Source organism: Microbulbifer sp. ABF4_107, assembly GCF_056312215.1.
Window position 1 is genome coordinate 3,686,447 of sequence record NZ_CM149983.1, and the last position, 57,671, is coordinate 3,744,117.

Annotated in this window: 48 protein-coding genes (2 of these 48 running past the window's edge); 37 read left to right on the forward strand and 11 right to left on the reverse strand. The window is 58.8% G+C overall.

Translation table 11 applies throughout. The annotated features are described in order from the left end of the window. Positions 1-606, reverse strand: partial view of a TonB-dependent receptor family protein gene (locus ACYX4K_RS15095; RefSeq protein WP_475091321.1) — the start only. 1,581 nt of this gene lie to the left of the window's left edge; 606 of the gene's 2,187 nt are visible here — the first part of the coding sequence; its start codon is at positions 604-606; its stop codon lies beyond the left edge, outside the window. Positions 607-786: 180 nt separating this feature from the next. On the opposite strand from ACYX4K_RS15095, the gene ACYX4K_RS15100 reads away from it, so the two are divergent. Beyond that, a complete protein-coding gene (locus ACYX4K_RS15100) occupies positions 787-1,257 on the forward strand; it encodes a GNAT family N-acetyltransferase (RefSeq protein ID WP_475091320.1) in 471 nt (156 codons plus the stop codon). A 97-nt stretch (positions 1,258-1,354) separates the two neighbouring features. Here the strand turns inward: ACYX4K_RS15100 and gyrB are convergent, their stop codons facing one another. The 4 genes from gyrB to dnaA all read right to left on the reverse strand — a co-directional run bounded on the left by gyrB (position 1,355) and on the right by dnaA (position 8,163). Continuing rightward, entirely contained in the window at positions 1,355-3,775 is a 2,421-nt protein-coding gene (gene gyrB / locus ACYX4K_RS15105) for a DNA topoisomerase (ATP-hydrolyzing) subunit B (RefSeq protein ID WP_475091319.1), read from the reverse strand. Positions 3,776-3,956: 181 nt separating this feature from the next. Next, positions 3,957-5,063, reverse strand: coding sequence for a DNA replication/repair protein RecF (gene recF, locus ACYX4K_RS15110; RefSeq protein WP_476178720.1), 1,107 nt, complete (start codon positions 5,061-5,063; stop codon positions 3,957-3,959). Positions 5,064-5,240: 177 nt separating this feature from the next. Further along, positions 5,241-6,350, reverse strand: a complete 1,110-nt coding sequence (gene dnaN / locus ACYX4K_RS15115) for a DNA polymerase III subunit beta (protein WP_475091317.1) — start codon at positions 6,348-6,350, stop codon at positions 5,241-5,243. 88 nt (positions 6,351-6,438) lie between these two features. After that, the gene (gene dnaA / locus ACYX4K_RS15120; protein ID WP_475091316.1) at positions 6,439-8,163 is read right to left on the reverse strand and encodes a chromosomal replication initiator protein DnaA; all 1,725 of its coding nucleotides are present in this window, start codon (positions 8,161-8,163) and stop codon (positions 6,439-6,441) included. A gap of 665 nt (positions 8,164-8,828) precedes the next feature. On the opposite strand from dnaA, the gene rpmH reads away from it, so the two are divergent. From rpmH to mnmE, 5 genes are all read left to right on the forward strand, one after another. After that, positions 8,829-8,963 (forward strand): 50S ribosomal protein L34, encoded by a 135-nt coding sequence (rpmH, locus tag ACYX4K_RS15125; RefSeq protein WP_043319858.1) that lies wholly within the window; start codon positions 8,829-8,831, stop codon positions 8,961-8,963. A gap of 44 nt (positions 8,964-9,007) precedes the next feature. Then, entirely contained in the window at positions 9,008-9,535 is a 528-nt protein-coding gene (gene rnpA, locus ACYX4K_RS15130) for a ribonuclease P protein component (RefSeq protein ID WP_475091315.1), read from the forward strand. Further along, on the forward strand, positions 9,532-9,801 hold the full coding sequence (gene yidD / locus ACYX4K_RS15135; RefSeq protein WP_475091314.1) for a membrane protein insertion efficiency factor YidD: 270 nt from the start codon (positions 9,532-9,534) through the stop codon (positions 9,799-9,801). Before rnpA ends, yidD begins: the two co-directional genes overlap by 4 nt. Before the next feature lie 7 nt (positions 9,802-9,808). Then, the gene (gene yidC, locus ACYX4K_RS15140; RefSeq protein ID WP_475091313.1) at positions 9,809-11,482 is read left to right on the forward strand and encodes a membrane protein insertase YidC; all 1,674 of its coding nucleotides are present in this window, start codon (positions 9,809-9,811) and stop codon (positions 11,480-11,482) included. Positions 11,483-11,642: 160 nt separating this feature from the next. Further along, positions 11,643-13,016, forward strand: a complete 1,374-nt coding sequence (gene mnmE / locus ACYX4K_RS15145) for a tRNA uridine-5-carboxymethylaminomethyl(34) synthesis GTPase MnmE (RefSeq protein WP_475091312.1) — start codon at positions 11,643-11,645, stop codon at positions 13,014-13,016. A 20-nt stretch (positions 13,017-13,036) separates the two neighbouring features. On the opposite strand, the gene ACYX4K_RS15150 is transcribed toward mnmE, so the two are convergent. Beyond that, positions 13,037-14,200 carry an MFS transporter gene (locus ACYX4K_RS15150; RefSeq protein ID WP_475091311.1) on the reverse strand — a complete coding sequence of 388 codons (1,164 nt, stop codon included), beginning with the start codon at positions 14,198-14,200 and terminating at the stop codon, positions 13,037-13,039. A 656-nt stretch (positions 14,201-14,856) separates the two neighbouring features. Between ACYX4K_RS15150 and mnmG the strand changes: the two genes are divergently transcribed. The 13 genes from mnmG (at position 14,857) to ACYX4K_RS15215 (ending at position 26,930) form a co-directional block, all read left to right on the forward strand. After that, positions 14,857-16,746, forward strand: coding sequence for a tRNA uridine-5-carboxymethylaminomethyl(34) synthesis enzyme MnmG (mnmG, locus tag ACYX4K_RS15155; RefSeq protein ID WP_475093905.1), 1,890 nt, complete (start codon positions 14,857-14,859; stop codon positions 16,744-16,746). A gap of 4 nt (positions 16,747-16,750) precedes the next feature. Continuing rightward, positions 16,751-17,395, forward strand: coding sequence for a 16S rRNA (guanine(527)-N(7))-methyltransferase RsmG (gene rsmG / locus ACYX4K_RS15160; protein ID WP_475091310.1), 645 nt, complete (start codon positions 16,751-16,753; stop codon positions 17,393-17,395). 177 nt (positions 17,396-17,572) lie between these two features. Beyond that, the gene (locus ACYX4K_RS15165; RefSeq protein WP_475091309.1) at positions 17,573-18,394 is read left to right on the forward strand and encodes a ParA family protein; all 822 of its coding nucleotides are present in this window, start codon (positions 17,573-17,575) and stop codon (positions 18,392-18,394) included. 18 nt (positions 18,395-18,412) lie between these two features. Beyond that, positions 18,413-19,321: a ParB/RepB/Spo0J family partition protein gene (locus ACYX4K_RS15170; protein WP_475091308.1), complete on the forward strand. Its 909-nt coding sequence runs from the start codon at positions 18,413-18,415 to the stop codon at positions 19,319-19,321. A gap of 278 nt (positions 19,322-19,599) precedes the next feature. Continuing rightward, positions 19,600-19,992, forward strand: a complete 393-nt coding sequence (locus tag ACYX4K_RS15175) for an ATP synthase subunit I (RefSeq protein WP_475091307.1) — start codon at positions 19,600-19,602, stop codon at positions 19,990-19,992. Between the two features lie 119 nt (positions 19,993-20,111). Then, a complete protein-coding gene (gene atpB / locus ACYX4K_RS15180; protein ID WP_475091306.1) occupies positions 20,112-21,053 on the forward strand; it encodes a F0F1 ATP synthase subunit A in 942 nt (313 codons plus the stop codon). 107 nt (positions 21,054-21,160) lie between these two features. Further along, on the forward strand, positions 21,161-21,409 hold the full coding sequence (gene atpE, locus ACYX4K_RS15185; protein ID WP_010131056.1) for a F0F1 ATP synthase subunit C: 249 nt from the start codon (positions 21,161-21,163) through the stop codon (positions 21,407-21,409). Positions 21,410-21,463: 54 nt separating this feature from the next. Continuing rightward, a complete protein-coding gene (locus tag ACYX4K_RS15190; protein WP_043319867.1) occupies positions 21,464-21,934 on the forward strand; it encodes a F0F1 ATP synthase subunit B in 471 nt (156 codons plus the stop codon). An 11-nt stretch (positions 21,935-21,945) separates the two neighbouring features. Beyond that, positions 21,946-22,479, forward strand: coding sequence for a F0F1 ATP synthase subunit delta (locus ACYX4K_RS15195; RefSeq protein ID WP_475091305.1), 534 nt, complete (start codon positions 21,946-21,948; stop codon positions 22,477-22,479). 53 nt (positions 22,480-22,532) lie between these two features. Next, on the forward strand, positions 22,533-24,077 hold the full coding sequence (gene atpA, locus ACYX4K_RS15200) for a F0F1 ATP synthase subunit alpha (protein ID WP_475091304.1): 1,545 nt from the start codon (positions 22,533-22,535) through the stop codon (positions 24,075-24,077). 65 nt (positions 24,078-24,142) lie between these two features. Further along, positions 24,143-25,003, forward strand: coding sequence for a F0F1 ATP synthase subunit gamma (gene atpG, locus ACYX4K_RS15205; RefSeq protein WP_475091303.1), 861 nt, complete (start codon positions 24,143-24,145; stop codon positions 25,001-25,003). Positions 25,004-25,047: 44 nt separating this feature from the next. Continuing rightward, positions 25,048-26,445: a F0F1 ATP synthase subunit beta gene (gene atpD / locus ACYX4K_RS15210; protein WP_475091302.1), complete on the forward strand. Its 1,398-nt coding sequence runs from the start codon at positions 25,048-25,050 to the stop codon at positions 26,443-26,445. A 65-nt stretch (positions 26,446-26,510) separates the two neighbouring features. After that, positions 26,511-26,930 carry a F0F1 ATP synthase subunit epsilon gene (locus tag ACYX4K_RS15215; protein WP_475091301.1) on the forward strand — a complete coding sequence of 140 codons (420 nt, stop codon included), beginning with the start codon at positions 26,511-26,513 and terminating at the stop codon, positions 26,928-26,930. Between the two features lie 89 nt (positions 26,931-27,019). On the opposite strand, the gene ACYX4K_RS15220 is transcribed toward ACYX4K_RS15215, so the two are convergent. After that, the gene (locus ACYX4K_RS15220; protein ID WP_475091300.1) at positions 27,020-28,069 is read right to left on the reverse strand and encodes a hypothetical protein; all 1,050 of its coding nucleotides are present in this window, start codon (positions 28,067-28,069) and stop codon (positions 27,020-27,022) included. 252 nt (positions 28,070-28,321) lie between these two features. On the opposite strand from ACYX4K_RS15220, the gene ACYX4K_RS15225 reads away from it, so the two are divergent. Together ACYX4K_RS15225 and ACYX4K_RS15230 are read left to right on the forward strand one after the other, a co-directional pair. Next, positions 28,322-29,365: a patatin-like phospholipase family protein gene (locus tag ACYX4K_RS15225; RefSeq protein ID WP_475091299.1), complete on the forward strand. Its 1,044-nt coding sequence runs from the start codon at positions 28,322-28,324 to the stop codon at positions 29,363-29,365. Positions 29,366-29,369: 4 nt separating this feature from the next. Then, a complete protein-coding gene (locus ACYX4K_RS15230) occupies positions 29,370-30,851 on the forward strand; it encodes a tetratricopeptide repeat protein (protein WP_475091298.1) in 1,482 nt (493 codons plus the stop codon). A gap of 180 nt (positions 30,852-31,031) precedes the next feature. On the opposite strand, the gene ACYX4K_RS15235 is transcribed toward ACYX4K_RS15230, so the two are convergent. Together ACYX4K_RS15235 and ACYX4K_RS15240 are read right to left on the reverse strand one after the other, a co-directional pair. Then, the gene (locus tag ACYX4K_RS15235) at positions 31,032-32,741 is read right to left on the reverse strand and encodes an amidohydrolase family protein (RefSeq protein WP_475091297.1); all 1,710 of its coding nucleotides are present in this window, start codon (positions 32,739-32,741) and stop codon (positions 31,032-31,034) included. Between the two features lie 124 nt (positions 32,742-32,865). Beyond that, positions 32,866-34,359: a hypothetical protein gene (locus tag ACYX4K_RS15240; RefSeq protein WP_475091296.1), complete on the reverse strand. Its 1,494-nt coding sequence runs from the start codon at positions 34,357-34,359 to the stop codon at positions 32,866-32,868. A 289-nt stretch (positions 34,360-34,648) separates the two neighbouring features. Here ACYX4K_RS15240 and ACYX4K_RS15245 point away from each other — a divergent pair, with 289 nt between their 5' ends. The 8 genes from ACYX4K_RS15245 to ACYX4K_RS15280 all read left to right on the forward strand — a co-directional run bounded on the left by ACYX4K_RS15245 (position 34,649) and on the right by ACYX4K_RS15280 (position 48,052). Next, entirely contained in the window at positions 34,649-35,461 is an 813-nt protein-coding gene (locus tag ACYX4K_RS15245) for a formate/nitrite transporter family protein (RefSeq protein WP_475091295.1), read from the forward strand. Positions 35,462-35,553: 92 nt separating this feature from the next. Continuing rightward, complete coding sequence (glmU, locus tag ACYX4K_RS15250; RefSeq protein WP_475091294.1) at positions 35,554-36,915, forward strand: bifunctional UDP-N-acetylglucosamine diphosphorylase/glucosamine-1-phosphate N-acetyltransferase GlmU; 1,362 nt, start codon at positions 35,554-35,556, stop codon at positions 36,913-36,915. A gap of 417 nt (positions 36,916-37,332) precedes the next feature. Beyond that, a complete protein-coding gene (pdhA, locus tag ACYX4K_RS15255; protein ID WP_475091293.1) occupies positions 37,333-38,466 on the forward strand; it encodes a pyruvate dehydrogenase (acetyl-transferring) E1 component subunit alpha in 1,134 nt (377 codons plus the stop codon). Next, positions 38,467-39,498 (forward strand): alpha-ketoacid dehydrogenase subunit beta, encoded by a 1,032-nt coding sequence (locus tag ACYX4K_RS15260; protein ID WP_475091292.1) that lies wholly within the window; start codon positions 38,467-38,469, stop codon positions 39,496-39,498. Then, entirely contained in the window at positions 39,495-40,688 is a 1,194-nt protein-coding gene (locus tag ACYX4K_RS15265) for a dihydrolipoamide acetyltransferase family protein (protein ID WP_475091291.1), read from the forward strand. Before ACYX4K_RS15260 ends, ACYX4K_RS15265 begins: the two co-directional genes overlap by 4 nt. Positions 40,689-40,754: 66 nt before the next feature. Beyond that, positions 40,755-41,516, forward strand: a complete 762-nt coding sequence (locus ACYX4K_RS15270) for a DeoR/GlpR family DNA-binding transcription regulator (protein ID WP_475091290.1) — start codon at positions 40,755-40,757, stop codon at positions 41,514-41,516. A gap of 207 nt (positions 41,517-41,723) precedes the next feature. Continuing rightward, positions 41,724-43,553, forward strand: coding sequence for a glutamine--fructose-6-phosphate transaminase (isomerizing) (gene glmS / locus ACYX4K_RS15275; protein ID WP_475091289.1), 1,830 nt, complete (start codon positions 41,724-41,726; stop codon positions 43,551-43,553). Positions 43,554-43,975: 422 nt separating this feature from the next. Further along, positions 43,976-48,052, forward strand: a complete 4,077-nt coding sequence (locus ACYX4K_RS15280) for a COG1361 family protein (protein WP_475091288.1) — start codon at positions 43,976-43,978, stop codon at positions 48,050-48,052. Positions 48,053-48,126: 74 nt separating this feature from the next. On the opposite strand, the gene ACYX4K_RS15285 is transcribed toward ACYX4K_RS15280, so the two are convergent. Continuing rightward, positions 48,127-49,230, reverse strand: coding sequence for a polysaccharide lyase family 7 protein (locus tag ACYX4K_RS15285; RefSeq protein WP_475091287.1), 1,104 nt, complete (start codon positions 49,228-49,230; stop codon positions 48,127-48,129). A gap of 265 nt (positions 49,231-49,495) precedes the next feature. On the opposite strand from ACYX4K_RS15285, the gene ACYX4K_RS15290 reads away from it, so the two are divergent. The 8 genes from ACYX4K_RS15290 to ACYX4K_RS15325 all read left to right on the forward strand — a co-directional run bounded on the left by ACYX4K_RS15290 (position 49,496) and on the right by ACYX4K_RS15325 (position 56,522). After that, positions 49,496-50,929 (forward strand): cytochrome ubiquinol oxidase subunit I, encoded by a 1,434-nt coding sequence (locus ACYX4K_RS15290; protein ID WP_475091286.1) that lies wholly within the window; start codon positions 49,496-49,498, stop codon positions 50,927-50,929. After that, positions 50,916-51,920 (forward strand): cytochrome d ubiquinol oxidase subunit II, encoded by a 1,005-nt coding sequence (gene cydB / locus ACYX4K_RS15295; RefSeq protein ID WP_475091285.1) that lies wholly within the window; start codon positions 50,916-50,918, stop codon positions 51,918-51,920. Before ACYX4K_RS15290 ends, cydB begins: the two co-directional genes overlap by 14 nt. After that, positions 51,920-52,036, forward strand: a complete 117-nt coding sequence (locus ACYX4K_RS15300; RefSeq protein WP_475091284.1) for a DUF2474 family protein — start codon at positions 51,920-51,922, stop codon at positions 52,034-52,036. The genes cydB and ACYX4K_RS15300 overlap by 1 nt, the downstream gene beginning before the upstream one ends. Positions 52,037-52,117: 81 nt before the next feature. Further along, entirely contained in the window at positions 52,118-52,357 is a 240-nt protein-coding gene (locus ACYX4K_RS15305; RefSeq protein ID WP_476178721.1) for a VF530 family protein, read from the forward strand. A 19-nt stretch (positions 52,358-52,376) separates the two neighbouring features. Next, positions 52,377-52,907 carry a lipocalin family protein gene (locus ACYX4K_RS15310; protein ID WP_475091282.1) on the forward strand — a complete coding sequence of 177 codons (531 nt, stop codon included), beginning with the start codon at positions 52,377-52,379 and terminating at the stop codon, positions 52,905-52,907. 124 nt (positions 52,908-53,031) lie between these two features. Next, positions 53,032-53,580 carry a sugar dehydrogenase complex small subunit gene (locus ACYX4K_RS15315; RefSeq protein ID WP_475091281.1) on the forward strand — a complete coding sequence of 183 codons (549 nt, stop codon included), beginning with the start codon at positions 53,032-53,034 and terminating at the stop codon, positions 53,578-53,580. Positions 53,581-53,583: 3 nt separating this feature from the next. After that, positions 53,584-55,191, forward strand: a complete 1,608-nt coding sequence (locus tag ACYX4K_RS15320; protein ID WP_475091280.1) for a GMC family oxidoreductase — start codon at positions 53,584-53,586, stop codon at positions 55,189-55,191. Next, positions 55,191-56,522: a c-type cytochrome gene (locus ACYX4K_RS15325; protein WP_475091279.1), complete on the forward strand. Its 1,332-nt coding sequence runs from the start codon at positions 55,191-55,193 to the stop codon at positions 56,520-56,522. Before ACYX4K_RS15320 ends, ACYX4K_RS15325 begins: the two co-directional genes overlap by 1 nt. Here ACYX4K_RS15325 and ACYX4K_RS15330 read toward each other — a convergent pair. Further along, positions 56,519-57,671, reverse strand: partial view of a monovalent cation:proton antiporter-2 (CPA2) family protein gene (locus tag ACYX4K_RS15330; RefSeq protein WP_475091278.1) — the 3' portion only. Its footprint extends 737 nt past the window's final position; the window shows 1,153 of its 1,890 coding nt (coding positions 738-1,890); its start codon lies beyond the right edge, outside the window; its stop codon occupies positions 56,519-56,521. The genes ACYX4K_RS15325 and ACYX4K_RS15330 overlap by 4 nt on opposite strands.

Sequence of the window (57,671 nt, forward strand, 5' to 3'; positions counted from 1 at the left end):
TGCCTGTTGCTGGTGTGTTTCCACCAACCAGCCACTGGTTTCGGTACTGCTGCCGTAATAGGTGTGCAGACGGTTTTCACCAAACTGGCCAGCTTCCAGCTGCACCTTACCTGTGCTGCCATCGGGGATTTGGGTGCTCACCATGTTCAGCGCACCGCCCACGGTGAAAGGGCCGTACTTGAGCGTGGTGGGGCCCTTGAGGACCTCAATCGCCTGCAGGCGTCCTGCGGTGGGGAAATAATAGGCTTCCGGGGCAGAATATGGGGCCGGTGCTACCAGTACGCCGTCTTCTAACAGCGAGATCTTGCCGGAGCGTTCGCCGAAGGCACCGCGGATACCGATATTCGGGCGCAGGCCGTAACCGTCTTCCTCACGCAGGTAGATCCCCGGCACATTGCGCAGCATGCGATTGATATCGACAAATTCGAATTTTTCCAGATCTTCGGCACTGACCAACTGCGCTGAGCCGGGCAGTTTGTGGAGCTGCTCGCTGTTACCCAGCACCGATATGGTTTCCAGGGGTTCGTAGGTCTCTGCCACGGCAGCATTGGCGCTCAAACCGGCAAACATGGCAATCGAAAGTGGGGCGAGGGAAAAACGGGCCATTGGCTCTCCTTAGTCCAGGTCTCTCATCAATATTATTAATGAGAACGATTATATTTTTTTAAAACACTTATGTCACGCAGGACATGGACTTTTACTTGTACGTGTGTTCAAGGTTTTGGAGGCACTTGGTGCGAGCCTACTATGGGGCGTTACATCCCTTGCTTCGATGTGGGAGCCTCTATGCTGAGACCGATACAGGAATCGGATATCGAGCGCCTACTGCAGCTCTGGCTGCACCTGGCCTGTAGCAGTCACCCGAGCCTGCCGGTGAGTTACTGGACCGATCAGGGAAAGGCAATGCGCCGGCGGCTTCGGGAGCAGTGCCGGTTTGGCACAGCACCAGACCTGGCGTCCAGTAATCACTGGGTTTATACCCGGGAGGACAGCAGAATACCGGAGGGTTTGGTAACGATTACCGAAAATCGACAGGTGGACACGATTTTCGTTTCACCCGGGGAACAGGGGCACGGGGTAGGCAGTGAGCTAATGGCTCAGGCAAAGTTCGGGCGTTTACAGCTCGAGACTTCGGTTCTGGAAGAAAATCTGCGCGGCCGCTATTTCTTGCAGCAGCACGGTTTCAATGAGGCGGAAAGGATCTTCAACGCGGCGGCAAACCAGGACGAAATTACCATGCACTGTCGGGTCGCGTAGCGCTGCTGTTATCGCGCCGTAAAAAAAGCCCGGTCGATACAATCGACCGGGCTTTTGTGAATTGGTCTTGTGCCGGATTGTGCGGCACAAGGTCAACTCAGACGTCGAGGTTCTCGACGGCCAGAGCATTGCTCTCGATAAACTCGCGACGAGGTTCTACCTGATCTCCCATGAGGGTGGTAAAGATCTGGTCCGCGGCAATGGCGTCTTCCACGGTCACCTGCAGCATGCGACGGGTTTCCGGGTTCATGGTGGTATCCCACAACTGCTCCGGGTTCATCTCCCCCAGACCTTTATAGCGCTGGATGCTGTAACCGCGACGGCTTTCGTTCATCAGCCAGCCCAGCGCTTCGGGGAAGCTGTATACCGGCTGCTGCTTTTCGCCGCGCTGGATATAAGCGCCCTCTTCCAGCAGGTCCTGCATCTTTTCACCCAGCTGACAGATAGCGCGGTACTCGGCGGAGTCGAAGAATTCGTGGCTCACTGTATAGCGACTGCTGACGCCGTGGGCCACGATATCGATAGTGGGCAGGTACAGGTTGCGCTCGCTGTCTTCAGTGATGGAAACACTGTGCCGACGGCCGCCTCCCTCGCCTTCCTGCTCCAGTCGTGCCTGCAGTTTTTCTCCCCACTGATTCATGGCTTCGCTGGACTGCAGGTCTTCCGCTTTTACACTCGGCAGGTAAACCATACTCTGCAGCACCTCTTGCGGGTACAGGCGTGACAGTCGGTCAATGGTGGCCATAACGGCGCGGTATTCCTTCACCAGGGACTCCAGGGCGGTACCGGACAGTCCCGGAGCCTCCGGGTTCACAAACAGCGTGGCGCTTTCCAGAGCCGCGTTGGTAAGGAACTGGGTCAGCGCAGCCTCATCCTTCAGATACTGTTCCTGCTTACCCTTGCCGATCTTGTACAGCGGTGGCTGGGCGATAAATATGTGGCCGCGCTCGATCAGCTCCGGCATCTGACGGAAGAAGAAGGTCAGCAGCAGGGTGCGGATGTGCGCACCATCGACGTCGGCATCCGTCATGATGATGATGGAGTGATAACGCAGCTTGTCCGGGTTGAATTCGCTCTTGCCGATACCACAGCCTAAAGCGGTAATCAGGGTGCCCACTTCCGCGCTCGAGAGCATTTTGTCGAAACGCGCCTTCTCCACGTTCAGGATCTTGCCCTTCAGTGGCAGGATCGCCTGGGTGCGGCGATCGCGGCCCTGCTTCGCGGATCCGCCGGCGGAGTCACCCTCCACCAGGTACAGTTCAGACAGCGCCGGGTCTTTCTGCTGACAGTCGGCGAGCTTGCCGGGCAGGCCGGCAATATCCAGAGCACCCTTGCGGCGGGTCATCTCACGGGCCTTGCGCGCCGCCTCACGGGCGCGGGCGGCGTCGATCATTTTTCCCACAACAGCCTTGGCTTCCTGTGGGTTTTCCAGCAGGTAGTCGTTAAATGACTGTCCCATTTCCTGCTCCACCGCGGGCTTTACCTCGGAGGAAACCAGCTTGTCCTTGGTCTGGGAGGAGAATTTCGGGTCCGGTACTTTCACGGAAATGATCGCCGTCAGACCTTCGCGGGCGTCGTCACCGGTGGTGCTGACCTTGTCCTTCTTGCCCACACCTTCCTTTTCGATGTAGTTATTCAGGCCGCGGGTCAGCGCGGCGCGGAAGCCCGCCAGGTGGGTACCACCGTCCCGCTGCGGGATATTGTTGGTGTAACAGTAAATGTTTTCCTGGAAGGAATCGTTCCACTGCAGCGCCACTTCGACCGCGATGCCGTCTTCACGCTGGTTTTGGAAGTGCAGCACCTTGTTGATCGGCGTCTTGTTCTGGTTGAGAAACTCCACAAACGCGCGCAGACCGCCTTCGTATTCGTATATTTCCTCCTTACCAGAGCGCTCATCACGCAGCACGATCCGTACACCGGAGTTGAGGAAGGACAGCTCACGTAGACGCTTGGCCAGCTGCTCGAAATGGAATTCGATATTGGTAAAGGTATCCGCAGAAGGCTTGAAGTGGACCGCGGTACCGGTCGTTTCACTGTCACCTACCACGCTCAGCGGTGCATCAGGCACGCCGTGGCGATATACCTGTTCGTGAATCTTGCCACCGCGACGGATGGTCAGTTTCAACTCTTCAGACAAGGCGTTCACTACAGAGACCCCCACTCCGTGGAGGCCGCCCGACACCTTGTAGGTGTTGTCGTCGAACTTACCGCCGGCGTGGAGCACGGTCATGATGACCTCTGCGGCGGAAACACCCTCCTCCGGGTGCATTTCTGTCGGAATTCCGCGGCCATTATCGGACACGCTGACAGATTCATCGGGATGAATGGTTACCCGAATTTCGTCGCAGTGTCCTGCCAGGGCTTCGTCGATGGAGTTGTCCACCACTTCGAACACCATATGGTGGAGGCCGGTGCCATCATCGGTATCGCCGATATACATTCCCGGGCGCTTTCGCACCGCATCCAGGCCTTTGAGTACCTTGATGCTACTGGAATCGTAATTATTCTCTTGCGACATTCTGTTGCTCCATTCGCGCCGGCACCATTGCCTGGCCTGCTGTGTTCAGTATTCCGGTAATTTGTTGCGCGCCGGGCGCTAATACTGCCGGCTCGCTTCCCAACCACCAATCCATTGCTGTTTGGTTTGTTTGTTTCCCCCTCGTCTGGGGAGAAATACGCTTCAGACTTGTAGCTATCTCCTAGCGATCGCCTGGCGCCTCAGCAGCGCTTACCACCCCATGTTCCACGTGGAACATTTTCGGCCGCCCCCATTCACCCGGCAGCGCCAGCCACGGCTGAGCGGTCACACTGGGCTCAATCCCCGTAACCAGCACCTGGCTGGCACAATCACTTACCCAGCGGGCAAACAATGCCTGATTGTCCTGATCGAGCTCAGATGGCAAGTCATCTACCAGAAAGACCGGTTTATCATCGCCTCCGACCACCGATGCCATGGCTGTTCGCAGCGCGCAAACGGCCATTTTCTGCTGACCTCGAGAAAGGACCACGTGAGCGGGCTGACCGTGAATGGCAAACCTCAAGTCGGCCCTGTGTGGTCCAACGCGGCTAAACCCCTGCTCTATATCGCCTTCCCGAGCCGCTTCGAATGCATCTCCGAACGCCAGATCCTTCTTCCAGCCGCTCCGATATCCAAGTTGAAGATCTCCAAAGACATCTCCTGGTAGATCCCCGAGCCGCTGGTGAAAAAGGACTTTCAGTCTCTCGAATACGCCGCGCCGGAGTTCATCTACCACTTCGCCACTCTGTAGCAGCTGCTGCTCCCAAGGAGCAAGCAAATTGGAGTCAATTTTACCACGACGAAGCAGTGCATTGCGTTGCTTTAACGCGCTTTGATACACCTTCCAGTGCGTGGAAAACGAATGTTCCACGTGGAACACTGACCAGTCCAGGAGCTGACGACGAACACCCGGACCACCGTCCAGCGCGGAAAAACTTTCACTATTGATAACCTGCAACGGCAGACACGCCGCCAGCTGAGAACTGGTGTCAGCGGCAACACGATTAATCCGTATCCGGCTTTGACCATCGCGACGCTTCTCTACACCGAGCGATACCCCCCCTGCCAGGCGACCGAATACCGCCAGCGACTCTTCGCCGTAGCGGATAACCGTCTGGCTCTGCCGGGAACGAAAAGACCGCCCGCTGGACAGCATATGCACTGCCTCGAGCAACGAGGTCTTACCACTACCGTTCAAGCCGCAAAACAGGCTGACACAGCCGTCAATGGCAAGGTCGCCCTGCCGAATATTCCGGAAATTGTTAAGAACCAGACGACTCAGTGCCACCGGAAACACCTCTCTGATATACCGGCAGCCAATTCCTCTACATTCTTTTTCAGGGCCAGTAATCCCGGGCAAATACGAAAAGACCGCCAACCAAAATGGAAGGCGGTCTTGTTCTGTGGTCCAGGTTGCGGGATCAATCTAAGCACTCGCGATGGTTTTCTGTGCCTCGATCTACAATCAGAGGCGCATCGGCATAATCACATATACCGCATCGCCCTGCTCGGGCTGCTGTAAAAGCGCGCTGCTATTTGCGTCACCCAGACCGATCCGAATCTGATCGCTGTGAATGGCACCGGTGACATCAAGCAGGTAGCCGACATTAAAGCCGATCTCCAGCGGATCACCGTGGTAATCCACCATAAGCTGCTCTTCCGCTTCTTCCTGCTCAGGGTTATTGGCAACAATCTGCAACAACCCCTCGGACAACTGCAGGCGCACACCGCGATACTTTTCATTGGAGAGAATCGCAGCGCGCTGGAACGCCTGCCGCAGGGCAAGACGATCGGCAAAGACTTCATTACCGGTACCCCGAGGCAGTACCCGCTCGTAATCCGGGAACTTGCCATCGACCAACTTGGACGTGAACGTGAAGGGGCCGCATACCACGCGAATATGGTTATTCCCGAGCACGACGTCGGCGCTTGCATCGCTGTCTTCGAGCAGACGCGCCAGTTCGAGAACGCCCTTGCGCGGCACAATCGCCTGCACAGGGGAATCGACATTCAGTCCGGGCGCATCGCGATCACACAGCGCCAGGCGGTGACCGTCGGTCGCCACCGCACGCAGCTGTTGCGGACGGCACTCCAGCAAAAGGCCATTCAGGTAGTAACGCACGTCCTGCTGCGCCATGGCAAAACCGGTGGCATCAATAAGGCGGCGAATTTCGCGCTGCGAGATAGAGAAGCGGCTCTGTGCAGTGGTTTCTTCCTGATTCGGGAAGTCACTGGCCGGCAGCGTAGACAACTGATAGCGGCTGCGACCACTGCGCAATACCAGGCGCTCACCATCGCGCTCAAACTTCAGCTCGGAACCATCTGGCAGGGAGCGGCAGATATCCAGCAACTTGCGCGCGGGAACGGTGACCTCACCCTCAAGTTCCGCCGGCTGATCCAGCTGCAGGCGGCCAACAATTTCAACTTCCAGATCGGTACCGGTCAGCGAGAGCTCCTGCCCCTGCAGTTGCATCAGCACGTTGGCCAATACGGGCAGGGTCTGGCGCTTTTCTACCACGCCAGCCACCAGCTGCAAGGGCTTTACCAGGGCATCACGGCTTACGCTGAATTTCATAAATATCGCCTTGATCTACGTTAGGTCGTTCTTGTTGTTACGCGACTGCGAACCATACAGCCGCGAAAATTCAATAAATATCAATAACTTAAGTGGTCAGAGAGCGGGTAAGCAGGCGCACATCCTCGCGAATATCGCCGTCGGACTCCTGCAGCTCCTTGATCTTGCGGCAGGCGTGCAACACCGTCGTGTGATCGCGCCCACCAAAAGCGTCGCCGATTTCCGGCAGGCTGTGGTTGGTCAGCTCTTTCGCCAGCGACATTGCCACCTGGCGCGGGCGCGCGACCGATCGACTGCGACGCTTCGACAGCAGATCCGCCACCTTGATCTTGTAATACTCCGCTACCACGCGCTGAATATTGTCGATACTTACCAACCGATCCTGCAACGCCAGCAGGTCTTTCAGCGCCTCACGCACCAGAATATCGTCAATCGCGCGGCCGGTGAACTGGGCATTCGCAATTACCCGCCGCAGCGCACCTTCCAGTTCGCGAACGTTCGAGCGAATGCGCTGAGCGATAAAAAACGCCGAATCGTGAGGCAAATCCACACCCACCTGTTCGGCCTTTTTCATCAAAATGGCCACACGCGTTTCCAGCTCCGGCGGCTCAACCGCCACCGTAAGACCCCAACCGAAACGCGACTTGAGGCGCTCTTCAAGGCCGTCGATTTCCTTGGGGTAACGATCGCAGGTAAGAATGATTTGCTGCCCGCCTTCCAACAACGCGTTGAAAGTATGAAAAAATTCTTCCTGGGAGCGCTCTTTACCGGCGAAAAACTGAATGTCATCGATCAGTAGTGCGTCGACGGAACGGTAATAGCGTTTGAAATCACTGATGGCGTTAAGCTGCAGTGCCTTCACCATATCCGCAACAAATCGCTCAGAATGCAGATACACCACCTTGGCGTTGGGGTTGCGCTCCACCAGAGCATTGCCCACGGCGTGCATCAAGTGGGTCTTACCCAAGCCGACCCCGCCATATATAAACAGCGGGTTATAGGCGCCACCGGGGTTATCCGCGATCTGCTGCGCCGCGGCGAGGCCCAACTGGTTCGACTTACCCTCCACGAAGGACGCGAAGGTGAACCCGCGGTTCAACGCGCTGCCGTGCTTGATGGCACCCTCAACCTCAACCTTGCGCTGACCCGTGCCGTTAACCGGCACCGGCGGCACTGCCGCATCACCGCCATGCAGGTCCGCGGGCAGCTTCTCCGCCGCGGTCAGCGCATCGGCCCCGGCCTCTTCCGCCGCCAGATTACTGTGAGCCTCCATGCCGGGCAGGCTGCGGTTCACAGGAACCGACTGGGGCGGCTGTACCGGCGGCGCAACCGGGACAGACCGCTCGTGCACGGTGGCGCGACGGCCGGGACTTCCCCCGGTAACCGCCGCGGTAGCAGCGCCGTAGCCCGGCGCCGCCATCCCGCCGGCACTGCCCGAAACGGAATGACCAGCACCTTCGGGTGCACGGGAGTAACCCCCAAATCCAGTGGACTGACCATGGCCACCTTGCGGCGGCCCGCCATAAGTCGCATCGCCATTCAGGCTGCGACGAAAACGGGAGGTGCGCCGATCCAGCGCAACAACTTCGACCGGCACGGAGCGGCCGGCAAACTGCTGAACCAGCTCGCGAATCCGATCGAGAAACTTGTCACTCACCCAGTTGAGGATAAAACGGTTGGGCGCTACCAGGCGCAACTCCCCTTCGGAGCTGTCATCACTGACGCGAAGCGGCCGAATCCAGGTGCTGAATTGCTGCGGTGGCAGCTCATCCTGTAAACAGGCAGCACACTGCTTCCAGACGGAATCAGACAAGGAACCCCCTAAAAAGACGGAAAGAGGTGTAACTGCGCCCGGAAAACACCGGCCCAACCGCATACTGTGGACCGCCCCCAAAAACGCCGGGCATCACCTCAAAAGAAGGGCGACAGTATATCTGTTAGACCAGGGGTTATCCACAATTCACCTCAAATTGGGGACAAGTTTTCCGCGGGAAAGCCTTGAAATATCAAACACTTGACCACTAAGTGAGCGAGCAGACCTACCCGTGCAGGGAAAGTTATCCACACCAACCTGTGAATATCATGGGACCAACCGGTGTACTCCCACGAATATTGCCTGCAATACAATCACTTAGCATTTTTGCGCCAAAATCCACCCCAATCGCGTGTCCCGCGTTAGACGAGCGCGGGCGCACACGTCGATTTCCAGACTCTATATAAGGAAACAAGAACCCGACGCGCAGCCAGGCAACCGCCGATGAACCCAGAGCAATTGCTCAACCAATAATCACTACCCGATCGTTGCTTTGACTGGCTTCTTTCTATACAATCCGCCGCCTTCGCAGTGCATAGCCCGCTCCGAAGTTCGCCCACGCCGACAGGAAGGGCAAGCCGCTAACGGGCTAATGCCAAACGCGGTAAAGAATTACCCAAACTTCCCGGACACAACTCCAGGACAACAATCCAGGTAGTAATACGATGAAACGTACATTTCAGCCAAGCAACTTGAAGCGCGCTCGCACCCACGGTTTCCGTGCCCGTATGGCCACCAAAAACGGCCGTAAGATTCTGGCTCGTCGCCGCGCCAAAGGCCGCAAGGTTCTGTGCGCCTAAGATTGCCGCCTAGCGAGCAACCTTATACTTGCCACTGAATCACTATGCAGTGCCCACGCAGCGACTTCGCATTCGCCAAGCCGCTGCGGCTGCTCAATGCGGCGCAGTATCGCGCCGTTTTTGATTCTGCGCCGGTTCGTGCCGCGCAACCCCAATTCCTGATCCTCGCCCGCCCCAACGAGCTGCAGCATCCCAGGCTCGGCCTCGTTATTGCCAAAAAGCACGTCCGCAACGCCACCGACCGCAATCGCATCAAACGCATTGCCCGGGAAACCTTCCGTCTGCGTCAGCACGAACTGTTTCCGCTGGATGCGGTAGTCCTCGCCCGTGGGGGAGCCGGCGAGCTGGACAATGAAGCGCTGGGCAAGATTTTCAACAAACTGTGGCGCAAGCTCGACCAGCGCGCACGGGACCCCCAGCCCCAGCAGAATAGCGCTCAAAACCGCGGCCGCAGCAAACCACAGCGGCGTAAACCGGGCGGCAAACGGCACGGACCAAAACAGTCCTCTAGCCAAACCTCGGCGAAAACACCGCCACAAAAAGCATCAAAACCCGCGGGCAGTGACCAGTGACCTGGCTGGCCATCAAGCTGATCCACCTTTACCGGCTGATTGCCAGCCCCTGGGTCGGCAACCAGTGCCGTTTCTACCCCACCTGCTCCCGTTATGCTGAAGAAGCATTAAACACACACGGATTCTGCAAAGGGGGTTATTTAACCCTGCGTCGCCTTATAAAATGCCACCCCTGGCACCCGGGGGGGCTCGACCATGTCCCACCCGCGGCGCAAGCACCCGAATCACCGGCGACCGTCGAGGCGCCGCCCAAGCAACAAGGCTAACGACATAATGGATTGGCAACGCTACACGCTGGTCGGCGGCATCGCCGCGGTCCTTCTGGCATTGATTTATCAATGGAATGCTTACGAAGAGCAACACGCCCCCGCCATTGACCAGAAAACCGTGGTGCATCACCAGAGCGCCGATACGGAAACCCTACCCAGCAGCCAGGCCCAGTCGAGCACCCGCGGTGCCGGCAGCGAACTGCCCGAAGGCGCCATGCCGGAAGTGGGCACCAGTGACCAGCCAAAGCTGATCACCGTCAACACGGACACCCTGAGCCTGTTGATCGACCCCCACGGCGGCGACATTGTGAAAGTCGCACTGCGCGAGTTTTACGAACAAATTGACACCCCGGACCGACCTCTAATTCTGCTGAACCAGACCCGCAGCCACACCTATGTGGCCAAGAGCGGTCTGGTCGGCGGCAAAGGCAACTGCTCCGCCGGCCGCCCGGTATTCACCAGTGACGCCAGTGAATACGCCCTGCAGGAAGGCAAAGACGTTCTCACCGTTGACCTGAAACAGTCTCAGGGTGATATCGGATTTACCAAGCGCTTCACCTTTACCCGTGGCGACTACCTGGTGAAAGTCTCCTACCTGGTGGATAACGGTCGCGACAAACCATTGCTCGCTGGCATGTGCGGCGAAATCGTGCGCGACAACCTGGAGCCGCCGGTGGATATGGGCATCGGCATGTCCCCGTTCCTAGGTGCGGCCCTGCACACCAACGAAGAAAACTACTTCAAGCAGGACTTTGAAGACATCACCAAAAAGCCCACCACCGAAACCATCGAGGGCGGCTGGGTAGCCATGGTGCAGCACTACTTCCTGAGTGCCTGGGTGCCGGACCAACAGCTTCAGAACACCTACAAACTGCAACCCATCGGCAACGGCCTGTACAGCATGGGCTTCAGCAGCCCGCCCCTACGCATTGATCCGGGCCAGAACGGCAGCGTCGAAGCTTCTTTCTATGTGGGCCCGAAAGATGTCTATCGCCTGGAAGAGATTTCCCCCTACCTGGATCTGACCGTGGATTACGGTTGGCTGTGGTGGCTAGCCAAGCCGATGTTCCGCGTGCTGCACTGGATTCACGAGCACCTGATCGCCAACTGGGGCTGGTCCATCATTCTGCTGACGGTATTTATCAAGGCGCTGCTGTACCCGCTATCCGCCGCCGGCCTGAAGTCCATGGCGCGCATGCGCAAGTTTGCGCCGCAGATGAAGAAGCTGCAGGAGCAGTACAAGGACAACCGCCAGAAACTGGCGGAAGAGACCATGAAGCTGTACCGCCGGGAGAAGATCAATCCGGTGGGTGGCTGTCTGCCCATTCTGCTGCAGATGCCGGTGTTTATCGGTCTCTACTGGATGCTGATGGAGACGGTGGAGCTGCGCCACGCACCGTGGATTTTGTGGATTCACGATCTGTCGGTGAAGGATCCCTACTTTATCCTGCCGGTTATCATGGGCGCCTCCATGTGGCTGATGCAGAAACTGCAGCCGCAACCCACGGATCCAACCCAGGCGAAGATCATGCAGCTGATGCCGATCATGATGACTTTCTTCTTCCTGTGGTTCCCGGCTGGCCTGGTACTGTACTGGATCGCGAACAACCTGATCTCCATCGCCCAGACCTGGTTTATCAACAAGCAGGTTGAGGCGGCAGGGGCCACCAGCAAGTAACAGGCACCAGCAAGTAACAGGCACCAGCAAGTAACAGGCACCAGTAAATAACTGCCAGCAGTTACATTCCATATAGAAAGGGCCGCAACTAGCGGCCCTTCTACTATGTGCACTAAAACCAGGTGCACTAAAACTCCGAAACGCGCATAGACTCAAACGTATGTCCCAGCAAAGCCTCAGCAAAGACACCATTGCCGCCGTCGCCACCCCTCCCGGACGCGGTGGTATCGGCGTTATTCGCCTCTCCGGCCCAAGGGCAAAAAACATTGGTGAACAGCTGAGCAACCGCCCCTTCAAACCCCGCTTTGCACACTACTGCGATTTCATCCACCGGGAGCAACTGCTGGATCAGGGCCTCGCCCTCTTCTTCCCTGGCCCCAACTCGTTTACCGGTGAAGACGTGGTGGAACTGCAGGGCCATGGCGGACCGGTGATTCTGGATACGCTGATGTCCGCACTGCTGGAACTGGGCGCGCGGCAGGCACGTCCGGGAGAGTTTTCCGAGCGCGCTTTCCTCAACGACAAGATGGATTTGGCGCAAGCAGAGGCCATTGCAGACCTGATTGACGCCGGTAGCGCCCAGGCTGCGCAGAATGCCCTGCGTTCACTGCAGGGTGTTTTCTCCGAAAAAATCGAAGAGTTATCCACACAACTAACCCATTTACGTATCTACGTCGAAGCATCGATCGATTTTCCGGAAGAAGAAATCGATTTTCTCGCAGATGGCAAAGTCGCGGCGGATATCGAGGCGCTACTCGCGCAGCTGGACCGCGTGGAGGCTCAGGCGCGCCAGGGCACCATCATGCGGGAGGGTATGCAGGTGGCCATTGCCGGCAAACCCAACGCGGGCAAGTCCAGCCTGCTGAATGCACTGGCGGGTAAAGACACCGCAATCGTCACCGATATTGCCGGTACCACCCGGGACGTACTGCGGGAACATATCCATATCGACGGCATGCCCCTGCACATTGCAGACACCGCCGGGTTGCGGGAATCCCCGGATCAGGTGGAACAGATTGGTATGCAGCGTGCCTGGGATGAAATTCGCAGTGCGGACCGGGTGTTGCTGGTGGTGGACGCTGCCGAACTGAGCAGCCTGGATCCCGACAAAGCCTGGCCGGATTTCACCGCGCAACTGCCGGACCCGGAAAAGCTCACTTTGGTGGTAAACAAAATTGATCTCACTGATTACACCCCAGGCCTGCAGGCACACAGCGACGGCGTACCCATCGTCGCCATCAGTGCCCGCACCGGTGCCGGTATCGAGGCCCTGCAGCAGCACCTGAAACAGTGCATGGGGTATCGCGCAGGAAACGAAGGGACCTTTAGTGCCCGCCGTCGCCACCTGGATGCGCTGGCACGGGCGCGCAGTTTTATCGTGGAAGGTCAGGCTCAACTGAGTGCCGCTGGCGCCGGCGAGCTGTTGGCGGAGGACCTGCGTCAGGCACAGCAGGCACTGGGAGAAATCACCGGCACCATGACCGCCGACGAACTACTGGGCAAAATTTTCGGCAGCTTCTGTATCGGAAAATAACCGCTACACGGCGCCCGCAATTACGGAATCTTGCGGTTGCGCCCCGCCAGTACCCCGCAAACGGCCATCAACAAGGTCAAACCGACACCGACCACCAGTGGCGCCTGCCAGCTTTGCCACTGTTCGTGCAGGGCACCACTCATCGTTGGGCCACAGGCGGCGAGCAGATACCCCAGAAACTGCGCCATTCCGGACAGGCTAGCCGCCTGCGCCACACTGCCCGTCCGAAATGCCATAAACATGATGGCCAACAGGAAACAACCACTGGAACCAAATCCGAACAGTGCCACCCACAGCGCAGCCAGTGCCGGATGAAAAAGCAGGCCAAGCAATGCCGCCGTCATCAACAGTGCCATTGCCGCGGCCATCAAGCGCTGATCGCTGAATCGCGCAATTACCGGCCCCAGAAAAAGGCCCGGCAGGGCCGATGCCAACTGCATTTCCCCATGCAGGGACCCCGCCACCACCGCGGTAAAACCCGCATCCGTCAAGATCGCCGGCAGCCAGCTCGCCATGGAATAGAACATTACCGAGTTAAACCCGAGATATAGGGTGATCTGCCAGGCGATGGACGAGCGCCACAATGCTCTCGACGAGTGTTCCACCAGCGGTGCACTCACCGGTGACACCGTGGCGCTGGCAACCCTTGCGACCCGCTGAGCACGCAGAGACCAAACAACCAGGGCGAGCAACGGCAACATAGCCACCGCCAGAAGCCCCGCTTGCCACCCAAACCAGAGTGCCAGCGGCACCGCGCACACCGATGCCAGCGCACCCGCTGTCCCCATGGAAATACCGCTGACACTGGTGGCCTGGGCGACATTTTCCGGGAAATCCGTTTTCACCAGGCTCGGCAACAGCACATTCCCCAGCGCAATTCCCGCGCCTATTACCGCAGTGCCAGCAAACAGTGCGGTGACTGAGCCCGCAGAGCGCAGCAGAACCCCGGTGAAAATGGCCACCAGTGCAAAAAAAATCGTTACCGTCAGGCCCCAGCGCCGGGCAATAGAGGCCGCACACAGAGACCCCGCGCTAAACATCAGCAACGGCAGCGTGGTCAGTAACCCCGCCGTAGAAGCATCCAGTGCCAACTGTGACTGAATAGTTCCAATCAGTGGCCCGACCCCGGTTACCGGCGCGCGCAGGCAAGCCGCCATCAGCACAAGGCCGGCGTATAACAGCAATGGGTTGACTGTCTGTGGGGGAGTTTGGGTCTTCTGTACCACTAAACGAGGTCCAATATCGAGGTGAGTGACGGGGGCGCGCATTCTTCAACACAGCTCCCCCCCATACAAGTCACAAGAGTTGCCCACATCAATCCACAAGGTTATCCAGATCGACCACCTATCCAACCTTGCTACACAGCAATTTATCCCGGAAAACCACAGACTTATTCACAGTTGCAAAATTAACGGCGCTCAAAAACACAGCTGTGGACAAAACACGGGATGACCCCCTGCTTAACCCGGTACGAAAACGGGGACAATTAGACCGGATGATCAATAACGGAAAAGTTATCCCGCTCGTCCACACGCCCCTACCGTAGTTTTACCCTTGTAAAAGCAGGGGTTTACAGGGTAGTTATCATTCCCATAAGACTTTGTTTTTAAAAGGTTTTTTAGCGATATACATAAAACCATCCCCCCTATATAACAACAACAAACATAAACACGTACTTATACGTAAGGTATGTATAACTTTATTTATGTATAGATAAGAAAGCGAAAAACGAATTTTCTAAATGCCGCTTTTTTGCACAGCTCAACACCCCTATAATGTGCGGCCGAATTTTTCCCTGATTACCCTTGTCAGTGGCAAGCTGACACCAGAGCTGGATCCTATGGACTACCCCACGCAATATGATGTGATCGTGATTGGCGGCGGACACGCTGGCACCGAGGCGTGCCTGGCGGCGGCGCGCATGGGGAGTCGTACCCTGCTGTTGACCCACAACATCGAGACCCTGGGTCAAATGTCCTGTAATCCCGCCATCGGCGGCATCGGCAAGAGCCATCTGGTGAAGGAGGTCGACGCACTCGGCGGCGCCATGGCGACCGCCACCGACCTCGGTGGTATCCAGTTCCGCGTGCTGAATGCGCGCAAGGGCCCGGCGGTGCGCGCCACCCGCGCCCAGGCCGACCGCGCCCTGTACAAGGCGGCGATTCGCAATATTCTCGAGAACCAGCCCAATCTGGACATTTTCCAGCAGGCCGCGGATGACCTGATTGTTGAAAATGACCGCGTTTGCGGTGTGGTTACCAACGCGGGGCTGCGTTTCCTCGGCAAAACCGTGGTGATCACTGCCGGCACCTTCCTCGGCGGGCGCATTCATATCGGCCTCGACAATCATTCCGGTGGCCGCGCCGGCGATCCGCCCTCCATCGCCCTCGCCGAGCGCCTGCGCGGACTGCCGTTCCGGGTAGAGCGCCTGAAGACCGGTACCCCGCCCCGTATCGATGCGCGCTCCGTGGACTTCTCCGGCCTGGAGGAGCAGTGGGGAGACGAGCCGCTTCCGGTCATGTCGTATCTCGGCAATCGCGAGCAGCACCCGCAGCAGGTGTGTTGCTGGATTACCCACACCAACGAACGCACCCACGAAATTATTCACGGCGGCCTGGATCGCTCGCCCATGTATTCCGGGGTGATCGAAGGCATTGGCCCGCGCTACTGCCCGTCCATCGAGGACAAGGTGCACCGCTTTGCGGACAAGAGCAGCCACCAGATCTTTATCGAGCCCGAGGGCCTGACCACCAACGAGCTCTACCCCAACGGCATCTCCACCAGTCTGCCGTTCGACGTGCAGATGAACCTGGTGCGTTCCATCAAGGGCTTCGAGAACGCGCATATCACCCGCCCGGGCTACGCCATCGAATACGATTTCTTCGATCCGCGGGATCTGCTGCCGTCGCTGGAAACCAAATTTATCGGCGGGCTGTATTTTGCCGGCCAGATCAATGGCACCACCGGCTACGAAGAGGCCGCTGCTCAGGGACTGCTGGCGGGCGCCAATGCGGCCCTGCAGGCCCAGGATAAAGACGCCTGGGCCCCGCGCCGCGACGAAGCCTACCTGGGCGTACTGGTGGACGACCTGATCACCAGCGGCACCAAAGAGCCCTACCGCATGTTCACCAGCCGCGCGGAATACCGCCTGCTGCTGCGGGAAGACAACGCTGACCTGCGCCTGACCGAGAAGGGCCGCGATCTGGGACTGGTGGACGACGTGCGCTGGCAGGCGTTCTGTAAAAAACGCGAGGCCATCGAGCGCGAGCAACAGCGCCTCAAGGAAACCTGGATCCAGCCGGGCACCGACGCGGCGAAAACCGTCGAGCAGAAACTGCCGCAGCCACTGGCCCGCGAGTACAGCCTGCAGGACTTGCTGAAGCGCCCGGAACTGGAATACGAAGATGTGGCCAATCTCAGCGGCGAAGCCGTCAGCGATGAGTGGGTTGCGGAGCAGGTAGAAATCTCCGCCAAGTACGCCGGCTACATCGACCGCCAGCGCGACGAAATTGAGCGCCTGCAGGCCTACGAGGACACTCCACTGCCGGTGGACTTCGATTACGCCGGCGTTTCCGGTCTCTCCAACGAGGTGATACAGAAACTGAGTGATGCGCGCCCGGACACCCTGGCCCGCGCCGGCCGCGTGCCCGGTGTGACCCCTGCGGCGGTATCCCTGCTGCTGATCCAGCTGAAAAAACGTGGTCTTCTGAACCGCAAAAAGGCGGTTTGAGGCCATGCAACAGTTTCGCACCCGGCTGCAGCAGGCGGCCGCGCAGCTCAATCTGGATCTGACCAATGTGCAGCAGGACAAGCTGCTCGCCTATCTCGACCTGTTTGCCCGCTGGAACGCCGCGTACAACCTGTCCGCGGTGCGCGATCCGGCGGAAATGCTCGAGCGCCATATCATCGACAGTTTGAGCGTAGTGAACCTGTGCGGCACCAGTGCCGAGGATCAATCCCCGCTGATCGACGTGGGCTCCGGCGGCGGCCTGCCGGGGATTCCCCTGGCAATCATCCACCCCGAGCGCCCCATCAGTCTGCTGGACAGCAACGGCAAGAAATCCCGCTTCCAGTTCCAGGTGGCCAGTCAGCTCAAGCTCGCCAATATCAACGTGGTGAACCAGCGGGTGGAGGCCTATCAGCCGCAGAAACTGTACGCCGGTGTGGTTTCGCGGGCGTTTGCTTCACTGCAGGATATGGTTTCGGGAAGTGAGCATTTACTCGCGCCCGGCGGCCGATTCTATGCGATGAAGGGCAAGATCCCGGAAGATGAGTTGAGTGCATTGCCAAAAGGCATTAAGGTCGAACAGCTGCACCCATTGCGTGTACCCGGGTGCGACGCCGAGCGCCATCTAATCGTCCTCCAGCGTGAGGATTGAGCCTCAGGCCATCCTTCCCCTCACCGGGATCGACGACAATATACGAATTCGATACCAGCACACCGGGCCGATGTTCGCGGGTGTGCTTTTGCTGCCGCATCTTCCGGTGAAACCGGCCTAGCGGCGAGCCCGGACCGCCAGAGGAACTGCGCCACCGGGAACAACAGGATCAGAACCTTGAGCAAGATTTTTGCGGTAGCCAACCAGAAAGGCGGAGTCGGTAAAACCACCACCTGCGTCAACCTCTCTGCGTCCCTCGTCGCCAACAAGCGCCGGGTGCTGTTGATTGACCTGGACCCCCAGGGCAACGCCACCATGGGCAGCGGCGTGGACAAGAGCGACCTGCAGCTGTCCAGCTACGACGTGCTGGCCAGCCTGCTGCCGCCGCGCAAGGCGATAGTTCCCACCGACAGCGGTTTCGACCTGATGCCGGCCAACATCGACCTGTCCGCCGCGGAAGTGGAACTGCTGGAAATGGATGGCCGCGAATCCCGCCTGCGCCAGGCCCTGGAGCAGATCGCCGACGACTACGACTACATCATCATCGACTGCCCGCCGTCCCTGAATATGCTCACGGTGAATGCGCTGTGTGCCGCCGGCGGTGTGCTGATTCCCATGCAGTGTGAGTACTACGCGCTGGAGGGGCTGTCTTCCCTGATCGACACCATCACCCAGGTGCAGCAGGCGGCCAACCCGAACCTGAAAATCGAAGGCATACTGCGCACCATGTACGACCCGCGCAACAGTCTTACCGGCGACGTATCGGAGCAGCTGAACGAATACTTCGGCGAGCGCCTGTACCGCACCTGCATCCCGCGCAACGTGCGTCTGGCGGAAGCGCCCAGTTTCGGCAAGCCGGCGCTGGATTACGATCGCAGCTCCAAGGGCGCCATCGCCTATCTCGCGCTTGCCGGCGAAATCACCCGTCGCGAAAACGCGGCCAAACAGAACAACAGCAATCAAAGCAGCGGACCTCGCCCGGTAGCGGAAGCGGTTTAAGACTGAGGTAATAGACTTATGGCCGGCAAACGCAAGGGCCTCGGGAAAGGACTTTCCCATCTGATCAGCAACAACGCCAGTGAAGCCATAGCCGTGGCCACCGGCGAGCGCAACGGCGATATCGTCGAGCGCGTCGACGGCGAGCTCAAGGAGCTGCCCATCGAATACCTGCAGCGCGGCCGCTACCAGCCGCGCCGCGACTTCCCGCAGGAATCTCTGCAAGAACTCGCCGACTCCATCCGCGCCCAGGGCATTATGCAGCCCATCGTGGTACGCCCTATCGGAGAGCGAAAGTACGAGATCATTGCCGGTGAGCGCCGCTGGCGCGCCGCGCAGATCGCCGAGCTGGACAAGGTTCCCGCGCTGATCCGCGAGGTGTCCGACGAGGCCGCCATCGCCATGGCGCTGATCGAGAACATCCAGCGGGAAGACCTGAACCCGGTGGAAGAGGCCATCGCGCTGAAGCGCCTGCAGGACGAGTTCGAACTCACCCAGCAGCAGGTAGCGGAAGCGGTGGGCAAGTCCCGCACTGCGGTCACCAACCTGCTGCGCCTGCTGAGCCTGACCGAAGAGGTGCGCACCTTCCTCGAGCGCGGCGATATCGAGACCGGCCACGCCAAGGCACTGCTTGGCCTCGCCGGCGAAAACCAGAAATCCGCCGCCCGCCAGGTGGTGGACCGCGGCCTGACCGTGCGCCAGACCGAAGCGCTGGTGCGCAATATTCACGAACAGGCGGGCAAGCCGAAACCGAAAAAACCGGAAATCGATCCGAATATCCGCCGCCTAACCGAGCGCCTTGCGGAAAAAATCGGTGTGCCTGTGACCATTGATCACGGTGAAAAGGGCGCCGGAAAGCTGGTGCTTAAATACACCAGTCTCGACGAGCTGGACGGAATTCTCGCGCATATGGGCTATCGCGAAGACTGATCACGAAATTAGCCCACCCCGCTGGAACCGTTACCATTGCAACGTTTCTGTAAGAAATGCGCCAAAACAGTGCGAGGTTTTGGCGCATTTTTTGTATCTGCGGGCTGCAGATTCCGAGTAAAAGTGAGTGCTCACTATCGCGCTATCCTGTGGCGAAAGAACGCGAACGCCATACCAACTGACTAGATTTGCCAGTTGAACCGGCAGGCTGGTTCAGACATAATTCGCACGCCCAAAATTTGGGCGGAGAATTAATTCTGGCCGGCCTGTTCCCGCCTATGCGTAATCCCCCGGTAGTAAAGATTTCGCTGATCCAGCTGGCAGTCGTATTGCTCGCTGCACTGGCACTCGAATTCGCGATCGGACGTGTGGTTGCCCTCTCCGCCCTGCTCGGTGGCGCCCTGTGTGCGCTGCCCAATCTGTATTTTGGCCTGCGCGCCTTTGAACTTTTGGGGCCGAATCGCGGCAAGGTTCGCGGTGCGCGCGCAAGCCAGCGTGCGGTGGGAAGTTTCTACCGCGCCGAAACCGGCAAGTTCGTAATGACCCTGGTGGGGTTTGCTGTGGTATTTGCCAGCGTCAAAACGCTGAACCCCGCGGCGCTGTTTATCAGCTACGGCTTGTGCGTGATTTTGCACTGGATTCTCGTGGCCCGACTGCATGCAACGAAGTAGCAGGGGCCGGGGAGCCTCCGATTGGATCTGCGCTGATTGAGTGAGCCGAAAAATAGACGGCCGCGCAGAGGAGAGGCTCCGCGAAACAGATTTTTTATCTTAAAACGTGTTGAGGAACTATGGCTGCCGAACAAACCGCGACGGGTTATATCCAGCACCACCTGCAAAATCTGGCTTACGGTAAACTTCCTGCGGGTTACACCCGTGCCGACGGAACCGTACTCTCCGAATCCACCTGGACCATTGCGCACAGCAGTCAGGAAGCCGCCGATATGGGCTTCTGGGCTGTGCACCTGGACACCCTCGGTTGGTCCATTGGTCTTGGTCTGATTTTCTGCTTCCTGTTCGCGCGTGCCGCGAAAAAAGCCACTGCCGGCGTTCCCACCGGTTTCCAGAGCTTTGTGGAAGTGATTGTCGACTTCATCGACAAAACTGTTAAAGACACCTTCCCCCACCGCAACAGCATGGTCGCCCCGATGGCGCTGACCATCTTCGTGTGGGTATTCCTGATGAACCTGATGGACCTGATCCCGGTCGACTGGCTGCCGATGGCGTACGCCCAGGGCGTGTCCGCGTTGACCGGTGCGGATCCGCACCATATCTATTTCAAAGTCGTCCCCACTACTGACCTGAATGCCACCCTCGGTATGGCGCTGGCAGTGTTCGCGCTGATGATCTTCTTCAGTGTGAAAGAAAAGGGCCTGATGGGATTCGTCAAAGAACTGACCCTGCACCCCTTCCACTCCGGCAAGTGGTACATCGATATTTTCCTGATCCCGTTCAACTTCCTGCTGGAAGCGGTTTCCCTGATCGCCAAGCCTGTGTCTCTCGGCCTGCGTCTGTTTGGTAACCTCTACGCGGGTGAGATGATCTTTATCCTGATCGCCATCGTCTTCGGTGTTGGTGTTCTGGGCTTTATCGGCGCCGGTCTGCTGCAGATGGGCTGGGCCATTTTCCACATCCTGGTTATTACCCTGCAGGCCTTCGTATTCATGGTGTTGACCACCGTGTACATGGCCATGGCGCACGACCGGGAAGATGAACACGCGCACGACCACTAAGGTCGCGCCGCCCCCGGCCTGGCCGGGGGCAAAAGTTTTGTCGGTTTACTGACTTTTTTCACTCACTTTCAACTTCAACAACTCTTTACTTACTTTTGGAGAAAACAATGGAAGCATTAGGTCTGGTTTACGTAGCTGCTGCACTGCTGATCGGTCTGGGCGCACTGGGTACTGCTATCGGTTTCGGCACCCTGGGTGGCAAACTGCTGGAAGGTTCTGCACGTCAGCCTGAACAGGCTCCGGCTCTGCAGGGCAAAATGTTCCTGATGGCTGGTCTGCTCGACGCCGTTCCGATGATCGGTGTTGGTATCGCTATGTACCTGATTTTCGCGGTAGCTCCTGGTCTGGCTGGTTAATTCCCCGTTCCAATTGCCCTTTAACCCATTTTTGAAAGAGCAAGAGGTGTCGGTGTGAATATCAACCTGACTCTGATCGGCCAGTCGATCACCTTTCTCGCCTTTGTATGGTTCTGCTGGAAGTTTGTCTGGCCGGCCCTGCTGGGTGTTATGCAAGAACGTGAGCAAAAAATTGCGACCGGTCTGCAAGAAGCCGAGCGTGCGGAGAAAGATCTCGAACTGGCTCAACGCAAAGCTGTCGAGCAACTGAAAGAAGCCAAAGCCCAGGCTGCGGAAATCATCGATGGCGCCAACAAGCGCGCCAATCAGATCGTTGACGAAGCCAAAGAGGCCGCGCGCAGTGAAGGCGATCGCCTGAAAGCTGCCGCACAGGCGGAAATCGAACAGGAAGTAAACCGTGCGAAAGAACAGCTTCGCTCGCGTATCGCTGCCCTGTCTGTTGCCGGCGCCGAGAAAATTCTCTCGGTCAACATTGATGCCAAAGCGCACGATGACATGATCGAGAAACTGGCAGCCGAGCTGTAAGCGAGGAACCCATGTCGGAACTCAGCACACTGGCTCGGCCCTACGCAAAAGCGGCTTTTGCCCACGCCCAACAGGCTTCTGACCTTTCCGGTTGGAGCCTGGCGTTGGCAACCGCAGCGGCGGTCAGCCAGAACGAAAAAATTGGCGAGCTGCTGGAAAACCCGCAGTTGACCAGTGAAGTGCGCGCGGAAAAGTTCCTGTCTGTTTGCGGCGATTTCAATGCGTCGCAGCAGAACTTCATCAAGCTGCTGGCGGAAAACCACCGCCTGCCGCTGTTGCCGGAAATTTCCGAACTGTTCGAAGCGCTGAAGGCCCAGGCAGAAGCCACTCTCGAAGTGGAAGTCATTTCTGCCCGCCCGCTCAGCGACGAACAGTCCCAGCGCCTCACCCAGACTCTCAGCAAGAAGTTCTCCCGCGAAGTGCACCTGCACAGCGCGGTAGATGAAAACCTGCTGGGCGGTGCAATCATTCGCGCTGGCGACACGGTCATTGATGGCACCGTGCGCGGTCGACTGGCCAAACTCGCCGAGGCGATGAACTCCTAAATTATCGTCCCCTCTACCGCCAAGGCGGTGGAAGGGAATTCGAGGAACAGAGCATGCAGCAACTGAATCCCTCTGAGATCAGTGAAATTATCAAGAGCCGCATCGACAATCTCGATGTGAGCACAGAAGCCCAGAACGAGGGCACCATTGTTTCCGTATCCGACGGTATCATCCGCATTCACGGCCTGGCCGATGTGATGTTCGGTGAGATGATCGAGTTCGAAGGCGGCGTAACCGGTATGGCGCTGAACCTGGAGCGCGATTCCGTTGGTGCCATCGTACTGGGTGACTACAAGTCCCTGGCCGAAGGCCAGAAGTGCCGTTGCACCGGCCGCATCCTGGAAACTCCGGTTGGCCCGGAGCTGCTGGGCCGCGTGGTTGACGCCCTGGGTAACCCGATCGACGGTAAAGGTCCGCTGAACAACAAGCTGACCGACGCGGTTGAGAAAGTAGCCCCCGGCGTAATCGCCCGTCAGTCCGTTGATCAGCCGGTTCAGACCGGTCTGAAAGCGGTAGACACCATGATCCCGATCGGTCGTGGCCAGCGTGAGCTGATCATCGGCGACCGTCAGATCGGTAAGACTGCGGTAGCAATCGACGCCATCATCAACCAGAAAGATTCTGGTATTAAGTGTATCTACGTAGCCATTGGCCAGAAGCAGTCTTCTATTGCCAACGTGGTACGCAAGCTGGAAGAGCACGGCGCCATGGACCACACCATTGTGGTTGCCGCGGGCGCTGCCGACCCGGCTGCGATGCAGTTCCTCGCACCCTACGTGGGCTGCTCCATGGGCGAATACTTCCGCGACCGCGGTGAAGACGCCCTGATCATTTACGATGACCTGACCAAGCAGGCCTGGGCCTACCGCCAGATCTCCCTGCTGCTGAAGCGTCCTCCGGGCCGTGAAGCCTACCCGGGTGACGTTTTCTACTTGCACTCCCGTCTGCTGGAACGCGCCGCACGCGTAAACGCTGACTACGTAGAGAAGTTCACCAACGGTGAAGTGAAAGGCAAAACCGGCTCTCTGACCGCGCTGCCGATCATCGAGACCCAGGCCGGAGACGTTTCCGCATTCGTACCGACCAACGTAATTTCCATTACCGATGGTCAGATCTTCCTGGAAACCGACCTGTTCAACTCCGGCGTACGCCCGGCGATCAACCCGGGTATCTCCGTATCCCGTGTTGGTGGTTCCGCGCAGACCAAGGTAGTAAAGAAGCTGTCCGGTGGTATCCGTACCGCACTGGCCCAGTACCGCGAACTCGCGGCCTTCTCCCAGTTCGCCTCCGACCTGGACGAAGCCACCAAGGCCCAGCTGGATCACGGTGAGCGCGTAACCGAGCTGATGAAGCAGAAGCAGTACTCTCCGCTGTCCATTGCCGAGATGGCTGTTTCCGTTTACGCCGCGGACAAGGGTTACCTGAAAGACGTAGAAGTTGCCAAAGTGCTGGACTTTGAATCCGCCCTGCTCGCTTACATGAACAGCGAACACGCAGAGCTGATGGCGCAAGTAAACAGCACCGGTAACTACAACGACGAAATCGACAACGCCTTCAAGGCCGCGATCGAGAAATTCGTTGCTACCGGTAGCTGGTAATACGCTTTCGCCCTGCACGTTTTGCGTGCGGGGCGAAACAACGCGAGCGAACAAGGTAAATCACTATGGCAGGCGGAAAAGAAGTACGCACAAAAATTGCCAGCATCAAGAGCACGCAGAAAATCACCTCGGCCATGGAAATGGTTGCGGCGAGCAAGATGCGTAAAGCTCAGGATCGCATGGCACTGGGGCGCCCTTACGCAAGCCGCATTCGCGCGGTGCTTGGCCACGTGGCCAACGCCTCGGCGGAATACCAGCCTATCTACCTGCAGGAGCGAGAAGTCAAACGTGTGGGTTACATCCTGGTATCCACCGACCGAGGACTTTGCGGCGGCCTGAATATCAACGTATTCAAGTCAGTCATCCGCGAGATGCACTCCTGGGATAAACAGGGTGTGGGTGTGGATATCTGCGCGATCGGTAACAAAGCGGTCAGCTTTTTCAAAAATATTGGTGGCAATGTGGTTGCCGCACTGCGGGACGTGGGTGATAACCCTGAAGTTTCCCAGCTGCGCGGTCCCGTGAAGGTGATGGTAGACCGTCTCGCCGCCGGTGAGATTGATCGCCTTTACCTGGTGTCCAACGAATTCGTGAACACCATGACCCAAAAGCCGCAAATCCAGCAGCTGTTGCCGCTTCAGAAAGAAGAAGACGAACAGCACCAGCAAAGCTGGGATTACCTGTACGAGCCCGAAGCAGTTGAACTGCTGGATGGCCTGCTGGTGAACTACATCAGATCTCAGGTGTATCAGGCGGTAGTGGAAAACAAGGCCTGTGAACAGGCTGCACGTATGATTGCGATGAAGAGCGCTACCGACAACGCCGGTGAGCTGATCGACGCACTGCAGCTGGTTTACAACAAGGCGCGCCAGGCAGCAATTACCCAAGAGCTGTCTGAGATTGTTGGCGGCGCCGCCGCGGTGTGACCCCGGGTCATCCGCAGAAAGATTTGAACTTTGAGGATCGGGAAATGAGTAACGGGCAAATTGTGCAAGTTATCGGCGCGGTCATCGACGTGGAATTCCCGCGCGACGCCGTACCGAATGTATACGATGCACTGGTGGTTGAGGAAAAGAACCTCACCATGGAAGTGCAGCAGCAGCTGGGCGATGGCGTGGTTCGCGCGATTGCCATGGGTTCTTCTGAAGGTATCCGTCGCAGCATGGCGGTGAAGAACACTGGCGCTCCAGTTTCCGTACCGGTTGGTACTGAAACCCTGGGCCGCATCATGGACGTACTGGGCAACCCAATCGACGAGTGTGGCCCTATCGGTGAAAAAGAGCGTGCCTCTATCCACCGCGCCGCGCCGACCTACGAAGACCAGGCAAGCTCCACCGAGCTGCTGGAGACCGGCATCAAGGTAATCGACCTGGTATGTCCGTTCGCCAAGGGTGGTAAAGTTGGCCTGTTCGGTGGTGCCGGTGTAGGTAAAACCGTAAACATGATGGAGCTCATCAACAACATCGCCACCGAGCACAGCGGTCTGTCCGTGTTCGCGGGTGTAGGTGAGCGTACTCGTGAAGGTAACGACTTCTACCACGAGATGCAGGAAGCCGGCGTTGTTAACGTCGAAGAGTTTTCCAAGTCCAAGGTAGCGATGGTTTACGGCCAGATGAATGAGCCGCCCGGCAACCGTCTGCGTGTGGCCCTGACCGGCCTGACCATGGCCGAGAAGTTCCGTGACGAAGGTCGTGACGTACTGTTGTTCGTAGACAACATCTACCGTTACACCCTGGCCGGTACCGAAGTATCCGCACTGCTCGGCCGTATGCCGTCTGCGGTAGGTTACCAGCCAACCCTGGCGGAAGAGATGGGTGTTCTGCAGGAGCGTATTACCTCCACCAAGACCGGCTCCATCACCTCCATCCAGGCGGTATACGTACCGGCGGATGACTTGACCGACCCGTCTCCAGCGACCACCTTCGCGCACCTGGACTCCACAGTAGTACTGAGCCGTGACATCGCCGCCAAGGGTATCTACCCGGCCGTTGACCCGCTCGACTCCACTTCCCGTCAGCTGGATCCGCAGGTGATCGGCGAGGAGCACTACAGTGTGGCCCGTGGCGTACAGTCCGTACTGCAGCGCTACAAAGAACTGAAGGACATCATCGCGATTCTGGGTATGGACGAGCTGTCTGAAGAAGACAAGCAGATCGTAGCCCGCGCGCGTAAGATCGAGCGTTTCCTGTCTCAGCCGTTCCACGTAGCGGAAGTATTTACCGGTGCACCGGGCAAATACGTGTCTCTGAAAGAAACCATCCGTGGTTTCCAGGGCATCCTGAACGGCGACTTCGATAACCTGCCGGAGCAGGCCTTCTACATGGTCGGCACCATCGACGAAGCCGTCGAGAAAGCCAACAAGAAGTAAGGCACGCATGTGGCACCGGTAGTCATGCCGGTGTCACCCAAGACAGCTGAGAATGAGGTAGCCTTATGGCTATGACAGTACATTGCGACATCGTAAGTGCACAGGAATCCCTCTTCTCCGGTCTGGTGAAGATGGTGATTGTCAGCGGCGTCGAAGGGGAACTCGGTATCTCCTACGGTCACGCGCCTCTGCTCACCGCAATCAAACCGGGTCCGGTACGCATCATTAAAGACAATGATGAAGAGGAAGTACTGTTCCTGAGCGGCGGCTATGTCGAAATCCAGCCGAACATTGTCACCGTCCTCGCCGATGTCGCTGAGCGCGAAATCGACGAAGATGCTGCCAAAAAGGCACGCGAAGAGGCAGAACACGCCCTGCGCAGCGCCCCGGCGGATATCGACTACAACCGTGTCTCCGCACAACTTGCTGAAGCCGAAGCCCGTCTGCGCACCATGCAGGCGATCCGCAGAGCCGCTGGCAAGTAACCTACTTTTTTGTAGGAGCCTGCTCCACAGGCGAACGAAAAAAGCAGCTTCGGCTGCTTTTTTTGTGCCCGTGTGCGCGACATAGAACCCTAGAAAAGGTTGATGTTCTTGGTCAGCGTCACGCTACTTTTGTTGCCGGTTTCACCTTCCATGCTGTCGTAACGAAGGTAGAAGTCGTCGTCTATGCGGGTAATGAACGACACCTTGAACACCTCTTCGCCATCCACCATTCTGGCGAACTCACTTTCGGCGTTGCCGCTATAGTCGTTTTTGATCCACTCGCCGGCCAGGTAGAAATAGCGAGTCTGCAGCAGTAAACCCGCGCGATAGCGACGGATATCATCGTCAATATCCACGGCTTCTCCGTTTTCTTCGACCGTGGTGTCGAGCCAGGATTGCGTGCCGCCAAGCCACAGTGACAAATCTGTGGTGCTCCCAAAGCGCCGCCCCACGGCAAAGGAAAGATCGATATTGCCGTCGCCTCCGGTTAGCAGAAACTCGTCCGCCGCCTCGTCAGCTGCGCTGGTCACTTTACCGGCCTGTATATCGACGTTCACTCCGTAGCCGTAGTGCCAGCGATCACTTTTACCGAAATCTTTACCGTCCCAACTGGTGACCGAAAGCTTGGGCGCGATTTTTCCACCCCCACCCTGGGTGGCGATCCCCGGCATGGCTTCCAGTTTCTGTAGTGGAATATTCAGGCGGCGACGCTGGGCTTCCGCATTCTCTAAATCTGCTTTAGCGGACTCGCGATAGGATTCCAGCTGCGCGATACGCTGCTCCATCCGCAATAATTCGGCGCCAATCTGCGCCTGCGCTTGCGACTGATTGAGCTTGTCAGCATCTGCTTTCTCCACGCCCACTGCCGCCAGCGCCGATCCCGGATCGGTAAGAGAAAGCGCAACGACCGAGTCTCGCAACCGGGAAATATCCGCAATTTCGTCGGTATAGTCGGAGATTTCTGCGGTACCCGCGTCGATTGCATCGTCCAGTCGCTCCCGTTCAAGATGTCGGCTGTCACCTACCCTTGCGGTATCTGATGGATTCACCTCAACGGCGCGCACCGCTCCCGTACTGATCGCAGATGCGGCCGTCGGCAGCATCAGGCAGATCGCCAGTGGCATTACAAAATTTTTCACAAATTGTCCCCCTGTTAGTTCTCGGCTTTACGTTGTGATTTTTTTAAAACTTTATACCTTAAAACAGCCATAAATTCGTATTTTGTTGTGCTGCTGTGGCGCCGTGGACGGAAACTGGCCCCGTGAAAAATTAAAAAAATGAATTTCGCGCCAACCTGTTTCACCAATACCCGCTTGTCGCTCTGTGCGAGATTTAATTTTTCGTCCTGCCGAGTCATTATTGTCAGCTCACCAAAAGTGCAATGGGAAAATATGAAGACACAGGATGGTAGTAGCGGTAGGCCGTGTATCGGCATCGCGTTAGGCAGCGGTGCCGCGAAGGGGTTTGCGCATATTGGTGTGCTCAAGGTCCTTCGCGAGATGGGGATTCGTCCCGACGTGATCGCCGGTACATCAATGGGCGCCTTTGTTGGCGCCGCCTATGCCGCCGGCAAGCTCGACAATCTTGAGGAGTGGGTGCGCCAGCTGGATAACTGGAAGGTATTTTCTTTGCTGGATATCAACTGGACCCTGAGCGGCGGTGTTATCGGTGGTATCAAGCCATTTCGTACGTTTTTCGAGGGGTTTGAATTCGACAACATCGAAGATCTTCCCTTGCCCTTTACCGCCGTGGCCACCGACCTGCACAGCGGTCAGGAAATCTGGTTGCAGCAGGGCAACCTGCAGGATGCGGTCAGCGCTTCCTGCTCGATTCCCGGGCTATTATCACCAAAAGCGCTTTCCGGCCGCTGGCTGGTGGATGGTGCGGTGGTTAACCCGGTTCCTGTAGATGTGTGCCGTGCCATGGGGGCAACCCGGGTAATCGCCATTGACGTAATGGAAGATGGCGCACCACTGCTGAACCGGGAGCACCGGGAGGTGGCGAGCGTCGTCAGTGAAAAGTCATCGGTCGAGGATATGTCGATGCTGCAGCAGGAGCGCGCGGAAATGTCCCATCCGGAAGCCGGTGATGACAATAAGGCCCTTGCGGAAGTGGAACAGTCCAACCCCTCCAACGGGCTGGCACGTCTACTGGAGCAGGGTAAAGAACAACTGACCCAGTTCCGCGAGCTGCGCAAGCGCCCGAAAATCGCGCCGCCGGGTATGTTCGATACCATGCACCAGGCCATGGCGATCCTCGAGCGACGTCACAAGCGCACCCGTATGATGGGCTCGCCCCCGGACGTGCTGGTTATGCCCAAGGTGGGTGAAGTGGGTGGCATGGAGTTCTCCCGGGCGACCGAGGCCATTGAGGCCGGCGAGGTGGAAGCCCGCCGTCTGCGCACCTGGATCGAAGATATGGTGGATCAGGGATAGGGGTATGTGGAGTCTCAGGCAAATACGCGCTCTTCTCCACGCAGTTACTCTCCTGATCGCACTTGCCTGTACGCGCGCCGATGCAAGTGACTGGTACGAATACCAGTCTGAAAACTTCACCGTGTACTCTGATGTACCGGAGCGCCGCGTCTATGAACTGATGCGAGACCTGGAGCGGTTTCGCCGCACCGCTCTATCCTTCACCGGTCAGGAAGAAACTCCGGAAAATAAAAACCTGCGGGTGTTCCATTTCCGCGATTCCCGCGAGTTCGGGAAATTTACCGGCGATCGGAAAATTGCCGGCCTCTACCGGGAAACCTGGGAAGGGCCGATCATCTTTTCCCGCGACGGTGACCACGGCATTTCCGGCTCGGGCCTGATTTTCCACGAATACGTCCATCACCTGATGCGCGAGCGCAGCGGTATGACCTACCCGCGCTGGTATTCCGAAGGCTTTGCCGAGCTGCTGGCCAGTGCGGAACTGCGCAAAAAAACCGTACTGGTCGGCGGACTGCCAGAGTGGCGGTTGAGCGCCTGGGCAGAAGATGAACCTCTGACCATCGAACAGCTTCTCGCCCCTCCCCCGCTTACTGCTCAAAATGGTGAAGACAACAGTCGCTACTGGAACAACTACTATGCCAGTGCCTGGCTGCTCACCCACTATTTACAGCTGGGCCACCACGCCGGCCACCCGGACTACCGTGCCGCTACCACCAAGTATCTGAAAGCGGTTGCCGTGGGTGAGAATCCGTTCGAGATTTTCGAAGAACATTTCGGAAAATCCATTGAGGAAATCCAACGCGAAATGCTCGCCTATATGCGCGACGATATTTACCGTCACAAACTGGATATTCCCGAATACACCTACTCCATCCCCCGCCGCGAACTCAATGAAAACGAGCAGCTGTTTCTGCTGGCGAATGAAGCGATGGATTTTGCTAAAGCAGATCTCGCTATGGAGTACCTGAAGCGCAGCGAGCAACAGGGCCTGGGCTGGCAGGAAAACCTCACTGCCATGGCGGTGATTGAAGCGGAAAAGAAGAACTACAAACCCGGTGAAAAAGTGGTTGAGGAAATCGGCGAGCACGGCCAGATCAGCCACCTTACCGCGGCCAATCTCGCCCAATTCTATCTGCTGCGCTTACAGGCACTAACGCTCACCCGCGAGTGGGATGACGAATTTTATGAAGCCGCGGTGAAGTACGGAAAAATCGCTGTACAGATGGGGCCGAATTACATGCCGGGCTACCGTACTCTGTGGACGGCGTATCAGTTGAAGGGGGAAAGCGAAGATGCCCTGCAGATCATGCTGAGCGCCTATCACCAGGCACCGAATCACCTGAACCTCAATGCCACCATGGGATTTTATCTCGCGCACCTGGGCAAAGATGCATTGGCTCGGGAATATCTGGAACGGGTGGTGGCATGGAGCCATTCGGAAGATCTCCGCGCACGTGCGGAGTCTTTGCTTGAGGGTAGAAAATAATCTTGAGAGCCTAAATGCCTCTATTGATTAATTGGAAGGAAGTGTGACTTGAAGGCGCCGCTGCCCGGCACTGCTTTGTGAGACCTTCCGCGAGAGGGACCTCGCGGAAGAGCCCCCATGGATGGGTTTACGGCGTGTCTCACAAAGCAGTGCCGGGTGGCGGCGCCGCCACGTATTCGATCAGTGCACCCAGTGGTGCCGCTCCTGCTTCTCCTGGATCGCTTCCGCAGTCGGTGTCGGCATGGCGCTGACCGGCAAACGCTCGTGGAAGAAGGCCAGGCGCTCATCCCCTTCCACCTCATTCATGGTGGCCGCGTCGAACACCTTGCCGTTGATCACGGTGTACTTCACCTTCTCCGACAGGCGCAGATCTTCCAGCGGATTACCATCTACCACAATGATGTCCGCCAGTTTACCCGGCTCCAGACTGCCGATGTCGTGATCCATACCCAGGTAGCGGGCGCCATCGATGGTACCCGCGCGGAAGGCCTCCCAGGGGGTGAATCCGCCTTGCGCCATCATCCACATTTCCCAGTGGGCGCCGAGACCCTCGCGCTGACCATGGGCACCGATGTGTACGGTCACACCCTTGTCGCGCAGCTGTTTTGCGTGATTGGCCACATCCACGTGGTTGTAGTGGTGATCCGGCGCGGTGGGGCGGCGGATGGAGCGCGGGTTAACGATAAAGTCCGGAGTAAAGCTGGTCAGGCGCTCGTTCTTCCACACCTCGGTGCGGTCGTACCAGTAGTATTCGCCGGAGAGGCCACCGTAGGCCACCACGAACGTCGGCGTATAACCCACGCTGGTCTGGCTCCACATCTGTTCCACGTCGGAATAGATATTGGCGATGGGCAGTGAGTGCTCCACACCGGTGTGTCCATCCACAATCATGTTCATATTGTGCTGGTATTTACCACCGCCTTCCGGCACCACCATAATGCCGTGCTTGCGGCCCGCTTCCAGTACCTGTTGGCGCTGCTCCCTTCTCGGCTGGTTGTAGCTCTTCACTGAAATCGCACCCATTTCCTTCAGGCGGCCCACGTGGAACTCGGCGTCGTCCAGGCTGTTGATCTTGGCCTTGTAGCCGGGGCCCTTGGCGCCGTACAGGATGGTGCCGGTGGAGAAAATGCGCGGGCCGTTGATGATGCCGGCCTTCTGCATTTCTGCCGCCGAGAAGATCTCGCTGCTGTCGTTGGACGGGTCGTGAATGGTGGTCACACCGAACGCCAGGCTGGAGTACAGGTTCCAGTTCTGCTGCGGGATGATCTCCTCGCGGCCCTGGGCACCGTGGGCGTGGGCGTCCACAAGCCCTGGCAGAACGGTCTTGCCGGTGACATCGATGCGCTGGGTACCGGTGGGGATTTCCACTTCATTGTGCGCGCCCACTGCCACGATGCGGTTACCGCGGAACAGCACCACGCCGTTCTCGATCACTTCCCGGGCGGACTCTGCGTCGCGCATGGTCACCACGGTACCGCCGGTCAGCGCCACCAGTTTGTCGCTGTTGGCGAACTGCTGTTTGAAACTGAGATCGATACCCTCGCTCACAGGCTCCGGCAGTTGCTCCGGGGCACCGGCAACAAAATCAAACGCGTCTTTCAAATCGCGCTCGTACAGCTTCGGTCCGTGGGCCCAGCCCAGGGTCTGGCTGTCGCCGGACCAGTGCAGGTTCTCGCCGGCGCGCTTCGACACCTGGGTGACTTTCACAGCGGTGGCGTTGGGACCGATGGACTCGGATTTGCCGGTGTGCATAAACGGTGCGGCAAAGGCTTTGAAGTCCTGGGTGAAGGCTACCCAGCGGCCGTCCGGGGACAGGCGGAAGGAGGTGATCTCGGCGCCGTGCAGGTGCTCGCGCTCGTCCTTGCCGTTGGCATCGACACTTTTGAACACGCGCTTGCCGCCATCGCCGTAGACATACTCGGAGAAGTAGATTCGGTCGCCATCGGCGCCGAAGTGCGGCTCGTAACCGGATTTACTGATGCGGCGCTGCCAGTCGCCATCGGCGTCCGCCAGATCAGATGCCGGGCTCGAGGGAGTACTCCGGGGAGAGCAGGTAGCCGCCGGTAAAGCGGCGGAAGGTTACGGTTTCGCCATCCGGAGAGAAGCTCGGTTCCACATACAGGCCGGGCTCATCGGTGATGGTCTTGCCGCGCCCACTGCGTGCGGAAACCACACGCACCTGGCCGAGTTTCTCGTCATCCCAGGTCACATAGGTGATCTGCTTGCCGTCCCGGGACCAGCTCGGGTAGAACTCGAAGTGCTCATCCTGCCGGGTCAGTCGGCGACGTTCACCGCTGTTCACGTCCTGGACGTAGATTTTGCCCAGGGCCTGGAAGGCGATCTGCTTGCCGTCCGGAGACTTCTGCGCCCAGCGGATCATTTTCACGTCGAACTGTTCCGGGGCTACATCCACCGGGAAGCGCACCGCATCGGCGACCTTCTTCTCGGTCTTGATATGCGCGACGATCTCGCGGGCGCCACGCTCGAGGCTGCTGCCATCGGCGTTGATACGCAGGAACTTGCCACCGCTCCACACGATCAGGGATTTACCGTCCGGCATCCAGTCGTAGTGCACATAGTTGCCGTGGGAGCCAAAGGACTCCTGCAGGTCGCGCTCAAGACCGGTGTAGATGGGTTTTTCCAGGCCGCTATTCAGGTCTTTCACGAACATGGAGGTCTGGTCGTCCTGGCGGCGGATAAACGCCAGCTTTTCACCATCCGGTGACGGTACCGGGGCGATGGAACCGCCGGGGCCGGAGACAAAGGTCTCTTCCTTGCCGTCCTGCAGGTCGTAGCGGTTGATGGCGAAGATCTGCTGGGTGGAGTTCTTGTTGTACTCCCAGACCGTGCCCGGGGTAGTGTCGATGGCGTAATAGATGTAGCGGCCATCCGGGGAGAAGACCGCGTCGGAGATGTTCTTCTGTGCGATATCGCCGCCGATGCGCGCCTTGATCTGGCGACCTTCACCGCCGCCGTAGTGGTACATCCAGATTTCCCCGGCGGGGATACTGCGGCCACTCATAAAGCCCTTGCGCGCCACCAGGTGCTGGCCATCCGGGCTGAAGTTGGGGGCGTGTACCAGGTTTTCTTTCTCGGTGGTCAGCTGGCGCAGATTCTCGCCGTTGCGGTCCATGATCCAGATATTGTCGGCGCCGTCACGGTCGCTGACGAACACGATGGACTTTCCATCTGGGCTGAAGCGCGGCTGGATATTCCACGCGATTTCGCTGGTAATCGCCTTGGCTTCGCCGCCATTGACCGACATTTCATAGATGTCGCCCAGCATATCGAAGACGATGGTCTCGCCGTCCGGGCTGATATCCAGGTTGCTCCAGGTGGTCTCGCGGGTATCGAGGGGGATGGCCTTGAACTCAAACGGCGGCTTGTTCACATCCCATTTGTCCGCGTCTTTTTTGGCTTCTTCCGCCGCCGCAGCCAGCGGCAGGGTCATGGCGAGGCTGGCGCCGCCGATCAGGCGCGCGAGCTTGCGCATTCTGGTTTTTATCATTTTGGCTCCCGGGGTAATTGGAGTTTCTGCAGTAAAAGGCTTGCCGGCGCCCCCGGGTCGGGCGCGCCGTAAAAACTACCCGTCAAATTAATGAAATATTGCTGATAGGCAACAAAACGACGCCGAACGGCACAAAGTTCGGAATATTCCGATGGCGCGGGATAATTTCCCGCGGCGGGCTGTAGCTGCATGCAAAATAACCCCTTACAACAGTGGTCTATATCGGGGAGCCGCGCGATATCGATAGAGGCTCTAGACTTGCCCTATCGCCAACGGCCGGGCAGCGCTCATGAACCACCAGCAATCGTCGGGTACCGAGTCCGACCGTCCCAAGAGTGACAGCGACATCCTGCAGGAACAGATGCAGGAGAGCCTGCACGAGTACCACCGCAACAACCGCTCCCTGTTTCTTTCTTCTCTGGCCGCGGGATTGGAGATCGGCTTCAGCCTGTTTCTGATGGCGGCGTTTTACAGTCATTTCAGCCATGAGGCGGATGCGCGGGTCATGTACTTTCTGATGGCGCTCAGTTACCCCATCGGCTTTATCCTGGTGATCATCGGCCGCACGGACTTGTTCACCGAGCACACCACCCTCGCCATACTGCCGGTCCTCAGCGGGCGCGAATCCGTACCCAGCCTGTTCCGGGTTTGGGCGGTGATCTACGGCGGCAACATGCTCGGCGCGCTGTTGTTCAGCATCCTGTTTGTGCAGTTTGTGGAAATGACCGAACGGCTGGATGGCGGGGTTTTCGGCTACTACGGCGCCAAGCTGATGGCGGACAACGTCAGCGGCCAGTTTGTGGGTGCCATCTTTGCCGGCTGGCTGATGGGCCTGCTGGGGTGGATGGTGGCGTCCTCGGCGGAAACCATCAGCCGCATGGCAGTGGTGGCGTTGATCACTTTTGTGATCGGCCTTGGCGGCCTCGCCCACTGTATCGCCGGCGCAGTGGGAATCTTCAGCGCCCTGCTCAGCGACAATTCGTCGGTCCCCCTGACCGGCGGCCTGATGTTTCTCGCCGTTGCCACCGTTGGCAATACCATCGGCGGCTCCATCTTTGTCGGCCTGCTCAAATACAGCTATGTGGTCAACGGCCACGATTGAGTAACACCCGCCGATTCGCGCTGGTGGGTTGAGATCTGTGGCTTGGCCGCCCACAATTGCCGGCGATTTTTTCTCATCTACACGGAATTCCCATGACCATCGACGTCGTCATCCTCGCCGCCGGCAAAGGCACCCGCATGCGCTCCGACCTGCCCAAAGTCCTGCACCCCATTGGCGGTGTACCCATGCTGGGGCGGGTGATCGACAGCGCGAAGCGTCTGGGGGATGTGGCGATTACCGTGGTCATCGGCCACGGCGCCGAGCTGGTGCGTGAGCGCTTTGCCGACAGCGGGGTGCAGTTTGTCGAGCAGACCGAACAGCTGGGCACCGGCCACGCCGTGGCCCAGGCGATCCCGAACTTCCGCGAAGGTGCCACGGTGCTGGTGTTATATGGCGACGTACCGCTGGTAAAAACCGCCACCCTGGAAGATCTGCTCAAAGCTTCCGCGAGCGGCCCGGCTTTGTTGTCCGTAGTGATGGACGATCCCTCCGGCTACGGCCGTATCGTGCGCGACACCGCCAACGCGGTGCAGGCGATTGTGGAGCACAAAGACGCCGACGAGGCCACCCTCACTATCCGTGAGATCAACACCGGCATCCTCGCCGCCCCGGGCAAACTGCTGGCCCAGTGGCTGCCGGAACTCTCCAACGACAACGCCCAGGGTGAGTACTACCTGACCGACGTGATCGCGCGCTCGGTCAGCGAAAAAATCGCCGTTACCGGCGTGATCGCCGACGATCCCTTTGAAGTGGCCGGCGTCAACAGCCGTGCCCAGCAGGCGGAACTGGAGCGCGCGCTGCAGGCAGACACTGCCAATACACTGATGACTGCCGGTGTGACCCTGCTGGATCCCGCCCGTATTGATGTGCGCGGCAATCTCACCTGCGGCGCCGACGTCTCCATCGATATCAACTGTATTTTCGAGGGCGAAGTTTCCCTCGGCGACAATGTGCAGATCGGCCCGAATTGCCTGCTGAAGAACTGCCAGCTGGCGGCGGGTACCGTGGTAGAAGCCAACTCCATTATCGAAGACGCCATCGTCGGCGAAACCTGCACCATTGGCCCCTTCGCTCGCCTGCGCCCGGGCACCGAACTGGCCAACGGAGCCAAGGTGGGCAACTTCGTCGAAACCAAGAAGGCCAGGATCGGCCTCGGCAGCAAGGTGAACCACCTGTCCTATATCGGCGATGCGGAAGTGGGTGAAGGCGTAAACATTGGCGCCGGTACCATCACCTGTAACTACGATGGCGTGAACAAATCCAAAACCGTAATTGGCGATGGCGCCTTTATTGGCTCCAACTCCGCACTCGTTGCCCCGGTCGAAATTGGCGCCGGTGCGACCATTGGCGCTGGCTCCACCATTACCCGCGAAGTGAGTGCTGACGAACTGGCTGTGGCCCGTGGTAAGCAGCGCAATATCAGTGGTTGGCAGCGGCCTACCAAGAAGTCCTGAGTCTCGTGGTCCTGGGTGCTTCGAATTTGGTTGGGTGGCGACGGAGCACCGGGTAAAGGTTTTCAGGACCGCTGTGAACCCATCCCTGGGCGCTGCGGCGCAAACATCCTGTTTGCGACGCTCCTGAAAACCTTTACCCGGCACTCCACCTTCAGTCGAACCCAATTCACTTCGAAAGAACTTTCCTAGTCTACTAACGAAGTCAATGGGGTTAAGAGAAGGCAAAGTGCCGGGTGTTAATTTTCGAAAGCGTCGGCGACAGGGACGTCGCCGACGCAGCGTACATGGATGTATTCACAGCGGTTTCGAAAATTAACACCCGGTGATTTGCCGCCACCGAACTCCGAAAAAACGGACCCCGTAACCCCGAAAACCCCCAACTACACTGAAAGCATCGGAATCCAAGGAACCCAGCCGATGCATAAACCCCGCCTGCAGCTCCAGGCTTCCTTCGATATCGCCTATCTCCAGTACCTGGACAAACAGGGCCGGGAGACACAGCCCCTGCCGGAGTTCGCCAGCCCCGACTGGCTCACCCACTGCCACCGGCAAATGCAATTGGCCCGGCTAGTGGACGACCGCGCGGTAAAACTCCAGCGCACCGGCCGCCTCGGCACCTATCCCTCCACCCTCGGCCAGGAAGCCATCGGCATCGCCACCGGCAACGCGCTGATGGCCGAAGACGTCTACTGCCCCTACTACCGAGAAACCGGCGCCCTGCTTGAGCGCGGTGTGGAGATTGAAGAGATCCTCGCCAACTGGAGTGGCGACGAGCGTGGGCAGAATTTCCAGCACGCGCCGAAGGATCTGCCCATCTGCGTACCCATCGCCACCCAGATGCTGCACGCCGCCGGTGTTGCGTTTGCGCTGAAATACCGCCACCAGCAGCAGGGCATTCCTCTACAGGTAGCGGTTGCCAGCTCCGGCGAAGGCGCCACTTCCAAGGGGGACTTCTACGAGGCCATGAACCTCGCCGGGGTGTGGAAGCTACCCATGGTGTTTGTGGTGAACAACAACCAATGGGCCATATCAGTGCCGCGCGCCGCGCAAACCGGTACCCAGACCATCGCGCAGAAAGCCATCGCCGCCGGTATCCCGGCGCTGCAGGTGGATGGCAACGACGTGGTGGCCGTGGCCTGGGCGGTGCGGGACGCCATACAGCGGGCGCGCGAAGGTGAAGGTCCGGCGCTGATCGAGGCAATTAGCTACAGACTATGCGACCACACCACCGCCGATGATGCCAGCCGCTACCGCGGTGCCGAGGAGCTGGAGCAGGCCTGGCAGTGGGAACCGATCAAACGGCTGGATACCTATCTACGGGATCAGGGCCTGTGGAGCGATGCCAGGCAGCAGGACCTGGACCGCGAGCTGGCACAGATTATGGAAGCGGCGCTGAATAACTGGGAATCCCGCGCACCGGAACCGGTGACCGCCATCTTCGATCATCTCTACGCGCAATTGCCGGAAGGGCTGTACGAGCAGTACGACCAGTTGCGCGACGAGCAGCATCGGGAATTGCAGAAAGGCACGGTGATTGGGGGAAAGGGTTAGATGGCCGAACAAAACAGTGCGATCACCCTGGTGGAAGCGGTCGCCCAGGCGCTGGCCTACGAGCTCAAAAACAACCCGGAAGTGGTGGTGTTCGGGCAAGATATTGGTGCGAACGGCGGCGTATTCCGGGCAACCGACGGGTTGCAGAAAACCTTCGGTGCAGACCGGGTGCTGGACACCCCACTGGCCGAGACCATGATCGCCGGCATCGCCGTGGGTATGGCCACCCAGGGACTTCGCCCAGTGGCCGAGTTCCAGTTTATGGGCTTTATCTACCCGGGTCTCGATCATATCCTCAGCCACGCCGCACGCATGCGCAATCGCACCCGCGGCCGCCTAGGCTGCCCCATCGTCTACCGCGCCCCCTATGGTGGCGGCATTCACGCCCCGGAGCACCACAGCGAGAGCACCGAGGCGATCTTTGCGCATATCCCCGGTCTGCGAGTGGTGGTGCCCTCCTCCCCCGCGCGTGCCTATGGTCTGCTGCTGGCGGCCATTCGCGATCCGGACCCGGTGATCTTTCTTGAACCCAAACGCATTTACCGCGCGGCCAGACAGCCGGTACCGGACGATGGCGAGTCCCTGCCCCTGGACCGCGCTTTTGTCCTGCGTGAAGGCAGCGACCTGACTATGGTGGCCTGGGGCGCAAGCGTCCGCGAGACTCTCGCCGCCGCTGAACAGTTGTCCCGCGACGGCATTGAGGCGGAAGTCATTGACCCCGCCACCCTCAAGCCCCTGGATATCCACACCATCATCGATTCCCTGGAGAAAACCCGCCGCTGCGTGGTGGTCCACGAAGCCGCGCGCTTTGGTGGTTTGGGGGCGGAAATCGCCGCACAGATTCAGGAGTACGCCTTCGACCTGCTTGATGCGCCGGTGCAGCGGGTCACCGGTTACGACACGGTGATGCCCTATTACCAGCTGGAAAATGCCTATCTGCCCGGAGTCGAGCGCATCCTGGCTGGCGCCCGCTCTGCACTTAACTATGTTCGCGACGGCGTCCGCGAACACGGAGTGGAGGGAGGCCGATGAAGATCTTCAAACTCCCCGACCTGGGTGAAGGCCTGCCGGATGCGGTGATTCGCGAATGGCATGTGGACGAGGGTGACAGCGTCAAAGCGGATCAGACCCTGGTGACCGTGGAAACCGCCAAGGCACTGGTAGAGGTTCCCTCCCCCTATTCCGGCACGGTGGAAACCCTGTTTGCCGCGGAAGGCGAGACCCTGGAAACCGGCCAGCCGCTGATCGGATTTGCCGGTGCGGAGCCGGGTTCAGCGCCAGAGCCGGAAAGCAAACCTGCAAGTGAACCCAACAGCGACAGCGGCACCGTGGTGGGCAAGATCGAACAGGGCAGTGAGGCACTGGCTGTAGAGCAGCGCCCCATTGCCAATCGCCCCCGCTGCGCCACTCCCGCAATCCGCGCCCTCGCCCGCCGGCTCAAGGTCGATCTGGCCGATCTGCATCCGTCCGGCGCCCGCTTCAGTGAAGCGGAAGTGCGCGCCGCGGCGCGCGGTGAAAACCTGCCGCGCTGGAGCGAAAAACCAGAGAAAAGCAACCAAACCGTCGCGAAAGAGCGCGAAAAGACCACATCCGAATCCAGTGAAATGGCCCCCGCCCGTCGCGCGATGATGCTGGCCATGAATCGCGCCCGCGACCAGGTCTGCCCCATGACCCTGTTCGACGAGGTGGATATCTCCGACTGGCCCAAAGGCACCAGCGCCACCCTGCGCCTGCTCAAAGCCATCGCCCTGGCCGCCGCAGACGAGCCAAACCTCAATGCCCATTTTGAAAACGACGTGCTGGAACCGAAATCCCCGGTCAACGTGGGTCTGGCGGTGGACGCGCCCAAAGGCCTGTTTGTGCCGGTGATCAAAGATGTCGGCGCTCAGAGCGAGGATGCGCTGCAGGAAACTATCGCCCGCTTCAAACAGCAGGTCAATGAAGGTGCCATCCCCCAGCAGGACCTGCAGGACGCCACCATCCACCTCTCCAATTTCGGCAGCCTGGCGGGCCGCTTCGCCACCCCGGTGGTAGTCCCGCCACTGGTATGTATCGTCGGCGCCGGCCGCGCGCACAAGGCGGTGCTGCCCCACAAAGGGAAGGCCCGGGTGCGCAAACTGCTGCCCCTGTCGATAACCGCCGACCACCGCGCGGTTACCGGGGGTGAACTGGCCAGATTCCTGAAAGCCGTCAAAGCCTATCTCGGCAAAAGTCAGGTGTGAACTTCAGTTTCGGTTTGCTATGCTTAAATTACGAAACGAAACTTAAGCGAGCATGTCCAAACGCTCATGTCCAAGCGTAACACCCAACAGCGCCGCCACCAGATACTCAGCCAGATCAACGACCTGGGCGAAGCCAGCGTCGAGGAACTGGCGCGCCAGTTCGAAACCTCAGAAGTTACGATCCGAAAGGATCTGGCAGCCATGGAAGTCAGCGGCCTGCTGCTGCGCCGCCACGGCGGCGCCATCCCCCTGCCCCGGGAGCTGGTAGCCGAAGACCCCCTGTCCCAGACCAAGCGCGCCATCGGCCGCGCCGCCGCCGAACTGATCCGCGACCACAACCGCATCGTCATCGACTACGGCCGCACCACCACGGGCCTCATCCCCGAGCTCAACCACAAGCGCGGCCTCGTCGTCATGACCAACTCCCTCCATGTCGCCAACCAACTGCGGGAACTGGAAAACGAACCCACCCTGCTGATGACCGGCGGCACCTGGGATCCCCACTTCGAGGCTTTCCAGGGCCAGGTCGCCGAACAGGTCCTGCGCGGCTACGACTTCGACCAGGCCTTTATCGGCGCCGACGGCATCGACCTCGAGCGCGGCACCTGCACCTTCAACGAGCAGATTGGCCTGTCCCGCGTCATGGCCGATGTCGCCCGCGAAGTAGTGGTGATGGCGGAGTCCAGCAAGGTGGGGCGACGGATTCCGAATCTGGAACTGAGCTGGGAAATGTTCGGTACCTTAGTGACCGACAGCGGCATCGAAGACAAGGTTTGTGCACAACTGGAAAGCAGGGGCCTGCGAGTCATCTGCGCAGAAGTGAATTAACAACGAAACAGAGTGTGTAAATCACTCGAAACCATGACGAGAAGGCGGCGATGCCGGGTAAGGGTGGGCGAGACCTTCTGCGAGAGGGACCTCGCAGAAGAGCCCCCATGGATGGGTTCACGGCGTGTCTCGCCCACCCTTACCCGGTAGCGCCGCCGCCACAAAACCAATTATGTGGCACCGAACCGAAATACCGAGGTAAGAAATATGTGTGGAATCGTAGGCGCCCTGGGCCAAAGAAACGTAACCGGAATCCTGTTGGAAGGACTGCGTCGACTGGAATACCGCGGCTATGACTCCGCCGGTGTGTGCCTCGTCAACGGCGACGGCAAACTGCAACTGCGCAAAACCCAGGGCAAGGTCGCCGACCTGGAATCCGCCCTCGACGACAGTCCCACCGCCGGCCAGCTCGGTATCGCCCACACCCGCTGGGCCACCCACGGCGTCCCCTCGGATAAAAACTCCCACCCGCACGCCTCCGGCAACTTCGCCCTGGTGCACAACGGCATCATCGAAAACTATCAGGAACTGCGTGACGAACTCATCAGCAAAGGCTATGAATTCCAGTCGGAGACCGACACCGAAGTCGTCGTCCACCTGATCCACGAGCTCGCCAAAGAAAACCGCGACCTGCTGCAAGCCGTCTCCGCCGCCACCGAAAAACTGCACGGCGCCTACGCCCTCGGCGTCGTCTGCTCCACCGAACCCGAGCGCCTGGTCTGCGCGCGCCTTGGCAGTCCCCTGGTGATCGGCGTCGGCTATGACGAAAACTTTATCGCCTCCGACCCCATGGCCCTGCAACAGGTCACCGACCGCTTTATTTTTTTAGAGGAAGGCGACATTGCCGAAGTCTCCCGCGACGGCATTGCCATCTGGGACAAGACCGGTGAAGAAGTTAGCCGGCCGGTGAACAAACTGCAGGGCGGTCACGACGCCGCCGACAAGGGCCGCTACCGCCACTACATGCAGAAAGAAATTTTCGAGCAGCCCAAAGTGGTCGAAGCCACCATGGCCGGCCGCATCGGCGAACACTCGGTACTGTCCCAGGCTCTCGGCACCGCCGCCAACGAAATTCTGCCCCAGGTAAAACAGGTACAGATCGTCGCCTGCGGTACCAGCTACCACGCCGGCCTCGTCGCCCGCTACTGGATCGAAGACTGGGCCGGCGTCCCCTGCTCCGTCGAAGTCGCCAGCGAAATCCGCTACCGCAAAACCGCTGTGCGCCCGGGCACTCTGTTTGTCACCATCTCCCAGTCTGGCGAAACCGCCGACACCCTCGCCGCGCTGCGACAGGCCAAAGAGCTCGGCTACCTCGCCTCCATGACCATCTGCAACGTGCCCAACAGCTCGCTGGTGCGCGAATCCGAACTGCACCTGATGACCGAAGCCGGCCCGGAAATCGGCGTCGCCTCCACCAAAGCCTTCACCACCCAGCTGGTCGCCCTGCAGATATTCTGTATTGCACTGGCCAAAGCCAACGGCATGAGCAGCGAGCGCGAAGCGGAACTCATTGATGCCCTGCACCAGCTTCCGAAACTGATGGAAAAATTCACCGGCCTCGACGCTCTGGTAAAAGCCACCAGTGAAGCCTTCGCGGAAAAAAATCACGCACTCTTTTTAGGTCGCGGCGTCGAATACCCAATCGCTCTGGAAGGCGCGCTCAAACTGAAAGAAATTTCCTACATCCACGCCGAAGCCTACCCTGCCGGCGAACTCAAACACGGCCCACTGGCACTGGTGGATGCAGACATGCCGGTGATCGTCGTTGCACCAAACGATGAACTGCTGGAAAAACTGAAATCCAACCTGCAGGAAGTACGCGCTCGGGGTGGCGAACTGTTTGTATTTGCCAGCCCACAATCGGGCTTCAACAGTGAGGCAGGCGTAACCGTAGTGGAAGTCCCGGAAGCACCGGAAAGCCTGTCTCCCATTTTATATACGGTGCCATTGCAGTTATTGAGTTACCACGTGGCCTTGCTGAAAGGTACCGACGTGGATCAGCCGCGTAATCTGGCTAAATCGGTTACGGTGGAATAATTCGAAAATTTTTTTCGTGAAATATGGGTCGCTATTGCGGCCCATATTCGTTTTACAATTTACAAAATAAAAGAATGAAACCATCGTTCCATTTAATTTATTTCAGCCTATTTTCACTCAAAAATAGATACTTCTGCCTTCTGATTATTCTCGATAATTAATCACAAAATAATAAGTACTCTAGTGCTAACTAGGCGTAATTTCGTGTAATTTTCACCTTAAAAATAAGGGCGAAAACATCAAAGAATAAATACGCGCCAGTAATTTAAGCGATTTGCAATAAACCTCCGTATGCAACTTTCTGCGTCATAACGAATTCTGTTAAGGTCACCGGCTATTTTGTACCGCCCACATCCCAGCGGTAATCAAAAACAAATTCTGGTCGGGCCGGAAGCCCACAAGCTGCCAACACGGAGAGTGCAATGCCGCGCGCTGTTTTCTTACTGCTACCCCTATTTATTTCCCTCTCGCTTGCCTCCCCGCAAGCCCACCCCGCCGACGGCCGCGCAGATTACGACCTGGACGATGACGGCCTAATCGAAATCAACGACTGGGCCGACCTAGATGAAGTCCGCAACAACCTGGATGGATCATCGCTCTATGGCAGCAGCGAGGGTTGCCCAACGGATGGGTGTATTGGTTTTGAGCTCACCACGGATCTGGATTTTGATACCAATGGGGATGGGGTGCTCGATAGTAACGATTCTTACTGGAACGGGGGCGAGGGCTGGCAGCCCCTTGGCAGTTACAGCGATTCGTTCACCAGCGTATTCCACGGTAACGGCCACCGCATCCGCAACCTGATGATCGCACGTCGCGGCAATACTGGCCTGTTCAGCAGGCTCACCGACGCCAGTGTTCAGGAACTGGTTCTGAACGGGCCGCTGATGGCCATCGAAGGCAGCGGTTTCGTCGGTGGGCTGGCAGGATCTGCAAACACCAGCCAGATCACCGCCACCTTTGTCAGCGGTACAGTCGCTGGCACTGATAGTCGTATCGGTGGTCTGGTCGGTAATGCCTTGAATACCACCATTGCCGCAAGTTATGTCAGCGGGGCCGTGCGTGGGGACTCGTATGTTGGTGGTTTGGTCGGGTTCGGCCGTGACAGCACTGTCATCGCTAGCCTGTCCACAGCCAATGTGTGGGTGCGTATCAATACTGGCGGGTTGATCGGTTATTTAGGCTCCGCCAGCGCCAGCCACTGGGCGACTGATGTCTCGGGTCAGGCCACCAGTGCTGGCGGTGCTGGCGCCACTCTGGCCGAACTGCAGTGCCCCACCGGCGCCGATAACACCACCTGCGCGATCGACAGCACCCTGTATATCGGCTGGTCCAACCATACCGACACCCAGGGCAATCCCTACTGGGATTTTGGCACCAATACGGAACTGCCGGGACTGCGCCTGCAGGGCACCCTGTACCGCGATGGCGACGGCGATGGTGCGCTGGGTGTAGATGACGAATTCCCCACATTATTTGCTGCGAGTCGCGATAGCGACGGCGATGGCGCCATCGACCGCTGGACGCTTGGCTGTGATGCCGACTGCCGTGCCGCCAGTGGCCTGGTGCTGGACCAGTTTCCTGAAAACGCCGCCGCCGCGCGGGATACGGATCTGGATGGTTTACCCGACCAGTGGAACGCCAGCTGCGACAGCAGCTGTCAGTCTGCCTCCGGCCTGATCCTCGACGACATGCCGGGCGATACCGATAACGACGGCATCGGCAACAAGGACGACGAAGACGATAACAATGATGGTGTTGCCGACGCGGATGCCGATTCCGATGGTCTTATAGAGATTGCCACCCTGGCAGAGCTGGATACCGTGCGCTACAGCCTTGCCGGTGAGGGCCAACGCCTGAGCGCCGACGGTGCGCTGGATACCTCGGGGTGCCCACAGGTTCTGGTCAGCGGTGTGTTGCAGGCGCGCTGCCACGGTTACGAGCTCGTCGCGGATCTGGATTTCGACACTAGCGACGATGGCACCCTCGACAGCAGCGACGCTTACTGGAACGGGGGCGAGGGCTGGCAGCCTCTTGGCAATTACAGTTACCCGTTCACCAGCGTATTCCACGGCAACGGCCACCGCATCCGCAACCTGATGATCGCGCGTCCCGACAGCGATTATCAGGGCCTGTTCGGAGCTCTCAGCTACGCCAGCGTTCGGGAACTGGCTCTGAGCGGGCCGCTGATGGCCATTGAAGGTGACGACTACGTCGGTGGGCTGGCAGGTCGTGCAAGCCAAAGCCAGATCACCGCCATCTTTGTCAGTGGTTCGGTTGTGGGAACTGATAACTATATTGGAGGTCTGGTCGGCGTTGCCTTGAATACCACAATTGCCGCCAGCTATGTTAGCGGGCGCGTGCGTGGGGACGGGTATGTTGGCGGTTTTGTCGGGTACGGCAGTGGCAGCACTGTCGCTGTCAGCCTGTCCACGGCTAATGTGTCGGGGAGCACCGATGCCGGCGGGCTGGTCGGTTATTTAGGCTCCGCCAGCGCCAGCCACTGGGCCACCGATGCCTCGGGCCAGGCCTCCAGTTATGGCGGTGGCACCGGTGCCTCTCTGGCCGAGCTGCAGTGCCCCACCGGCGCCGATAACACCACCTGTGTGACCGACCGCCCCCTGTATACCGACTGGTCCAGCCATACCGATGCCCAGGGCAATCCCTACTGGGATTTTGGTACCAATACGGAACTGCCGGGACTGCGCCTGCAGGGCACCGTGCACCGCGATGGCGATGGCGATGGCGACGGCGCGGAAAATGCCGATGACGCTTTCCCGGCCAATATCGCCGCCTCAGTGGATACCGATGGCGATGGCCGACCAGATAGCTGGAACGCCGATTGCGACAGCGCCTGTCAGTCCGCCTCCGGCCTCACCCTGGATGACGACAATGACAACGACGGTGTAGCGAACGCACAAGATGCCTTCCCGCTCGATGTCGCCGCATCCGTAGATGCCGACAATGACAGACTGCCTGACACCTGGCTGGCAGCCTGCGACAGCGCCTGTCAGTCTGCTTCCAATCTCACACTGGATACGTCTCTGAACGATACGGACAACGATGGTGTCACTAACGATATCGACGACCTGCCAGCCAACGCTGCAGCGTCCGTTGATACCGATGGCGACGGTCTGCCCGATAGTTGGAACGACGATTGCGACAGCGCCTGTCAGTCTGCTTCCAGTCTCACTCTGGACGATGACAACGACAACGACGGTGTCGCAAACGCCGAAGACGCCTACCCAACAGATCCGACACGCACGGAAGACGAGGACGCTCCAGAAATCCTCAAGGCACCGGAGGCAATCAGCGTAGCGGCCACTGGCGAAAGCACTCTGGTTACTCTGAATGTGAACGAAGCCCAGGCCATCGATAATTTCGACAACGAGCTGGACTTTCAGGTAGAGCTGAATGGCGAATTGCTTTCGATTAACGACGATCAGCAGGTGACTTTGCCAAGCGGTGCCCTGAGTCTGGATTGGTATGCGGTCGACGACGCGGGCAACCGCTCCGAGTCTCTTTCCCAAACGGTCGACGTGTATCCCCAGGTGCGCTTCACGCTGGACGAATCCACAACCGGCGAAGATCGCGAAGCCTCGGTGGCTGTGGAACTGTCTGGCCCCTCCCCGGCTTATCCAGTCTCAATACTGGTCAGTTGGGTGGAGGCCGATAGCACCGCCACAAGCGCGGATGTCGTTACCGAAGGCGAAAATGGTGTAAACCTGGGTGAGCTGCTTGTCACCATCGATTCTGCGGATGCACTGGAAAACGCTGCGGTACGTATTCCAGTGGTCGGGGATGATCTGGTGGAATCCGATGAGGTACTTGCGCTCGAGTTGGCCGCGGCAATGGCGGGCAGTGGTGTGACGTTCCCGATGCCAATTGACGATGAGCGCAGCAGTCACCGCGCAACCATCACTGATACCAATGTGGCACCCACCGTTCACATAACGGGATCCCAGGCAGGAGAGAACGGCACGATATTTATTAACGACGCCGGAGAGATCACGCTGACCGCCGCTGTTGAAGATGTAAATGGTGGCGACACCCACAGCTATCAGTGGTATACCGAAGAGCTGCCGGTAACACCCGGCGATCAGGCTTCCTTCTCCTTTGATCCGGTATCGATGGCTCTCGGTGAGTACAGCGCACGCGTTGTGGTAACCGATGACGGCAATCCGATGCTGTCTTCCGAAGAAGAGACCTTCACCTTTACCCTGCAGGAAGCCGCGGCTCCCGACGATGGAGGAACTGATGACGGTGGTTCGGATAGTGGCGACCAGGGTGACGGCGATACCGACAATGGCGGTGACGACGATTCTTCTGACGGCATCAGCACCGGCGGTCAGACTCCGGTAAATAACGGTGGAAGCGGTGGTGGCGGTTCCAGTGGCGGTAGTGTCGGCCTCTGGTTACTTTCTCTGCTGGCCCTGGGCGGTCTGTGGCGCCGGAGATTGGCCTACTGGAGAGTGTCCTACTGGAGAGCGGCCCACTAAAGCCAATGCGATACGAGAAAAAGCCGGTGGTAACCCCACCGGCTTTTTCGCTTCTGGAACGAGGCGATAAACGTCTACTTCAGTTCAATGGAAGAAAAACTCACCCGGGCATAATTGCCCTCACGGAAATCCTCTTCCCAAACCCCTGAACCGGCGCAGCCGGGATACCACATGCCCTGTTGGTCTTTGCTGCTGCACTGGTTGTAGGCGCCCGCTTTGAAATAAAACCAGTCGCCGCTGTAGCCTGCTGGGTTGTCCAGGCTGTCGACCTTGCCGTATGCATCCGTATTACTCGACAGGTCAATGGCGTACTCCACCCGCGGTTTGTTGGGTGCCTCAAAAACCAGCTGCATGATATTGCCGACCACATTGACCGTATAGCTGAACGACTCGTTGAGCTTGATGCCCTTCTGACCCGGGTTTTCCGCGGATTCCCAGGTGTTGCCCCACACCGGATAGGCGATATCGATGCGGTTGGGATCGTCTTTTGCCAGGTTGCGCTCATAGGTCCAGAAAACCGAGCCGTACGCGTGGTTGGGGAATTTTTTGTAGTAGATCTTCAGTGGCTCGTTGCCGTAGCCAAAGCCTTGGCTGAGCAGGCTTTCATCCTTGCCCGCGTGTATCTGGCCGACCACGACAGAATACGCCGGAGGCTTGTCGGGATGCGCGGCATTCACCGCGACGTGATTGACCGCGAGAGTCGCGGAAAGACGTCCACCCACCGCACCAAAATTCGCTGCCTGAGGGTGCGCGGCCAGTGCAAAGTTGTTTCCCGGCGCTTTGGTCTTGGCGCCTTGCGGGTGAATCATCTGCCGCAGTTCACTGCGGGTATTGGTGGAGTTGGCTGTGGTGATGGCCTTGTTGGGGGCGGTAAATACCACCTCACCCTTGTGGTTTCCGTAAAAGAAACGCGGCTCATACAGGCGCAAAATCTGTGGCGGGCCCACTTCGTCAATTTTCCCATCACCGTTGCTGTCCATGGGCAGGGTGATTTTCCAGTGGCGGAGATCAATCAGTGAACCTGGAACAATTTGGGCTCTGGGTACGGCGTCGTCGCGGGCCATGTCGGGATGCTGCGGCTCGCTCTGGCAGGCGGACAACAACATACAGCTGGCGGCAATAGTGGTGAACTTGAGTGAAGAAGTGATGGATGAAAAATAGTGTTGAGGTTTTAGCATTACATCGACCGATATCAGATTACAGGTATTCAGACTAAGCGCCCGGTTTATATGAGCGCCTGGATAGAAAATCTGAGGCACCGATTTTTGCATCATCCCCGGGTGAAAACTGTAAATTTCGGGAATTTCTATGGAAATTGGTTGACCAGTTTGTGGCTGGTGCGCTGAGAGTACTATCTGTTTGGGCGCTAGCGTCTAGACAGCGCCTCGCGGGCGACTACTTTTTATCAGGGCAGATAAAGTCATTCACCAGGGTACCCAGGTTGTGTTCGAGCATCTAGACGCCGTTTTCCTCGCGCGGGTGCAGTTTGCATTTACCGTGTCGTTTCACTTTATATTTCCGGCTTTCTCCATCGGTCTGGCCAGCTACCTGATGGTGCTGGAGGGGCTGTGGCTGAAAACCGGCCGCGGCGTCTACGCAAACCTGTATCGCTACTGGCTGAAAATCTTTGCGGTGGGATTTGGTATGGGTGTGGTGTCTGGCATCGTGCTGTCCTACCAGTTCGGTACCAACTGGTCTGAGTTTTCCCACAAGGCCGGTCCGGTGATCGGTCCGCTGATGGGGTATGAGGTGATTACTGCCTTCTTCCTCGAGGCGGGGTTTCTCGGTGTCATGTTATTTGGCATCAATAAAGTGGGGAAACGCCTGCACTTTTTCGCGACCTGTATGGTGGCGCTGGGTACTGTGGTGTCCGCTTTCTGGATTCTGTCGGTGAATTCCTGGATGCAGACGCCGGCGGGCTTTGAAATCAATGATCAGGGTCAGTTTATTGTCGGCAAATCCTGGTGGGATGTGATTTTCAATCCGAGCTTCCCCTACCGGCTGGTACATACGGTGATCGCCGCCTATCTCACCACGGCGTTTGCGGTGGGGGGTGTTGGTGCCTGGCACCTGCTCAGAGACCGCAACAACGTCGGCGCCCGCAAAATGTTCTCCATGGCTATGTGGATGGCGGTCATTGTAACCCCGGTGCAGATCCTCGCGGGGGATATGCACGGGCTGAATACCCTGGAGCATCAGCCGGTCAAGGTGCTGGCGATGGAGGGGGATTTCGATCCCAGTCCCAACGGTGCGCCCCTGATCCTGTTCGGGATTCCGGATGAAGAAGCGGCCAAGGTGCATTTCAAGATTGAGGTTCCCAAGCTGGGTTCTCTGATTCTTAAACACGACCCGAATGCACCGCTGCCCGGGCTGACGGACTTTCCGCGGGAGGACTGGCCGCCGGTGGTGGTGGTGTTCTGGTCTTTCCGTGTAATGGTCGCGATTGGTTTCGCCATGTTGGCGCTGGGGGTCTGGAGTTTAATCGCGCGGCGCCGACAACGCCTGTATGCGTCCCGCGCATTGCATCGGGCTGCGGTGTGTATGGGGCCAGCGGGGTTTGTCGCGGTAATCGCGGGCTGGATTACCACGGAGGTTGGCCGCCAGCCCTTTACTGTATACGGGCTGATGCGAACGGTGGATTCCGCCTCGCCGCTGGATGCGCCGGCGGTGGCGGCGTCGCTGATAGCCTTTATCGTGGTCTACACCGCGGTGTTCGGCATGGGAATTTACTATCTGCTGCGCTTGATGGCGCATCCACCCAATCGCGGTGAATCGGAACCCGACAAGGCGCCGACCCATGCTGCCGGCATTACACCGGCGTCCAGTCTGGCACCGGCGTCATCAGGCCATGCAGGAGGTACCCATGGAAAGTCTTGATCTGCCACTGATCTGGGCGGGGCTGATCTGCTTTTCTGTCTTTGCCTATGTGGTGCTGGATGGCTTTGATCTGGGTGTCGGTATTCTCTCGCCCATACTCGCCCCAGGAGAGGAGCGCGATCAGGCGATCAACTCCATTGCACCCTTCTGGGATGGCAACGAAACCTGGCTGGTCATGGGTGGCGGCGGACTGCTGGCGGTTTTTCCTCTCGCCTACGCGATCATCCTGCCGGCGACCTATCCGCTGATGATTGCCATGCTGCTGGGGCTGGTGTTCCGCGGCGCGGCATTTGAATTCCGCTGGCGGGATCCCGCCCACCAGCCGCTGTGGGATCTGGTAATTACCGTGGGCTCCACCGTGGCAGCGCTGGCACAGGGCATTACCATCGGCGCCATCCTGCAGGGTATTGAGGTGGAGAACAACGCCTATGCTGGCGGTTGGCTCGACTGGCTGAGCCCGTTCAGCGTGCTTACCGGTATTGCTGTGGTAATTGGTTATGCGCTGCTGGGTGCCACCTGGTTGATTCGAAAAACCGAGGGTGGATGCCAGCGTCATGCACACCGTCTCGCCTACGGGTTGGGGATAGCCACCGTAGGGGCACTGGTTGCGGTAAGCCTGGCAACCCCGTTTCTGAGTAATGACTACTGGCGCCGCTGGTTTGAAATGCCCCAGGTCCTGCTCACCGCACAGGTTCCTTTACTGGTGATTATCTGCACCGGCGTATTTTTCTGGAGCCTGAAAAAGGGGTATGAACTGCTGCCGTTCCTGATGGCGCTGGCGCTGTTCCTGCTGGGCTTTATCGGGTTGTGTATCAGTATTTTCCCCAACATGATTCCGCCGTCGATCACCCTCTGGGAGGCCGCGGCGCCGCGCGATAGCCAGTTGTTTTTACTGGTGGGCGCGGCATTTATCATTCCGGTGATCCTGGCGTATACCGGTTGGGCCTACTGGGTGTTCCGCGGCAAAGTCGGCACCGAGGGGTATCACTGATGAAGCAGGAAGGTGCCACCTGGAAGCGGCTGGGCTGGATGCTGGCAATCTGGTTGATGAGTGTGATGGCGCTTGGCAGTGTGTCACTCATTCTGAAGTGGTGGCTGGCGCCATGAAGCCGGCGCTCGATGCCCGTTTCTTTTTACTCACACCCGCGTAGACTCCGCCCCCAACCTCACCGAGTGGCGCCAATGAACATGTATCATCAACAACCCAATAACCCTCTGCACGGTGTGACGCTGGAAACCATCGTGTTGCAGCTCGAGCAGCACTACGGCTGGCAGGGGCTTGCAGACCGTGTGCCGGTAAATTGCTTCCGCAATGATCCCTCGGTGAAATCCAGTCTGAAGTTTCTGCGTAAAACCCCCTGGGCCAGAGAGAAGGTCGAGGCGCTGTATATCGCGACCTTTACCGACAGTAACCCCTGGAAAACGTAAACAGCAAAAGGATCCTGAAGTGCGCAACCTGATACGGTATCTGTTGATTGCCGCAATTGTGCCGATGTCCGCCTGTACCGGTGTTCCCGATGGCGTGGAACCGGTGGAGGATTTCGAGATCAACCGCTACCTGGGTACCTGGTATGAAATCGCACGCCTGGATCACTCCTTCGAGCGGGGCCTCAGCAAGGTAACCGCGCAATACAGCCTGCGTGAAGACGGCGGTGTAAAGGTAGTGAATCGCGGGTTTGATGCCGAGAACGCCAAATGGCAGGAGGCGGAAGGCAAAGCCTACTTTGTCGATGCTCCGAATGTGGGGCACCTGAAGGTCTCATTCTTCGGGCCTTTTTATGGCGCCTATATCGTGTTTGAGCTGGATGAGGACTATCGCTACTCCATGGTGTCCGGGCCGGACCGTTCCTATCTTTGGTTGCTGTCGCGCACGCCCACGGTGCCGGACGCGGTGTTGCAGCGGTATGTGCGCCGGGCGAGCGAGCTCGGCTTCGATACGGAGGCACTGATAATGGTGACCCAGGAGCCTCAGGAATAAACCGGTGCCAGCGCAAAGAGATTTCGGCCCGCGCCGGTAACGGGGGCTGAATTTCTTCAAAATGCGGTCGCAGCAGCCTTTTCTATACTCCCAGTAGCGAAATTTTTTGTGGGCGGGAGGCGGTGTGGGCGCAGGCATTTCAGATCGCGGCGCGAGACCCAATGGCGGTGTGCGCGCCGATGAACTTCCGGCAACTGGTCGGCGCCGCTTTATTCGCACGCAACTCTACCTCGGCTGTGGATTGCTGGCGGGGACCGGCGCGCTGCCCAGGGTGCGGGCGGACAAGCTACCGGACAGCAGCAAAGAGGCGGGCCACCGGCTCAGTAAATTTTTCTCGGTGTCGCAAAAACTCCTGCATCCACTGCCGGTCGATACTCAGCTCGATCGGCGTGTTGCGGTGCGCCTGTTGGCGGCCCTGAACAGTGAGTATCCGTCGTTCGCCCAGCAACTGGATGTATTGCCGGAAGATCCGGGCCCTGCGGATCGTCACTCGCCGGTGGCGCAATTGATCGTTTCCGCCTGGTACTTGGGAACGGTGGGTAAGACTCTGGTGACGTTTGAACGCGCACTGATGTATCGCCTCACCGCAGATGTACTCCCGATACCCAGTTACTGCACCGGTAAGCCGGGCGACTGGGCCAGCGCACCCAAACTGAAATTCGGGGGGGTCTAGATTTTGCCAGGCAAGGAAGCCGAATTTGTGGTGATAGGCTCTGGGGTGGCGGGCGCCCTGGTGGCGAACACGCTCGCCAAAGCGGGCAAATCGGTCATTATTCTGGAGGCGGGGCCGCGAGTACCCCGCTGGCAGACGGTGGAGCGATTTCGCAACCAGCCAGACAAGTCCGACTTTATGGCGGCCTATCGCTCACCGCCCTGGGCACCGCACCCGGAATACGGCGAGTTTGCCAATGATTACCTGATCTTCAAGGGCAGCCATGCGTTCAACTCCCAGTATATTCGCGCTGTGGGCGGCACTACCTGGCACTGGGCGGCGTCCTGTTGGCGCTTTCTGCCGAGCGACTTCAAACTGAAAAGCCTCTACGGAGTCGGCCGCGACTGGCCCATCGAGTACAGCGACCTGGAGCCCTGGTACCACCGCGCAGAGCAGGAGCTGGGGGTCTGGGGGCCAAAGGATGAAGACCTGGGTTCGCCCCGCAGTACTGGCTACCCGATGCAGCCGTTGCCGCTGTCTTTCAATGAAGCCCGCGTAAAAACGCGTATGAATAGCCACAATCCCGCCTGGAAAGTGGTGACCGAGCCGGTGGCACGCAACAGCCGGCCCTACGATGGTCGCCCTACCTGTTGCGGGAATAACAACTGCATGCCCATCTGCCCCATTGGCGCCATGTACAACGGTATCGTGCACGTGGACAAGGCGGAGGCGCACGGCGCCGAACTGATCCACAGCGCGGTGGTGAACCGGTTAGTGAGTGAGGGCGATCGCATTGTTGCCGCAGAGTACAAGGACCCCATGGGCATGGATCACCGGGTTTCTGGCAAGCACTTCATCCTCGCCGCCAACGGGATCGAAACGCCGAAACTGATGCTGATCTCCTACGGCCGCAAGCACCCCACCGGGGTCGGCAATCGCTCGGATATGGTGGGCCGCAACCTGATGGATCACCCGGGTACAGGTGTGCATTTTTACGCTGACGAGCCTCTGTGGCCAGGCCGGGGCCCCCAGGAAATGAGCTCGTTGGTCGGTTTCCGGGATGGCGAGTTTCGCGCGGACTATGCGGGCAAGAAGTTGCACCTGTCGAATATGTCTGCGGTGCACAAGGCAACCCGCGGGGTACTGGAGCAACGGGATCCGATCAATATCCCCGAGCTCACCGAGCGTATCCGCGAGCGCGCGGCGCGCTACGTGGAGTTCAACAGCTTCCACGAAATATTGCCGCAGCCGCAAAACCGCATTCGCCCCAGTACTTCGGAAAAGGACGCGAGCGGTATACCGCGCCCGGAAATCACTTACAGTATTGACGATTACGTGGCGAAGAGTGCCGCGCACACCCGGGAAACCTACGGGGAAATCGCCAAGGTGATGGGCGGCACCGACGTCACCTTCAGCGATGATTTCGCGCCCAACAACCACATTACCGGCACCACCATCATGGGGTTTGAAGCGACGGACTCGGTGGTGGACAAGGACTGCCGCACCTTCGACCACCCCAATCTGTTTATTGCCGGCAGCTCGGTAATGCCCACGGTGGGCACCGTCAATGTCACCCTCACCATCGCTGCCCTCGCCCTGCGCTTGGCGGACACACTACTCAAGGAGGTGTGATGATGGGGGTGCGAGGGATATGGCTGGTGGCTGTCGGCGCCCTGTTGCCGGCGGCGCTGTTGTTGGCGCAGGAGGTCTGGGACCAGGCGGCGGAATCGGAAGTGAATACCGAGCTGAACCGGCCAGAATTGATCGAGAGGGGGCGCTACCTGGCCGTTGCCGGGGATTGTCAGGCCTGCCACACCCGTGCCGGCGGCACGCCGTTTGCGGGCGGCCGCGCCATGCCCATTCCGATGCTCGGTACGCTATACAGCAGCAATATCACCCCGGATATCAACACCGGCATCGGTACCTGGACACTGGAGGAGTTTGACCGCGCACTGCGCCGGGGGATCGGCAAGGGGGGGCGCAACCTCTATCCTGCGATGCCCTACGAGTCTTACGCGAAAATTACCGATGCGGATATTCAGGCGCTGTATGCCTATTTCCTGTTTGGTGTGGCGCCGGTCCACGACACGCCGCCGCCGAATAAAATCACCCGCGCACTGAGCGCCCGTTGGCCACTGAAAATCTGGAACTACCTGTTCACACCCAGCGGCCCGTTTAAGCCCGATCCGCAGCAGAGTGCGTCCTGGAACCGCGGCGCCTATCTGGTTCAGGCGCTGGCCCATTGCGGCGAGTGCCACACGCCCCGCGGCCTGGCATTTCAGCAAAAGGCGTACGATGAATCCGAAAAAGGGTTTCTCGGGGGAGGACCGGTGCTGGATGGTTGGGAGGCCTACAACATTACCCCGGACCGCGATAGCGGCATTGGGGACTGGAGCACCGAGCAACTTATCCAATATCTCAAAACCGGCCACGTCAATCGCCTCGCGCAGGCCGGTGGCCCTATGGCGGAGGCGATCGAGTTCAGCCTTTCCCGGATGACCGACGCGGATATCCGCGCAATGGTCACCTACCTGCGCGCCATCCCACCGGTAAAAGGTAAGGCGCGGGTTCCCCGTCAGCGGCGCGGCACCGCCGCGACGGATGTGATCATCGAGCGCGGCAACCCCCTGGTACACGAGCTGAATCCGAGGTTGAGTGCAGATGGCGCGCGCCTGTATCTGGGGCTGTGTGCCACCTGCCACGGCGTGGATGGCACCGGCAGCAAAGACGGCTACTACCCGTCCCTGGTGCACAACTCTACCGTGGGTGCCGAAAGCGACCACAATCTGCGCCAGGCAATACTGCAGGGCATACGCCGGACGGTGGATGGTGAAGAAATCATGATGCCGGGGTTTGCCAGTGAGTTGAACGACGAACAACTCGAGCGGCTAATGGCTTATCTGCGCAAGCAGTTTGCCACCCCGGATAAAAATAGTGACCGAGAAGCGGGTAGCGCCGGTTAGAGTCCCGGCTGCACCTTTCTAGCCTTGTCACGTTTACCCTTTCCCGCACTTGTATCCCTGTCGCCCCAGTGGTGATCCAGGTGCAGGTCGGGATCGCGGCGATCCTCCTGCAGTGCCTGCAGCAACTGCTCGCGATAGATCTTGGTCTTAGCCACGTGCTGGGATTCATCGCGCCAGTAGGGGAACAGGGATTCCAGCATACGCTGGTCGTGCTGTTTGAACTTGCGTGCGGCCCGTTGCGCCTGATGCTTGGACAGGCCCAGCAGCTGCAGCGCGCCGGCGCCGATTTCCAGGGCGCTGTCCACCGTCTCCCGGTAGATGTATTTCACCCCCGCCTCCATAAGCGCGTACTGATGCATGCGATTGCGCGCGCGCGCGAGAATAGTGAGGTGTGGGAAGTGCTTCTGGATGCGGCTGACGATCTCCAGCGATGCGGCCTGGTCGCTGAGGGTAAGGATCACGATCTTCGCGTTGTCCGCCCCCGCCGCGTGCAGCAGGTCCTCCCGGGATGCGTCGCCGTAATAGGCCTTGATACCGTAGCGGCGCACCAGTTCGAGTTGCTCGGCATTGTGTTCCAACAGCGTGGTATCGAATCCGCAGGCGTTCAGCAGGCGACCGGCAATCTGCCCGTAGCGACCGTAACCGATGATAATAACCGGCGAGCCATCGTCGTGGGGCGCGCTGTCCGCGACATTCGGCTGGCGCGGGCCACTGAAAAAGCGCGGCTGGATGAGCCGTTCGTAGGCCATCAGCAACAGCGGCGTAAATGCCATCGACAGGGCGATCAGTGCGATCAGCACGCTGCTCACATCCGTCGGCAGTACGTGGTTCTGGCTGGCATAGGCCAGCAACACGAAACCGAACTCCCCCGCCTGTGCCAGCGATAGCGCAAACAGCCAGTCTTCTCCTCGCGCCATTCCGCGCACCCGCGCGAGAGCAAAAAGAATGGCAAATTTCACCAGTACCAGCAGCGCCAGCAGGCCAAGCAGTAGCAGCGGCTGCTGCATCACCAGTGCCAGATCCAGATTGGCGCCGACAGCGAGGAAAAACAGCCCCAGCAGCAGCCCCTTGAAGGGCTCGATGTCCGCTTCCAGCTCGTGGCGAAACTCGCTGTCCGCAAGTACCACACCCGCGATAAAGGTGCCGAGA

Bases quoted from the DNA above. Each gene is read 5' to 3' on its own strand.
- mnmE (WP_475091312.1), top strand. From the start codon at position 11,643: ATGTCCCAGCAAAGCCTCAGCAAAGACACCATTGCCGCCGTCGCCACC.
- cydB (WP_475091285.1), top strand. From the start codon at position 50,916: ATGGAAAGTCTTGATCTGCCACTGATCTGGGCGGGGCTGATCTGCTTT.
- ACYX4K_RS15170 (WP_475091308.1), top strand. From the start codon at position 18,413: ATGGCCGGCAAACGCAAGGGCCTCGGGAAAGGACTTTCCCATCTGATC.
- ACYX4K_RS15215 (WP_475091301.1), top strand. From the start codon at position 26,511: ATGGCTATGACAGTACATTGCGACATCGTAAGTGCACAGGAATCCCTC.
- ACYX4K_RS15260 (WP_475091292.1), top strand. From the start codon at position 38,467: ATGGCCGAACAAAACAGTGCGATCACCCTGGTGGAAGCGGTCGCCCAG.
- ACYX4K_RS15240 (WP_475091296.1), bottom strand. From the start codon at position 34,359: ATGATAAAAACCAGAATGCGCAAGCTCGCGCGCCTGATCGGCGGCGCC.
- ACYX4K_RS15195 (WP_475091305.1), top strand. From the start codon at position 21,946: ATGTCGGAACTCAGCACACTGGCTCGGCCCTACGCAAAAGCGGCTTTT.
- rsmG (WP_475091310.1), top strand. From the start codon at position 16,751: ATGCAACAGTTTCGCACCCGGCTGCAGCAGGCGGCCGCGCAGCTCAAT.
- atpG (WP_475091303.1), top strand. From the start codon at position 24,143: ATGGCAGGCGGAAAAGAAGTACGCACAAAAATTGCCAGCATCAAGAGC.
- ACYX4K_RS15225 (WP_475091299.1), top strand. From the start codon at position 28,322: ATGAAGACACAGGATGGTAGTAGCGGTAGGCCGTGTATCGGCATCGCG.
- ACYX4K_RS15100 (WP_475091320.1), top strand. From the start codon at position 787: ATGCTGAGACCGATACAGGAATCGGATATCGAGCGCCTACTGCAGCTC.
- glmS (WP_475091289.1), top strand. From the start codon at position 41,724: ATGTGTGGAATCGTAGGCGCCCTGGGCCAAAGAAACGTAACCGGAATC.
- mnmG (WP_475093905.1), top strand. From the start codon at position 14,857: ATGGACTACCCCACGCAATATGATGTGATCGTGATTGGCGGCGGACAC.
- ACYX4K_RS15265 (WP_475091291.1), top strand. From the start codon at position 39,495: ATGAAGATCTTCAAACTCCCCGACCTGGGTGAAGGCCTGCCGGATGCG.
- ACYX4K_RS15305 (WP_476178721.1), top strand. From the start codon at position 52,118: ATGTATCATCAACAACCCAATAACCCTCTGCACGGTGTGACGCTGGAA.
- dnaN (WP_475091317.1), bottom strand. From the start codon at position 6,350: ATGAAATTCAGCGTAAGCCGTGATGCCCTGGTAAAGCCCTTGCAGCTG.
- yidC (WP_475091313.1), top strand. From the start codon at position 9,809: ATGGATTGGCAACGCTACACGCTGGTCGGCGGCATCGCCGCGGTCCTT.
- ACYX4K_RS15285 (WP_475091287.1), bottom strand. From the start codon at position 49,230: ATGCTAAAACCTCAACACTATTTTTCATCCATCACTTCTTCACTCAAG.
- pdhA (WP_475091293.1), top strand. From the start codon at position 37,333: ATGCATAAACCCCGCCTGCAGCTCCAGGCTTCCTTCGATATCGCCTAT.
- rnpA (WP_475091315.1), top strand. From the start codon at position 9,008: ATGCAGTGCCCACGCAGCGACTTCGCATTCGCCAAGCCGCTGCGGCTG.
- ACYX4K_RS15280 (WP_475091288.1), top strand. From the start codon at position 43,976: ATGCCGCGCGCTGTTTTCTTACTGCTACCCCTATTTATTTCCCTCTCG.
- ACYX4K_RS15300 (WP_475091284.1), top strand. From the start codon at position 51,920: ATGAAGCAGGAAGGTGCCACCTGGAAGCGGCTGGGCTGGATGCTGGCA.
- ACYX4K_RS15325 (WP_475091279.1), top strand. From the start codon at position 55,191: ATGATGGGGGTGCGAGGGATATGGCTGGTGGCTGTCGGCGCCCTGTTG.
- atpB (WP_475091306.1), top strand. From the start codon at position 20,112: ATGGCTGCCGAACAAACCGCGACGGGTTATATCCAGCACCACCTGCAA.
- gyrB (WP_475091319.1), bottom strand. From the start codon at position 3,775: ATGTCGCAAGAGAATAATTACGATTCCAGTAGCATCAAGGTACTCAAA.
- glmU (WP_475091294.1), top strand. From the start codon at position 35,554: ATGACCATCGACGTCGTCATCCTCGCCGCCGGCAAAGGCACCCGCATG.
- atpE (WP_010131056.1), top strand. From the start codon at position 21,161: ATGGAAGCATTAGGTCTGGTTTACGTAGCTGCTGCACTGCTGATCGGT.
- atpA (WP_475091304.1), top strand. From the start codon at position 22,533: ATGCAGCAACTGAATCCCTCTGAGATCAGTGAAATTATCAAGAGCCGC.
- ACYX4K_RS15230 (WP_475091298.1), top strand. From the start codon at position 29,370: ATGTGGAGTCTCAGGCAAATACGCGCTCTTCTCCACGCAGTTACTCTC.
- rpmH (WP_043319858.1), top strand. From the start codon at position 8,829: ATGAAACGTACATTTCAGCCAAGCAACTTGAAGCGCGCTCGCACCCAC.
- ACYX4K_RS15270 (WP_475091290.1), top strand. From the start codon at position 40,755: ATGTCCAAGCGTAACACCCAACAGCGCCGCCACCAGATACTCAGCCAG.
- ACYX4K_RS15175 (WP_475091307.1), top strand. From the start codon at position 19,600: ATGCGTAATCCCCCGGTAGTAAAGATTTCGCTGATCCAGCTGGCAGTC.
- ACYX4K_RS15245 (WP_475091295.1), top strand. From the start codon at position 34,649: ATGAACCACCAGCAATCGTCGGGTACCGAGTCCGACCGTCCCAAGAGT.
- atpD (WP_475091302.1), top strand. From the start codon at position 25,048: ATGAGTAACGGGCAAATTGTGCAAGTTATCGGCGCGGTCATCGACGTG.